This window comes from Streptomyces sp. NBC_01381, from assembly GCF_026340305.1.
Lineage (GTDB): Bacteria > Actinomycetota > Actinomycetes > Streptomycetales > Streptomycetaceae > Streptomyces.
Genome location: NZ_JAPEPI010000001.1, coordinates 4,609,785 through 4,662,735 on the forward strand (window position 1 = coordinate 4,609,785; position 52,951 = coordinate 4,662,735).

Here is a 52,951-nt window from a genome sequence, read left to right on the forward strand (position 1 = left end):
GAACGCCGTCAGGGTCGACGTGCCGTGCATCAGCGGGGGAGTGGGGAAGAAGGTGATCCCGTCGCCGCCCGCGGCGACCCGCTCGGCCACCTCTTTGGGGCGCTCGACCGGCTCACCGGTGGGGGCGCCGCCGCCGAGTCCCGAGAAGAACAGGTCCTCCTGGCGCCACATCACCCCCTTGGGCATGCCGGTCGTGCCGCCGGTGTAGATGATGAACAGGTCGTCGGGCGACCGGTCGCCTGTGAAGCCCCGCTCCGGTGAGCCGGCCGCCTCCGCATCGGCGTACGACACCGCGTCGAGCGAGGGAGCTCCGGCGGGCGGGGTCCCCACCCGCACCAGATGCCGCAGCTTCTCCGTCCTCGGCAGTGCGGCCGCCACGCGCGCGGTGAACTCCCCGTCGAAGACGAGTGCCGCGAGATCCGCGTCGCGGTAGAGGTAGACCAACTCCTCTTCCACATAGCGGTAGTTGACGTTGACCGGGACGACCCGCGCCTTGAGGCAGGCGAGCACCGTCTGCAGGTACTCGATCCCGTTGTAGAGGTGCAGCCCCAGATGTTCGCCCGACTTGATGCCGCTGTCGATCAGATGGTGGGCGATGCGGTTGGCGGCGGCGTCGAGCTCGGCGTACGTCAGCCTGCGTTCCGCCCCCGTGCCGGGGTGATCGATGTACACGAGCGCCTCGCGGTCGGGGACCACGTCGACGACCGACTCGAACAGGTCGGCAAGGTTGTACTCCACCGCTCCTCCTGACCCCGGCGCCATCTCTTCTGGCTTCTGGCGGTCATCAGAGCAGAGGCGCCCACAACTGGGAAGGGTCCCCGTACAAGAAATCTGACTGACTGTCAGAAAACTATTGAACTGGCTCCCCGGCTACTGCAACCTGTTCCAGGTCCGAAGCCGACAGGTCGGTTGTCACGAGAGGGAGCACGGCTATGGGTGGGACGGAACATCTCGCTGTGCAGCGCGAAGGCGCCACACTGGTACTCACGCTCAACCGGCCCGAGGCGAAGAACGCGCTCTCGCTGCCGATGCTGGTGGGCCTCTACGACGGGTGGGTGGCCGCCGACGAGGACGACACGATCCGCTCGATCGTGCTCACCGGCTCGGGCGGCACGTTCTGCGCGGGCATGGACCTCAAGGCCCTCGCGGGCAAGGGGATGGAGGGCGAGCAGTACCGGGACCGGCTGAAGGCCGACCCCGATCTGCACTGGAAGGCGATGCTGCGCCACCACCGCCCCCGCAAACCCGTCATCGCCGCCGTCGAGGGCTACTGCGTCGCCGGCGGCACGGAGATCCTCCAGGGTACGGATATTCGTCTCGCGGGCGAGTCCGCCACGTTCGGGCTCTTCGAGGTCAGGCGCGGGCTCTTCCCGATCGGTGGCTCGACGGTCCGCCTTCCGCGGCAGATTCCGCGTACGCATGCGCTGGAGATGCTGCTCACGGGGCGGGCGTACTCGGCGGCCGAGGCCGCGTCGATCGGACTCATCGGCCAGGTCGTCCCGGACGGGAGCGCGTTGGAGAAGGCCCTCGCCGTCGCCGAGCAGATCAATGCGTGCGGGCCGCTTGCTGTGGAGGCGGTCAAGGCTTCGGTGTACGAGACCGCGGAGATGTCTGAGGCGGATGGTCTTGCGGCGGAGTTGAAGCGGGGGTGGCCGATCTTTGACACCGCCGATGCGAAGGAGGGCTCCAGAGCCTTTGCGGAGAAGCGGGACCCGGTGTTTCGGCGCGCCTAGGTCGCCCTTTGGCTGCGGGTCCGTTGTGGCTGGGCGCGCAGTTCCCCGCGCCCCTTCGGGGCGCCCCCGCAGCTGGATCGCGCCCTTTCAGGGCGCTCCCCCTCGCTTTCATCGCCTAGAAACGGAGTTTGCTGATGGCTACCGTCCCCTCACCGGAGGTTCTGCGCGCCCCCCTCGTCGTCGAGTTTCCGTTCACGCGGTCCCTCGGGCCCGTGCAGAGTGCCTTCCTCACCGGGCTGCGTGAGCGGGTCGTGCTCGGTGTGCGGTGCGGTGACGGGCGGACGCTCGTGCCGCCCGTCGAGTACGACCCCGTCACCGCCGAGGAGATACGCGACCTGGTGGAGGTCGCCCCGACCGGCACCGTCACCACCTGGGCCTGGAACCACGAGCCCCGCCGCGGCCAGCCCCTCGAAACGCCCTTCGCCTGGGTCCTGGTGAAGCTCGACGGCGCCGACACCGCGCTCCTGCACGCCCTGGATGCGCCCGGCCCGGACGCGGTGACGACCGGCATGCGCGTGCGGATCCGGTGGGCCGCCGAACGGAGCGGTGCCATCACCGACATCGCCTGCTTCGAGACGTACGAAGGGGAAGCGGGCGGTGTCCAAAGTGCCCCGCACGACGGGGTGTTCGGGGATCCCGTCACCGGGATCGTCGCGCCCGCACGTCTCGACTACACGTACTCGCCCGGCCGCGCCCAGAGCGACTACCTGGGCGCCCTCGCCGACCGGAAGGTCGTCGGCGAACGCTGCCCCTCCTGCCACAAGGTCTACGTACCGCCCCGAGGAGCCTGCCCCACCTGTGGCGTCGCCACGACGGAGGCGGTCGAGGTCGGGCCGCGCGGCACCGTCACCACGTACTGCATCGTCAACATCAAGGCGAAGAACCTCGACATCGAAGTGCCCTATGTCTACGCGCACATCGCGCTCGACGGCGCCGATCTCGCCCTGCACGCGCGCATCGCGGGGATTCCGTACGACCAGGTGCGGATGGGCCTGCGCGTCGAACCCGTGTGGAGCGACGGCGGCCGCTTCCCCGATCACTACCGGCCCACCGGTGAGCCGGACGCCGACTACGACACGTACAAGGAGCTGGTGTAGATGCCGTCCGTCATGCGGCCCGGCCGCGACATCGCCATCGTCGCCTTCGGGCAGACCGACCACCGGCGCTCCTCCGACGAGCTCTCCGAGGTGGAGATGCTCATGCCGGTCCTGCACCAGGTCCTCGACGCCACCGGCCTGAAGACCAGCGACATCGGCTTCACCTGCTCGGGGTCGTCCGACTATCTCGCGGGCCGCGCCTTTTCGTTCACGATGGCGCTCGACGGGGTGGGTGCCTGGCCGCCCATCTCCGAATCGCATGTCGAGATGGACGGGGCCTGGGCGCTGTACGAGGCGTGGACGAAGCTGCTCACCGGCGAGGCCGACACCGCGCTCGTGTACGCGTACGGCAAGTCGTCCCCCGGCTCGGTCCGCGACGTACTGACCCGCCAGCTCGACCCCTACTACGTGGCCCCGCTGTGGCCCGACTCGGTCGCGCTCGCCGCCCTCCAGGCGCAGGCCCTGATCGACGCGGGGGACACCGACGAGCCCGCGCTCGCCGGGGTGGCGTCACGCAGCCGCCGGGATGCCTCCGCCAACTCCCATGCCCAGCTGAGGGGTTCGGTGCCACAGGGCGAGTACGTCGTGCGTCCGCTGCGCACCGGCGACTGCCCGCCCGTCAGTGATGGGGCCGCCGCCGTGATCCTCGCCGCGGGGGACCGAGCCCGCGAACTGTGCGAGCGGCCCGCCTGGATCCGCGGGATCGACCACCGGATCGAGGCGCACAGCCTCGGCGTGCGCGATCTCACCGACTCGCCGTCCAGCAGGCTCGCCGCCGAGCGGGCCGGAGCCTTTGAACGGCCCGTGGACACCGCAGAGTTGCACGCACCGTTCACCGCGCAGGAAGTCGTCCTGCGCAAGGCCCTGAAGCTCGGCGACGACGTCACGGTCAACCCGTCCGGCGGCGCGCTCGCCGCCAACCCGGTGATGGCCGCGGGCCTGATCCGGCTCGGCGAGGCGGCCGCCCGCATCCACCGGGGCGCCTCGGACCGCGCGCTCGCCCACGCCACGTCCGGCCCCTGCCTGCAGCAGAACCTGGTCGCCGTCCTCGAAGGAGACGCCCGATGAACAAGGAGCCCGTGGCCGTCGTCGGGATCGGCCAGACCAAGCATGTCGCGGCACGGAGGGACGTGTCGATCGCCGGACTCGTCCGGGAGGCTGCCCAACGTGCCCTCGCGGACGCCGAGTTGACCTGGGCGGACATCGACGCCGTCGTCATCGGCAAGGCGCCCGACTTCTTCGAGGGCGTGATGATGCCCGAGCTGTACCTGGCCGACGCCCTCGGCGCGGTCGGCAAGCCGATGCTGCGCGTCCACACCGCGGGCTCGGTCGGCGGCTCCACCGCGCTCGTCGCCACGAACCTGGTCGCGGGCCGCGTCCACGGCACCGTACTGACCCTCGCCTTCGAGAAGCAGTCCGAATCCAACGCGATGTGGGGGCTCTCGCTGCCCATCCCCTTCCAGCAGCCGCTCCTCGCGGGCGCGGGCGGCTTCTTCGCCCCGCACGTACGCGCGTACATGCGACGCACCGGCGCCCCCGACACGGTCGGCTCGCTGGTGGCCTACAAGGACCGCCGCAACGCGCTCAAGAACCCGTACGCCCACCTCCACGAGCAGGGCATCACCCTGGAGAAGGTCCAGGCATCGCCCATGCTGTGGGACCCGATCCGCTACTCCGAGACCTGCCCCTCGTCCGACGGCGCCTGCGCGATGATCCTCACCGACCGTGCGGGCGCGGCCCGTTCGCCCAAACCGCCCGCCTGGATGCACGGCGGCGCCATGCGCAGCGAGCCGACGCTCTTCGCCGGCAAGGACTTCGTCTCCCCGCAGGCGGGCAAGGACTGCGCGGCCGACGTCTACCGGCAGGCCGGCATCAGCGACCCGCGGCGCGAGATCGACGCCGTCGAGATGTACGTGCCGTTCTCCTGGTACGAGCCGATGTGGCTGGAGAACCTCGGCTTCGCCGATGAGGGCGAGGGCTGGAAGCTCACCGAGGCGGGCGTCACGGAGCTCGACGGGGACCTTCCCGTCAACATGTCGGGCGGTGTCCTGTCCACCAATCCCATCGGCGCGTCCGGCATGATCCGCTTCGCCGAAGCGGCACTTCAGGTGCGCGGCCAGGCCGGCGAGCACCAGATCGACGGGGCCCGCAGGGCGCTCGGGCACGCCTACGGCGGCGGCGCGCAGTTCTTCTCCATGTGGCTGGTCGGCGCGGAGCCGCCCACGACGTGACGGGTGTGTCGTGCCGGGCAGGCGTTCGTCCTCCTTCCGCGGCCTGTCCGGCGCAGGAACCGAAAGCTAGGCTGGCGTGCGGACGACGCATCGGGAGGAGCACGGACGTGGCCGAAGGCACCATTCAGCAGCATCCGCTCGCAGGCTGGGACAAGCCGGAGCTCGACCTCAGCACCGCGGACTGGCGATCGAGCAGCGAGGGGCGGGGAGACGTGGAGATCGCCTTTGTCGAAGGATTCATCGCGATGCGCAACGCGGGCCGCCCCGAGAGCCCGTCCCTGATCTTCACCCCGGCGGAGTGGGGTGCCTTCGTGCACGGCGCGCGCGAGGGCGAGTTCGATCTGACGTAGGCCGTCGATCTGGCGTAGGCCGTACGGGCGTTGTGCGCCCTCGTCTCCGGCTGTCGCGGCCGGCCGCGCCGCCGGCCGTGCTGACCTGGTGACTTTGGACTCTGCCCCCGGGCTCGCCCGCCGCACGAGGTCGGGCCCGGAAGCAGAGCCGGTCGACCTTGGCCTTGCGCCGGAGACGAGGAAGCCATGAGCGACGCCGTGAACGGCGATGCCACCGTCCAGCCCGTTGTCGTCGCCGTGGACGGATCAGCCGGCAGCGATCACGCCCTGGAGTGGGCGCTGACCGCCGCGCGGCTACGCCGTGCGCCGCTGCGGATCGCGCATGTGCGGCAGTACGCGCTGCCGCTTGCCGACGGGCCGCGCATGCCGACCATCGACCACCGCCACGACGCCGACCCGGTCATCGACCGTACGCGCGGGCTCCTGGAGGGGCGGGCGGACCTGCCCCCGCTGATGTTGGAGGTCGTTGACGGCGCTCCGGGCAAGGACATTCCACGGCTCGGCGACGGGGCGCAGATGCTTGTCCTCGGGTCGCGGGGGCGCGGCGGGTTCAGGAGCCTGCTGCTCGGCTCGAACGGTCTGGCGTGCGCGCGCGAGGCGGCGTGCCCCGTCGTGGTCGTGCGGCCCGGTGCGGAGCCGGCGGCGGACGAAGAGACGTACGTGGCTCTCGGCCTCGACGCGCTGACCCCGGACGACGGCGTCATCGGCTTCGCCTTCGCCGAAGCGCAGATGCGGGGCGTTCCGCTGCGCGTCCTCTGCGCCTACGCGTCGCCCACCCTCGTCTACACCGCCGCCGGCGACTTCGTGACCTCGGCGAGCGCGGACGCGGCGGCCGCGGCCGATCACACGGAACGCGCGGACATGCGGCTCGCGCCGTTCAAGGAGCGCCATCCGAAGGTGAGCGTCGAGCTGCTCGTCCTGCCGGGGGACGCGGCCGGGATCCTGGTGGAGGCGTCGTTGAACGCGGAACTCGTGGTGGTGGGACGGCATCACCGGCGGATGATGACCGGCCGCCTTGTCGGCTCGGTGACCAATGCGGTGCTGCTGCATGCGGAGGGTGCGGTGGCCGTGGTGCCGGTCAGCGAGGCGGAGTGAGCGGGGCGGGACTGTGTCGTGATGGGGGGCTCATCCCAGCACGACACAGCCCCGCCCCTCCAGCCTGCGCAGCAGTTCGTCCGGCACATGGACGTCGTTCCAGCGCAGGTCCAGCTTCTCCAGGGCGGGCAGCTCCGCGATCCAGTGCGGCAGCTCCCGCAGCCGGTTGGCGCGCAGGTCGACTCTGCGCAGCAGGGGCAGATCGCGCAGTGCGTCCGGTACGTGAGTGAACTCGTTCTCGCGCAGCTCCAGTTCGCGCAGTTGGCGCAGCCGGCGGAACGTGGCGGGGAGCGCGGAGAGGCGGTTGCCGCGCAGCCACAGTTCACGCAGGGCCGTGAGGCCGCCGAGGGACGCGGGCAGTGCGGTCAGGTGGTTGTGCTGTGCGCGCAGTTCCACCAGGGCCTTGAGTGAACCCAGCGCGTCCGGCAGCGCGGCGAGCCGGTTCTCGCCCACGTTCAGATACCTCAGCCGCGTCAGCCCGCCCAGTGACTCCGGCAGCGAGGCGAGGTCGTTGTCGTGGAGGTAGAGGAAGCGGCTCAGGCCCGTCAGGTCGCCCAGCTCGGGCGGGACCGAGGTCAGCCGGTTGTGGCCGAGGTCCAGGGTGTGCAGCGCGGTCAGGGTGCCGATCCGAGCGGGCAGCCGCGTGAGCGCGTTGTCGGGCAGGAGCAGGACCTCAAGGGCCGGGTGCCGCCACACCTCGTCGGGGATCTCGCTCAGCCCGCCGTGCCAGTAGTTGAGTACGCGCTCGGCGCCGGTCGGCATATGAGTTCCCTTCGTCTGCGGAGAGGCGGTGTCAGTCAACCGCATCACTGTCGGCGAAGCGGCTCCCGGTGGCCCGCACGGGCGTAATCTGAAGTGCCTGAAGGCCAAGGCGTGCGCTGCGGGAAGCACCCGGCGGACCACCGTGGCTGGGGGTGTCCCATGGTGCAGCACTTCAGTCACGGCAAGCGGATCCTCTTCGAGCGCGAGAGTGAACTGGCCGCCCTCGACGAGGCGTTGAGCGAGCTGAGCGGGCTGCCGCGCGACGGCGCGGAACCCCCGGACCGGCGCCGCGGCGCGCTGATCTCCTTCGCGGGGCGCGCGGGCCTCGGCAAGACCTCCCTCCTCGCGGAGGCACGGCGACGTGCGGCGGCCAAGGGCTGCACGGTGGCGTCCGCGCGCGGCAGCGACCAGGAGCAGCGCGTCGCCTTCCACGTGGCACGCCAGCTGGTGCAGCCGCTGCTCGCCCCGGTCCCGGACGCGGAACTGCGCGCGGCGCTGGGCAGTTGGTACGCCATCGTCGGCCCCGCGCTCGGGCTCTGCGCGCCGTCGGACGGCGCGCCGCCCGACCCGCAGGGCCTGCGCGACGGGCTCGACTGGGTGCTCACCCATCTCGCCGTGCAGCGCGCCCCGTTGGTGGTCGTCCTCGACGACGCGCACTGGGCCGACACCGAGTCGCTGAGCTGGCTCGCCGCCTTCGCGCCCCGCGCCGAGGCGCTGCCGCTGCTCCTGATCGTCGCCTACCGGCCCGAGGAACTGCCCGCGCACGCCGAGGAGTTCAGAGGGCTGCCCGGACGGGCGGGGCAGCGGCCCCTCGGTCTCGAACCGCTCAGCGCCGGCGCCGTCGCCCGCCTTGTCCGCGACGGGCTCGGCGCCCGCGCCGACGACGCGTTCTGCCGCGAGTGCTGGGCGGTCACCGCGGGCAACCCGTTCGAGGCGGTGGAGCTGACCGCCAAGGTGCGCGACCGCGGACTCATCCCCGACGAGGCCGCGGCGCATCTGCTGCGCGACCTCGCGGCCGCCGTCAAGGGCAGCGGTCTCGTCGCCCGCCTGGAACGCCTGGGCACCTCCACCGTCCGGTTCGCCTGGGCCTGCGCCGTACTCGGCACCGAGATCTCCCCGGCGCTCGCCGCCGCCGTCGCGGGCATCGGCGAGCGGGAGGGCGCCGACTGCGCCGACCGGCTGCGCCGCGCCCGCGTCCTGACCGGCGCCGACCGGCTCGAGTTCGTGCACCCGCTGATCGCCACCGCCGTCTACCGCGCCATTCCCTGCGGGGTGCGCGTCGCCCTGCACGGCCAGGCCGCCTGGTCCGTGGTCAACGCCGGGTTCGGCGCGTCCGCCGCCGCGCGCCATCTCCTGGAGGTCCACCCCGACGGCGACACCTGGGTCGTACAGCAACTGCGCGCCGCCGCCGGCGAGACCGTCCGGGCGGGGGCGCCCGACGCGGCCCGTCGCTATCTCGCCAGGGCGCTGCGCGAACCACCGCGCTGGGAGGACCGTGCCGCGGTCCTCTACGAACTGGGCTGCGCCTCGCTGCTCACCGAGCCGGCGACGACCGTCAACCATCTGCGGGCCGCCCTCGAAGAACCCATCACGGACCCCGCCCTGCGCCACGGCATCGTCTACCGCCTCTCCCAGGTCCTCGCCCACTCCGACCGCCTCGGCGAGGCCTCCGACACCCTCGCCCGGGAGATCCGCCTGACCACCGACCCACGGGTACGGATCCGGATGCAGGCCGAGCAGTTCATGTGGGACGCCTTCCGCGCCGATGAACCCGACTCGCCCGCCCGCTCCCGGCGCCTGGCCCGGCTCGCCGACCGGCTGCCGGGCCGCGACCTCACCGAGCGGTACATCATCGGGCTCCGCGCCTGGGACGCCACGCTGCGCGCCGAACCCGCGGGGACCGCCGTGCGGCACGCCGAGCGTGCCCTGGTCGGCGGGCTCGGCTGGGCGGAGGAGGACCGCGGCTTCGAGGTTCCCGTCCTGGTCGCCCTCACCTTCCTGTACGCCGACCGCCCCGGCCGCGCCGAGGAGCTGTTCGCCGCGGGGATCGCCGACTTCGAGCGGCAGGGCTGGCGCGGCGCCCATCTGTCCTTCGCGTACACCCTGCTCGCGTACATCCGGTTCCGGCGCGGTCGTCTCGCCGAGGCCGAGGACTTCGTGCGTGCCGGGCTTCGGATCGCCGAGCGGGTGGGGCCCGGCACCCCCGCCCACTGGTACGCGGTCGGCATCCTCATCGAGACCCTGCTGGCCCGCGGCCGGGTCGCCGAGGCGACGCGGACCGCCGAGCAGTACTCCTTCGGCGCGCCGTTCCCCGCGGCCGTCGTCTTCCCCGACGCGCAGGCCGTGCACGGCGAACTGCTCCTCGCGCGCGGGCTCACCAAGGACGCGGCCGCCGAACTCGCCGCGGCAGGCCGCCGCCTCGACCCGCGCGGCATGCGCAACCCCGCCTGGTGCCCCTGGCAGCTGCACCTCGCGCTCGCCGAGGCCGAGGACGCCCCCGAGCGCGCGCTCGCCACCGCACACGAGGCGACCCGGCGGGCCCGCGGATTCGCCACCGCTTCGGCGGTGGGGCAGGCGCTGCGGATCAGCGCCGAGGTCTCGTCGGGCTCGGCGCGCCTCAAGCTCCTGGAGGAGGCGGTCGGTCATCTGGAGCGCTCGCCCGCGGCGTACGAACTGGCCTGCGCGCTGGTGGGCCTCGGCGGTGAACTGCGCCGCGCCGGACGCCCCAAGGAGGCCGCCGAACCGCTCTACCGAGGGCTCGACGCGGCCGTCCAGTGCGGTGCCGACGGCCTGGTCGAGCGGGCCCGCGACGAGCTGGCGGCCGCGGGCCTGCGTCCCCGGCTCCTGCACAGCACCGAGACGGACACACTCACCGCGCGCGAGCGCACCGCCGCCAACCTCGCCGTCCGCGGCGAGCCGGTCGCCAGGATCGCTGCGGAGCTGCACACCGATGAGCCGGCCGTGGTGCGGCTGCTGTCCGCGGTGTACCGGAAAGTGGGAACGGATCACTCGGGTCTCGCCGCGGCGCTTGGCGCTCCGCTGGAAGGGCGGTGATGGACCTGCGGGTCGGTGGGGGCTTGTCGCGCCCACGCGGCGGAGCCGCACATGTCACAGCCCCGCGCCCCTTACGGGGCGCTTGGCCGGTGCCGACCGGCGCCGCCCCCGCGCCGACAATCGCCGCGGGCCACGTACCATTGGCGCATGTCCTTCCTCCGCCGCCGCAGCTCCGCCACTCCCGCGGGCCCGGACTTCGATGTCCTGGCCATGGACCCCGGTGACTGGCCCGGCAATCTCGGCGCGGGTCTGCTGCCCGCGCCCGACGGCAGCTGCCAGGGTGTCTTCCTGCGCTACGACCTCTTCGGCGGCCGCGGCCCCGCGATGATCATCGGCAATCTGCCCGAGGGCTCCCCGGCCCGCGAGACGGGCGACGACGAGGTGCCCTTCGAGGTGGCCCAGCTGCTGCTCGCGCTGGAGAACAACGAGGAGATCACCGTCGTCACCACCGAGGACATGCCGGTGATGCAGGGCGACAACCTCCTGATCGTGCGCCGCCTCAAGCTCTCCGAAAGCCGCATCTCCTGCGTGCAGTTCGACCGCAGCGACGGCGTCCTCGTCACCATCGCCGCCTGGGACCGGCCGATCACCGACGATCTGTACGCACTGCTCAAGCCGCTGCCCGCGGAGCTTTTCCAGCAGGGCTGAGGGGCCCCACTCCCGCGCCCCGACCGAATCCGTCCGCATCCGTCCAAGTACCCACCCCTTACGTCCAAGGGGTGGGTTTGTTGTGCGTCTTGCCACTGAGTCATCGGACTTTTAACGTGACCGGTCATGACTCCTGGGATCTCCCGAAGAACCACCATGAAGTCCGCCGTCGGCGGTGCGGCCATACTGGCGACGGGTGGAGGCGTACTGGCCGATACCGCGGGTGCGGCCGAACGCCGGCGTGATACGTCCGATGAATCGCTGCTCTGGTATGCGGCGCCCGCCGCCGACTGGGAGCGCGAGGCCCTCCCCATCGGCAACGGCGCGCTCGGCGCCATGGTCTTCGGCACCCTCGCATCCGAGCGGCTCCAGTTCAACGAGAAGACCCTGTGGACCGGCGGCCCCGGCTCCCGCGACGGCTACGACTTCGGCAACTGGCGCGAGGCCAGACCGGGAGCCCTCGACGCCGTACGCGAAGAGCTCGACGCGCGGGGCAGCCTCGGCCCCGACGCCGTCGCGGCGAAGCTCGGCCAGGCGCGCCGCGGCTACGGCGCCCACCAGACCTTCGGCGACCTGCACATCGACATGTCGGGCGCGCCGGACACCCCCGACGCCACTTACCGCCGCGCCCTCGACCTCCGCCGGGGCCTGGCGACCGTCACGTACACCCACCAACAGGTGCGCCACGAGCGGGAGTTCTTCGCCTGCCACCCTGACGGCGTGCTCGTCGGGCGCCTGACCGCGGACCGCCCCGCGAGCGTGACCTGCACCCTCCGCCACACCTCGCCACGCGCCGATTTCACCGTCACGGCCGACGGCGACCGCATGACCGTACGCGGTGAACTCGCCGACAACGGGCTGAAGTTCGAGGCGCAGCTCCGGGTCGTGCACCAGGGCGGCAAGCGCACCGCGAACGCCGACGGCAGCATCACCGTCAGCGGCGCCGACCACGTCTGGTTCGCGCTCGCCGCGGACACCGACTACGCCGACACCTACCCCGACTACCGCGGCGACGACCCGCACGCCACCGTCACCCGCACCGTCGACGAGGCCGTCGCCCGAGGGCACGGCGCGCTGCGCGCCCGCCATCTCCGCGACCACGGCGAGCTGTTCGGCCGGGTCGCCCTCGACATCCGCCAGGCCGCGCCCGCAGACATCCCGACCGACCGGCTGCTCAAGGAGTACGGGGGAGGCGCGAGCGCGTCCGACCGTGCCCTGGAAGCCCTCTTCTTCCAGTACGGGCGCTATCTCCTCATCGCCTCGTCGCGCGCGGGATCGCTGCCCGCCAACCTCCAGGGCGTATGGAACAACAGCACCACCCCGCCCTGGTCGGCCGACTACCACACGAACATCAACCTGCAGATGAACTACTGGCTCGCCGAGGCCGCGGGCCTCCCCGAGACCACCGCGCCGTACGACCGCTTCGTCGAGGCACTGCGCGCGCCGGGCCGGCGTACGGCCAAGGAGATGTTCGGCTCACGGGGCTGGGTCGTGCACAACGAGACCAACCCCTACGGCTTCACCGGAGTCCATGACTGGTCCACGGCCTTCTGGTTCCCCGAGGCGGCCGCCTGGCTCACCGCGCAGCTCTACGAGCACTACCGCTTCGGCGGCTCCACGGACTATCTGCGCTCCACCGCCTACCCGGCGATGAAGGAGGCCGCCGAGTTCTGGCTCGACAACCTGCGCACCGACCCGCGCGACGGCACCCTCGTCGCCACCCCCAGCTACTCGCCCGAGCACGGCGACTTCACCGCGGGCGACTCCATGGCCCAGCAGATCGTCCACGACCTGCTCACCAACACCCTGGAGGCCGCCCGCGTCCTGGGCGACTCGGCCGCGTTCCGTGCCGAACTCGAAAAGACCCTCGGCAAGCTCGACCCCGGCCTGCGGATCGGCTCCTGGGGCCAACTCCAGGAGTGGAAGGCCGACTTGGACGACAGGACCGACGACCACCGGCACGTCTCCCACCTCTACGCCCTGCACCCCGGGCGGCAGATCAAGCCCGGCAGCAAGTGGGCGGACGCCGCGAAGGTGTCGCTGACCGCCCGCGGCGACGGCGGCACCGGCTGGTCCAAGGCGTGGAAGGTCAACTTCTGGGCACGCCTGCGCGACGGCGACCACGCGCACAAGATGCTGAGCGAGCAGCTCAAGTCGTCGACGCTGCCCAACCTCTGGGACACCCACCCGCCGTTCCAGATCGACGGCAACTTCGGTGCGACATCGGGTGTCGTGGAGATGCTCCTGCAGAGCCAGCACGACGTCATCGAGGTGCTGCCCGCGCTGCCCGCGAGCTGGCCCGAGGGGTCGGTGCGCGGGCTGCGGGCGCGCGGCGGGGCGCGGCTCGACATCGAGTGGTCGGGCGGGCGCGCCACCCGCATCGTGCTCACCGCGTCGCGGACGCGTGAACTGACCGTGCGCAGCGGCCTGTTGAGCGGCGGCGAGAAGACGTTCAAGGCGCGGGCGGGGGAGCGTTACGTCTTCGACTGAGCCACCGTCAGTTCGGCCCGCGCATACGCCGGGGCCGGGCCTGCCCCCACGCAGACCCGGCCCCGACTGACCTTGGCGGCTCCAGCAGCTCTAGGAGGCCGACGACACCACCCGTACGTCGGCCGCCCGCACATACGCCACGCGGTGCCCGAACTGGATCTCGTAGTACGTGTCCTTGCCGCGCACCACCTTGTGCGGCGCCGTGTCGAACGTCGGGGCGTAGAAGTACTCGCCCGGCATCTTGTCGCCGACCGCGTACTTCTGGCCTGCCAGAAGCTTGTACGGCAGCGGGGTGACCGGCTGCGCAGGGACGCCCGCCGGGTACGCCTCCTTCTCCGGGTAGGCGCGGCCGTAGACCGGCACGCTCTCCGCCCCCGCCTTCGGCGTGATCACGGGCCCGGCCGCGTCGAGGGCGGTCGGCTGCTTCTTCGGGTTCTTGAACCAGGCCTTCTGGCCCAGGTACCAGACGGCCGTCCAGTCGCCCTTGCGGTCGGCGACCGCGTACTGCTGGCCGGTGGAGAGCCGGGCGCCGACGTCGTTCACACCGATCGTCGAGTCGCCGCCGCCGGGCCGCAGGCCGATGTCCTTGATCAGCGATGCGTCGTCGCGCGGCTCGGTGTGCACCCGCACCGCCGCGGAGCCGTGCGTCTGGCACTTCTCGCCCGGCTTGACGCAACCCGTGTACTCCGGCCGGTTCTTGGCGTACTCGGGCGCCACCGTCACCAGGCCGCCGTCCGGGCCCGCCGTGCGCACGAACGGCTTGCCCATCAGCGTGAAGTAGTGCTGCCAGTCCCAGTACGGGCCGGGGTCGGTGTGCATGCCCGGGATCGTCGACGGCACCGTGCCCTGGACGTTGTCGTGACCGATGATGTGCCGGCGGTCCAGCGGGATGTCGTACTTCTTGGCGAGGTACTTCACCAGACGGGCCGACGAGCGGTACATCGCCTCCGTGTACCAGCTGTCGGGCTGCGCGAGGAATCCCTCGTGCTCCAGGCCGATGGACTTGGCGTTGACGTACCAGTTGCCCGCGTGCCAGGCGACGTCCTTCGCCTTCACGTGCTGGGCGATGTGCCCGTCGGTGGAGCGCAGGGTGTACTGCCAGGACACATAGGTGGGGTCCTGCACCATGTTGAGGACGCCTTCCCAGCGTCCCTCGGTGTCATGGATGACGATCGTGTCGATGCTCTGGCTCTTGGGGCGGTTCGACAGATCGTGGTTGCCGTAGTCGTCGTTGCCGTTCGGGTCCTTGAACTCCTCGTACGGCGCCGGGATCCACTCGCACGACACCGTCTGCGGGCACTCGGTCTCGCCCGCGGCCGCCTTCCGCAGCCCCATGCCGAGCACCTGCGCCGCGTCCGGCCGCAGGCCGCTGTCCGGCGCGAGCGCCACGCGCTGACCGGCGTCCGTGGTGCGCGCCTGGCCGTCGCGGATGACCGCGAACACGTCATTGGCGTACGTCGCCGCCGTGGCCTGGTCGTCCGCTCCTGAGAAGCGGGCGATCGCGCCGTACCAGTCGGCCGGGTCGTCGCTGAGCGGCTTGCCGAGCTTCTTCTGAGCGGCGGCGAGCAGGGCGGCTCCGCCGCGCACGTTGGCCGCGGGGTCGGTGCGCAGGCGCTCGGCGGAGAGGCCGCTGAGTTCGGCGGCGCGGGGCAACGTCTTGAGCCGGGCGGGGAGTTGGGAGTTCTCCGGCACTGCGGCCGTCGAATTCTTCGACTCCTTCGACTCCTTTGGCTTCAGTACGCCCCGTGAGGCGTCGCCGCGGGGGTCCTCCGTGTCCTCGCTGTGGTGCGGTGCGCCGGCGACGGCGATGGCGGTGCGCGCGTCGGTGAGGTGCATCGGGCCGTAGCCGCCGGTGACGCTCGGCGCGCCGCCGTGCGCGTCCCAGCGGGACTGCAGATAGGAGACGCCGAGCAGTACGCTCCGCGGCACCTGGTACTCGGCGGCGGCGGAGGCGAAGGCGTCCTGCAGCCGGGCCGACGCGGCGGGGGCGGCGGCGCCGGACGACGGTGCGGCACCGAGCAGCGGGAACAGCAGACCGGCGGAGACAAGGGCGCCCGCGGCCCTGACGGAACGTCTGCGGGTGGCAGGGGTGCGGGCGGTGGCGGATCCTCGCAATGCAGCCTCCTGGGACGGTGAAGCGTGATGGGGCGTGCGGGGCCGGGCGTGCGTCAGTGGTACCGGCTCCCCGACGATCCGTCAATCATGCCCAGGGAGAAGGATTTCCCATGTCAGCGCCGGTCCGGGCGGGTTTCGCCCGAAGAGGCCGCACGGCCTGCGACGCGTCAGTGGAATGGACCAATGAGCAGCGGGAACACGGCGATGACCACAGGGCGGACACCCGTCCCTGCCAGAGGTCCGGTCCACCTGTTCGGGGGAGAGCCCGGCGGCCAAGCCTGGTGTCACACCCAGGATGAGCCGACACTGTCAGCCGCCGGACGGTTCGTGCACGATGGTGATCACGACGAACAGCACGCACAGCATGCAGGCCATGACCATTCCCGAGTTCGGCACCGCGGACGTTCTGCGCCTCGCCGAGGTCAAGACGCCCGAGCCCGGTCCGGGACAGGTGTCGATCGAGGTGGCGTACGCGGGCGCCAACTTCGCCGAGGTCCCTTTCCGGCAGGGCGTGGTGGACGTACCGCTGCCGTACGTACCCGGGATCGAGGTGTCCGGTCACGTACGGGTTCTGGGCGAAGGGGGCGAGGGGCTGACGGTGGGCCAGCCGGTCGCCGCCCTGACCATTGTCGACGGCGGCGGCTACGGCGAGGTCGTGACCACGGCGGCGGAACTCGTCGCCCCGCTGGACGGTTCGGGCCTCGGCCTCGATGTCGCGGCGGTGCTTCCGTCGAACAGCACCACCGCGTTCCTGGTGCTCGAGCGGGTGGCCGGGCTGCAGCGCGGTGAGCGCGTCCTGGTGCACGCGGCGGCCGGCGGCGTGGGCAGTCAGCTCGGCCAGGTCGCCCGGCTGCTCGGCGCGGGCCGGGTCGTCGGCACGGTGGGCAGCGCGGCGAAGATCGATGTCGCCAAGGCGCGGCCGTCGGCGGACATCGGCTCGCCGATCCGGCCGCCGCCCATGCCCTTCCGGTGCGCCGCCGGGACCGTCGCCGAGCTGCCGGACCCGCGTCAGGCCCCCGGCCTCTGGACGATCAGCGCGGGCTCACTCGGGCTCCGCCCGCCCCGCGTGGCGATCGACCTGCCGCTCCACCTCGCGGGCCTCGTCGGTCAGCATCTGAAGCCTGGCCTCGGCCTGGTCCGCGCGGGCCTGGATGCGTGCCGTGTCGTCGGCGATGACCTGGCAGGCCAGATCCATGGCGGCGTCGACGTCTTCGGGGGAAGCGCGCTCCGCCAGCTCCTCCAGGGCGCTCTTGACCGCGGGGATGCCGCCGCGTGCGTGGATGTCGTTCCAGAACTCATAGTCCATCCGGGCATTTTGGCGCATCCCCGTGGGTGCTCGCGGACGCAGCCCGCGACAAGCCCGTACGCGATCGCGATACTACGCCCGCAAGCCCTGCAGCACCTCCCGGCAGGCGGCCCCCGCACGGCTCGTCGCCCCCGCGCAGAGGCGGCAGTGCTCATGGTGCGGCGCGTGCCGGGCGCACAGTTCATGGCTGCGCTCGCAGGCGATCACGCACGCCTCCAACTGCGCGGTCAGCAGCGCGTGGCCGCCGTCCGAGCCGCGCGTCAGCACCCGCCGCGTGGTGGCCGCCACGTCGGCGCAGTCCAGGTCGCGGCTGATGGCGTCGCGGAGTTCATCGGCCTCTTTCGCGGCGAGCATGCCGGCCGCGCACGCCGCCACGGCCTGTTCGCACGCCGAGAGGGAGTCGGCGGCGCCGGCGAGCATCTGGTTGTCGAGGTGGTCGGCCCGAGAGGCAAGGCTGTCGAACAACTCGCGTGTCTGGAGCATCGCGTCTCCAACGGAGTCGGGGCGGGAGCAAGGAGAGGGTGAACTCCCGGTCTCCCGACGCTAGTCCTGGCCGCTGCGCGGGTGAAGGGCATGGGCCGGACCGATCGACGCTGCTCCCGTCCGCGCTCCACATGTGGCGTACGTCACAAAGTATTCGCGGATCGGAGGGAACTCTTCCGTCGCTTCGGCCGACTCATGGACCGGCCCGATGACGGCCGACCGCGTCCGCACGCCCCGTGACCCAGGAGAGCCCCGCATGTCCGCCGAACCCACACTTCTCGCCCCGGACGACGGGCAGGAGACCCCGGGGGATGCTCCCTCCGCAGGCCGGTCCGGATGGGCGTCGCTGCGTCCGCTGGTGCTGCGGCTGCACTTCTACGCCGGGGTGCTCATCGCGCCCTTCCTTCTCGTCGCCGCCACGACGGGACTTCTCTACGCCTGTTCCTTCCAGGCCGAGAAGATCGTGTACGACCATGAAATGCGCGTCCCTGTGAGCGCGAACGGCACCGAACTTCCCGTCTCTCGGCAGGTGGCCGCCGCCCGCAAGGCGTATCCCGAAGGCGAGATCGGCGCGGTGCGCCCCTCGCCGGAGGAGGGCGCCACGACGCGTGTCCTGCTGACCGGAGTGCCCGGCGTGGACGAAGACCGCAAGCTCGCCGTCTTCGTGAACCCGTACAACGGAGAAGTCCGCGGCGCCCTTGAGCAGTACGGCTCCACCGGCGCCCTGCCGTTGCGCACCTGGATCTCCGAACTCCACCGCAATCTGCACCTCGGCGAGCCCGGCCGCCTCTACAGCGAACTCGCCGCCAGCTGGCTGTGGGTGATCGCCGGCGGCGGTCTCGTCCTGTGGTTCGGACGGCGAAGGGCCCGCCGCAAGCTGCGCGGCACCACCGGCCGCCGGCGCACGCTGTCACTGCACGGCTCGGTCGGCGTATGGGCCGCCGTCGGACTGATCTTGCTGTCGGCGACGGGCCTCACCTGGTCGACGTACGCCGGAGAGAGCATCAGCGACCTGCGCGAGGCCATCGGGCAGACGACACCGACGGTGACGGCGGGCGTCGCGGGCGGCGGCGGGGAGCACGCCGAGCACGACGCGTCCGGCTCGGCGGGCGCCGCGAAGGGCGACGACGTCGGCCTGGACGCCGTGCTGAAGGCGGCCCGCGCCGAGGGGCTCGGCAACCCGGTGGAGATCGTCGCGCCCGCCGACGCGTCGTCCGCGTACGTCGTCAGCCAGGTCGGGCGCAGCTGGCCCACCAAGCAGGACTCCGTCGCCATCGACCCGGCCACCGGTGAGGTCACCGACGTACAGCGGTTCGCCGACTATCCCGTGCTCGCCAAGCTCACCCGCTGGGGCATCGACGCGCACACCGGTGTCCTGTTCGGCCTCGTCAACCAGATCGCCCTCGCCGCGCTCGCCCTCTGTCTGATCCTGCTGATCGTGTGGGGCTACCGCATGTGGTGGCAGCGCGGCCGCGGCACCGCCTTCGGCCGCCCACTGCCGCGCGGGGCATGGCAGAACGTCCCCGCATACATCCTGGTCCCGATCATGGCGGCGATCGCCGCACTCGGCTACTTCGTCCCGCTGCTCGGCATCACCCTGGCCGCCTTCCTCGCCGTGGACATCGCCCTGGGGGAGATCGCCTACCGGCGCGGGCGGCGAACCTACGCCTGAGCGAAGCCCGACGGGTGAAACAGACGACGTCGAGCCGACCCGGCGCGAGGAGGCCGCCCGGCCGGAGGCGTGCCGCGTCGAGTCGTACGGTAGGCGGATGGTCCCCCTGGCCGTACGCGTCGTGAAGCGACTGGTGGCCCTCGACGCCGAGTTCGGTGCGAGGGCGGCCTTGCCCGTCGTGCGCGAGGCGATGCGGCGCATGCCGGACCTGTCCGTCGATCCCCGAGCCCTGCGCCACCAGGACAGCGACCGGCTCGCGGCGCTCGCCGAGCTGTGCGAGGTCGTCGGCTGGATCCTCTTCGACGCGGGCCGCTACCGTGCGGCCCACCGGATGAACGTCCGCGCGGCGGCCCTGGCCGAACTCTGCGGAGACCGCTGGATGGCCCGCTTCGTGTTCCTGAACCACAGCATGCTCAAGGCCCACACCGGAGAACCACGGGCCGCCCTGGACGCCGTCGCCCGTACGGCCGGGGTGCGGGCCATGCCCGCACGGGTCGGCAGTCTCGTCCTGGTGCGGCAGGCCCACGCGGTCGCCATGCTGGGCGGCCGCAGCGAGGCCGTGGAGCTGATCTCCCGCGCGCACAGCCGGTTCCTGGACGGCGTCTCGCGCCACGATCCACCCTGGGCCTGGTGGTTCGACGAGACCGAACTCCTCGGCCACCAGGGCTGGGTCCACGCCAGACTGGGCCGCTGGGACCGCGCCGTCCCTCTGTTGCACCGCGCCGCCACCGCGCCCGGACCGTCCTACCGCAAGTTGTTCACGGCGCAGCTCCTCGCGGCCCTCGTGGGGGCGGGGGCCTGGAGCGAGGCGGAAGATCTCATCGCGGAGATCGCTCCTGACGCCGCCCGCATCGGTTCCGTACGCACGACCGAGACACTCGGCGGAACGGCGACCCGGCTGCGCGGGCGTACGGACGTGCCGACCTCGCTGCGGGACGCGGCGGTCTTCCTCCTGGAGTCGCTACCGGGTGGTGCCGGCGGCGCGAGGCGGCAGCCCGGTGCCGACCCGCCTCAGCCCGGAGCCGCGAGCCCGCTCAACCGGCGCTGAGTCTCACGGAGTCGGGCCTGCTGGGCGGCGAGGCGTCCGGCCAGGGCGTCAAGGTCGGCCCGCAGGTCCGGGCACATCTCCAGGGAAGTGCCGTGCTCGCCGGTGCGGGCGCAGTCGAGGTAGCGCCGGATGGTCGCGGTCCCGAGGCCGGCGGAGATCATCGTCCGGATCTGGGCGACGCGGGTGACATCGGACGCGGAGTAGTCCCGGTACCCGCTGCTGTTGCGATCCGGAACCAGCAGTCCCCGCTCCTCGTAGTGGCGCAGCGCCCGCGCGCTCACGCCGGTCAGATCGGCGAGTTCGCTGATCAGCACCGTCTATTCCCCTCATCGGCTTGGCTCGGATCGATACGGCTTGACCTTCACGCAGGCGTGAAGCCATACCGTCCTGCGACATGACCCTTCGAACAACGCAGCGGCGCGCCTCGATCATCCACGGGTACGGAGCCTCCCCCGAAGACCACTGGTTCGGCTGGCTCGCCGGGCAGCTCGACGCGGGCGGCATCCCGGCCGGCGTCCCGGCCCTTCCGAACCCGCTGGACCCGGACCCCGCACAGTGGACGGAGGCCGTACGCGCCGAAGTGGGAGTCCCCGACCAGGACTCGATCGTCGTCGCGCACAGCCTCGGCTGCCTGACCGTGCTGCGCCATCTGCGTTCGCTCGCAGAACCCTGGCAGTTGGGCACCCTCGTACTCGTCGCCGGGTTCGTCGACCGACTGCCCGCGCTCCCGGACCTGGACGCCTACATCGGGGACGGCTGTGACGTGGCAGGGCTGAGCGGCCGCATCGGTCGGCTCACCGTCATCCGGTCGGACGCGGACCCGTACGTACCCGTCGGCCACACCGACCGCCTTGCCGGTCTCCTGGGGGTCTCCGCGGACGTCGTCCCCGGAGCCGGTCATTTCCTGGCCTCCGACGGCGTCACTTCGCTCCGCGAGGCGCGTGAGGCCATCGCGTGTGGGCCGATTCCAGATGCTGCTTGAGCGCCGCGAGCGTGGCACGCATCCCGCGTTCGTTGTGGTCGGCGCGGGGACCCGTGCGCAGTCCCGCCTCGCCGAGCCGGGCTGCCAGGGCGCCGAAGGGACCGACGCGCAGATCGCGCCAGGTCTGTTCCGCGAGCGTGCCGCTCTCGGTGGGCGTCAGCGTGAAGCTCCAACGGGACAGCGGCACACCCACCTTGACCTCCCAGGCCAGGGAGCGACCGGGCTCGGCCAGGGTGATGGTGCAGCGGGTGGTCCAGCGGACGCGGTCCTTGTGGTTGGCGCCCTCGAACCGGGCGCCTGCCTCGGCCCGCGTGGCGCCGCCGATCCAGCGTCCGCCGGTGCACTCGGGGCTCCACTCGCCCATCCTGGTCACATCGGCCAGGGCCGCCCAGGCCACGTCCGGGGGGACCGCGATCTCTTCTCGTACGGTGACGGTCCTGCGCTTGCCCACGACGCTTCCCTCGCTCTTCTCGCCCCGCGCCACGACCAGGGTGCCGCGCGCCGGCACCAGGGTGACATGCCGCATCCGCGGCTTCTCCGGCGCTGGGTCCGGCACGGTCAGATCGGACCGCTCCAAGACCTCACGGATGATCACTTTCATTTCCAGCAGGGCGAGTTGGGCACCCACGCAGTAGCGCCGACCGCCGCCGAAAGGCATCCACGACTGCTGTGCGCGGGCGGCCTCCTCACCCAGGAAGCGCTCGGGCCGGAACTCGTCCGGCCGCGGGAAGGCGTCCGGGTCCCGGTGGATCAGGGAGATCAGCGGTCCGGCGTACCAGCCCGCCGGAACCTCGTACGCGCCCAGCTTCAGCGGGACGTCGAGGAGGCGCGGAGCGTCGTACACCACAGGCCGGGAGCGCAGCGCTTCCTTGACCACCGCGTCCAAGTACCGCTCGTCCGCGTCGAGTTCGAGCTCGGCGCGCAGCTTCTCGAGGACGTCAGGGGTGCGCAGGAGGCGTTCGAAGGCCCAGGCGAGCCCCGTGGCCGTGGTCTCGTGGCCGGCCTCGAGCAAGGTGATCAGCTCGTCACGCAACTCCTGGTCGCCGAGGGGAGTGCCGTCCTCGTCTCGGGCTTCCAGGAGGCGGGAGAGTACGTCGGTCGCGCCGGGCACCGGCTCGCGGCGCCGCCGCGCGATCTCCTCGTACAGGATCGCGTCCACCGCGTCGCGCACCCGCAGGAACCGCGTGGTCGGCAGGAACGTCATCCGGCGCAGCACCGGGGAGGTCTGGGTCCAGGCGCTCACCCGGGGCGGGGTCATGAGGAGCGCCGCCGACCCGCCGACCTCGATCAACTCCGGTATCAGGGCGCGCAGTCGGTCGAGGCGGGTGGCGTCGCGGATGCCGAAGACCAGACGCAGGATGACTTCGAGGGTGATGTTCTGCAGGGAATCGCGCAGGACGAACGGCCGGTCGTGCGGCCAGCGCGCGATCTCCGCGGCGGCGATCTCGGCTATCTCCTCCCGATAGCGGGCGATGGACTTTCCGTGCAGCGGCGGGCTGAGCAGACGCCGGTGCCGCCACCACGGGTCGCCGTCCAGGCTGAGCAGCGAGTGCTTGCCGACCATCGGCTCCAGGAACTGCCGCCGCACCTCGCCGGCGCGCCCGCCGCCCGCGTCGACGGCGTAGATCTCCGCCGCCAACTCGGCGTTCGTGACGAGCACTTCGGGAGGGAAGCCGAGGAAGCGGACCTGGAACGCGGGTCCGTAGTGCCGCTGGGCAGCGCGCGTGAAGCGGCCCGGCGCGGCGAGGAACAGCGCCGTCTGGAGCGGCGCGGGCAGGCGCGGGCCCGGAGGCGGAGAGGCAGGGGTCATCGGCACGCTCCTCGTCGGTGAGGTCGATGCGAAGGTCCGAACAGCCAACAGAGACTGAACAGTTGTACTGTACGTATGTACCGCACGACTGTATAGATTGAGCTCATGTCTAAGCAGCCCGCACCCCCGCCCGTACCGAAGTCGAGAAGCCACCGCGACAAGATCCTGGACGGGGCGCTCCTCTGCCTTCAGGAGAAGGGGTACGCGCGCACGACGGCGCGCGATGTCGCCGAGGCGTCCGGCGCCGGACTCGGCTCGATCGGCTATCACTTCGGCGGCATGGAGGGCCTGCTCGACGAGGCGCTCGGCCGGTGCTTCGAGGTGTGGACGGCCCGCGTGCGCGACGCGGTCTCCGCGAGCGCAGGTCAGGGCCCTCGGGCGCAGTTGGAGTCGGCGCTCGTCGCGCTGATCGACTCGTTCGACGAGCTGCGGCCCATGGTGGTCAGCTACATCGAGGCGTTCCCGCCGGCCGTGCGGTCCGCCGCCCTGCGCGAGCGGCTCGCCGCCGGTTACGCGGAGGCGCGCCGGGCGGGCTTCGCGATGACCGCCGATGCCTGCGCCGAGCTGGGGATCGCGCCGCCTCCCGGTGCCGAGGTCGTCTCCTCGGTGGTCATCGCGCTGTGCGACGGCCTGATGCTGCAGTGGATCGCCGACCCGGAGGCCACGCCGGACGCGCACGAGGTCCTGGACGCGCTGACGCTGCTCGCCCCGTTCCTCACGCCTGCGGACTGAGCCCGGCGGCGGCCGACCGCGCGACCTCCGCGGGGTCCGTGGCGATGCCGCGCTCGTACGCCTCCGTGAAGGCCGCCCGGCCCAGGGCCGCGAGCGCGGCCTCGGTGACCCGGTCGACGTCGGCCCGCTCGGACTCCGGCAGCGGGGCGTCCACGCTCCGGCGCGCCGCGGTCGCCGCGCCGAGGAGCAGGGCGGCGTGCCGGGCGCCGCCCGCCTCGCCGCTCAGCGCCGCCGCACCGGCAAGGCCCTCCAGGGAGAGGGCCAGGGCGCGCGGCTCGCCGAGGGAGAGCGCGAGTCGCAGCCCTCGCAGCTGGTGCGCCGTCGCCCCCGGCCCGTCGCCGCGCAGCTCGGCGACGAGGCCGAGTTCCGTGCACAGCAGGTGGGCCCCGGCCTCCGATGACGGATATCCGTCACGCAGGCGCACCAGGTACTCCTGCGCCCCGTCGAGGTCGCCGGACCGGCGTGCGCCGAGGGCGAGCCCCATCAGCGCGTGCACCTCGCCGTACAGATAGCCCTGCTCGACGGCCAACCGGCGGGCCTGCTCGTGCAGTTCGCGCGCCCGCTCCCAGTCCCGGGACGGCAGCGCGAGCCTGCCGAGGCCGGAGAGCCGCGCGGAGATCTCGGTCGCGAGGCCAAGCTCCTCCGCGATGTCGAGACCCTCCCGCTGACGGCGCTCGGCGTCCGCGTAGTCGCCCCTGATCTCGGCGAGCGCGGCGAGCGGCGTCACGGTCTGCAACTCGCCCCAGCGGTCGCCGAGTTCACGGAAGAGCTCGGCGCCCCCCGCCCCGTCCCGCTCGATGACGGCGAGGTCGCCCCGGGCCAGCGCGTGCATCGCGGCCAGCGCGAGCGCGGCGGCGGTGCCCCAGCGGTCGCCTGTGGCGGTGAAGTGGTCGAGCACCTGCCGGTTGGCCTTCTCGCCGGCGAGGGTGTCGCCCGAGCTGAACAGCGCGTACGCATAAAGCCATTGAGGCCGGCCGCCGTCGTGCTGGATCGAGGCCTCGACCGGCGGCGTCGGCGGCGCGGGGCGCTCCCGCGATTCCCCGGTCAGCAATCCGAACGCCGCGTGCAGCAGGCGCGGTTCGGCCGCCGTCGCGTCCACGGCGCACACCGCGGCCAGGGCGGTGCCGGCCTCGTTGAGGCGGCCGCGCAGCAGCCACCACCAGGAGAGGGCGGTGACCAGGCGGACCGCTGTGTCCGTCGTCCCGTCGGCCGCCGCGCGCCGGACCGCGTGGTCGAGGGCCTCGCGCAGGTTGGCGGCCTCGGCGTCGAGGCGCGCGAGCCACTCCCGTTGCGCGGCGCCGCGCAGGTGCGGGTCGGCGCGCTCGGCCAGCTCCAGATAATGGCTCGCATGCCGGTCGCGTACGCCGCTGACGTCCACCGTCTCGTGCAGGCGCTCCGTCGCGTACGCCGCAACGGATTCGAGGAGCCGGTAACGCGGACCGGTGTCGGCGGTTCCCTCCACCGGGGACACCAGGAACACCAGGGACCGGTCGACGAGCCGGGCCAGGAGATCAAGGACCTCGACGTGCGCCACGTCGCCGCCCGCGCAGACCGTCTCGGCGGCGTCCAGGGTGCAGCCGTCGCGGTGGACGGCCAGGCGGCACAGCACGGTCCGCTCGGGCGGCGAGAGCAGCTCCCAGCTCCAGTCGATGACGGCCCGCAGGGTCTGCTGCCGGGCGGGCGCGCCGCGCTGCCCGGCGGTGAGCACCCGGAAGCGGTCACCAAGGCGTGCGGCCAACTCCCTTACGCCCAGGGCGCGGACGCGGGTGGCGGCCAGTTCGAGGGCGAGCGGGATGCCGTCGAGGCGGTGACAGATCTCCGCCACGGCATCCCGCGTCGCGGGGTCGGCGTCGTCGAGGGTGAATCCGGGCGCCGATGCCGTGGCGCGGGCCACGAACAGCCTTATGGACTCGGGCAGTTGCAGCGGTTCCACGGCGTATACCGACTCGCCCGTCAGTCCAAGCGGCTCCTGGCTCGTGGCCAGGACGCGCAGGCCGGGGGCGGCGCCGAGCAGCAGGCCCGTCAGCTCGGCGACCGGCTCGACGAGGTGCTCGCAGTTGTCGAGGACGAGGAGCAGCCGCCGGTCGCGCAGCGCGGCGGCGAGCCGTTCGGCGGGGGCGCGGCCCGGCAGTCCGGCGGGGGTGTCCTCCCGGATACCGAGCGCGGCGGAGATCACCGACACAAGGTCGTCGACGCCGCCCCCGCGCCGACCGGCGAGCTCGACAAACCACACCTCACCGGCGTCACGACCGCACCGCGCGGCGGCCTCCACGGCGAGCCGCGTCTTCCCGACGCCACCCGGCCCGGTAAGAGTCACCAGCCGCGCGGAGCCCAGGAGTTGACGAATCTCGTCCAGCGCAGGCGCGCGACCGACCAGCTCGGTGAGCGGACTGGGAAGACTGGACCGTGCGGACACGCCCTCGGAAGCACGGTCAACACTGCTCACGCCGACCAGGCCAAGCGCGCCGCCCGCGCCGTCGGCGGCCCCGCCGTCATACGCACCGCCCGAGTTGTCCGTATGACGCAAAAGCCCCGGATCCTGCCGCAGGATCGCCTCGTGGAGTGCCGTCACCTCCGGCCCCGGATCCAGGCCCAGTTCATCAGCGAGGTGCTCCCGCAGTTCCGCGTACGAGGCGAGTGCCTCGCTCTGGCGGCCCGTCAGGTACAGGGCCCGCATCTGGACGGCGCGCAGCCGTTCCCGCAGCGGATGCCGGGCCACCTGGTCGGTCAGTTCCCCGACCAGCAGGGTGTGGTCACCCGATGCCAGGCGCGCCTCGGCCTGTTCCTCGATCACTCCCAGGCGCTGTTCCGCGAGGCGGTGCGCAGCGGCGCGTACGAACTCCTCGTCCGCGAAGTCCGCGTACGCGGGCCCGCGCCACAACTCCAGCGCCTGGCTGAGCAGTCCGGAGCGCAGGCGCGGATCGTCCGTCGTCCGGGCCTCGGCCACCAGGTCCCGGAAACGGTGTGCGTCGACCTCGTCCCCGGCCGCGTCGACGCGCAGCCGGTAGCCGGGTGTCTGGCGTACGACACGGTCGCCGCCCAGCGCTCTGCGCAGCTGGGAGACCTTGGACTGCAGGGCGTTGGCGGGATGGCCCGGCGGCTGCTCTCCCCAGAGGTCGTCGATGAGCCGGTCGGCCGAGACCGGCCGCCCCTCGTGGACGAGAAGATCGGCGAGCAGCGCCCTGACCTTCGCCTCGGGAACCCTGACCGGTTCCCCCTCGTCGTCCCACACCGTCAGTGGACCGAGCACCCCGAACCGCATACGCGCCACCGTACACAGCGCACGTCAGACGATGATCAGCGGACCATCAGCGCAGGGGCGGACGACCATCAGCGGACGGTCGCACGACCATCAGCGGACCGTCAGCTCTTCCGAAGCGGGCACCGGCACAGTCGTCCCAGACGGCGACGGAGAACAGTCGGCCGCAGACACCGCAAAGGTTGGTACCGCCATGTCCCGCTTGTTCGAAACCACTCAGCTCGGCACTCTGGACCTCCCCAACCGGCTCGTGATGGCGCCGATGACGCGCAACCGCGCCGACGCCGACGGCACCCCGCAGGCGATCATGGCCACCTACTACGCACAGCGCGCCTCCGCCGGGCTGATCATCGCCGAGGCCGCCACGCCCAACGCGGTCGGCCAGACCTACCCGAACATCACGGCGATCCACAGCGATGCGCACGTCGCCGGTTGGCGGCAGGTCACCGATGCCGTGCACGCCGCGGGCGGCCGGATGTTCCTGCAGTTGCAGCACGGCGGCCGGGTCGGCCACCCCGACACCAGCGGCCTGACGCCGGTCGCACCGTCGCCGGTGCCGCTGCCGGACACGATCTTCACCCCGAGCGGGCACCAGCCGGCCGCCGTGCCACGCGAGATGACCCTCGACGAGATCGACTCCACCGTGGCGGACTTCGCCGCGGCCGCCCGCCGCGCCGTCGACGCCGGCTTCGCGGGCGTGGAGGTGCACGCCGCCAACGGCTACCTCCTCCACCAGTTCCTGGCGACGGGCACCAACCACCGCACCGACGCCTACGGCGGCCCGGTCGCCGGCCGTATCCGCTTCGTCGTGGAGGTCGTCGAGGCCGTCGCCGCCGAGATCGGCCCCGAGCGTGTCGGCGTACGCATCGCTCCCGGCCTGACCGTCAACGGCATCGACGAGGGCGACACCGAGGACATCTACCCGGCGCTCGTCGACGCCCTGACGGATATGGGCGGCCTCGCCTATCTGCACGTCGTCTTCGCCGACCCGGAGCAGGCCGTCTTCCAGGAGATCCGCAAGAACTGGCCGGGCACGCTCATCGCCAACCCGGTGCTCGGCTGGGGAGGTCCGCTGCCCGCCGACGGCGGACGGGCGGCGGGCGAGCGGCTCCTCGCCGCGGGCGCCGACCTGATCTCGCTCGGCCGCTCGTTCCTCGCCAACCCCGACCTGGTCGAGCGGATGCGCATCGGGGCGCCGCTCAATCCCGTACGCGAGAAGGGGCTGATGTACACGGGCGGTGCGGCCGGGTACACCGACTACCCGGTGCTCGCCGAGGCTCAGGTGCCTGTGCTGTCCGCACCTTGAGCGGGCAGCACGCGGGCGCGCTTCGCCTTGTTCGCCCGGCGTCCCGCGACCGGTACGTCGAGCGGGCGGGCCAGGCCCGCCACGCCTTCGTCGAGGCGCTGCAGATGGCGCAGGACGCGGTAGGTCACCGTGCCCGAGCGCAGCGCGCCGGGGCCGTCGGCCTCCAGCATGGAGGCGATGCTGGCGCCGGTTCTGACCTCGCCGTCCGCCTTGTCGTCGTCCACGTACGCGGTGATGACGTCGAGGTTGTGGGCGATGCGCCGGCCGGCCTTGGCCAGGCGTGGATCGGCCGCGACGGTCTTGCTGTACGGCACGAGTTCGGCGGTCGCCGCCAGCGAACGGGCGTGGTACGCGCAGGTCTCCAGGAGCGCCACCAGATAGCGGGCGGTCCTGCGGCGGCCGCGCAGCGGGGTGATCGGGTGGGTCAGCGGCTGGATGGAGGCGCGCAGATCGTCGAGCGCGGTGTCCAAGTCGCGCGCCCTGTCGAGGAGATCGGCCGCGGGCCCGCCGCTCAGCTGCTCCACCGAGGCGGACACCACGTCGGCGAGCCGGGCGAGGACCGTGCTGAGCAGCTCGTCGGTGCGGCGGTCGGTGTGCACCGGCAGGACGAGGACGGCCGCGATGATGCCGCAGGCCGCGCCGAGTGCCGTCTCCTCGATGCGCAGCCAGAGCACGGAGAGGCTGTAGGTGTTCAGGAGGGTGTAGAGCAGGCCCAGCATCGCCGTGACGAAGAAGGACATGAGCGCGTACGACAGGGGAGCGGTGAAGAACATCGCGAAGATGAAGAGCAGTACGAGGCCGAAGGCGAGCCAGGTGTGGTCGCCGACGAGCCCCGCGAGAGCCACACCGGCGACCACTCCGAGGACCGTACCGAGCAGCCGCCGATAGCCCTTGACGAGGATCTCGCCCGTCGACGCGGTGTTGAGGAACACCACCCAGCAGGTGAGCACCGCCCAGTACCAGCGCTCGGTGGAGAGGAACTCGCCGCCGATGATGGCGAGCGTCGATCCCACGGCCACCTGGAAGGCCGCCCTGGTGGTGGGGCGCCGGAGGCCGGCCTGCTCGTCCTCCGGCTCCGCGGCCTGCTCGACACCGGCGATCGCGATGTCCTCGGCGTCGAACTCCTCACGGGAACGGGTCGTCGCCGGAGAGTCGTCGGACTCGTCCTGCGGTCCGTCCAGGGCGAGCCGCAGTCCCAGCACGGCGCGGGCGGACTCACCGATGCCGCGGAAGACGTCCTGGACGGCGATCGAGGCCCGCGGCAGATTGTCCTCGTCGCGGTAGCCGAGCAGCCTGTTGCGTACGTGTGCCAGGGCCGTGCCCCGGTCGGCGGAGACCGGCCGGGACACCAGCAGGTACAGCGCCCGCAGGTCCCGGCGCAGGGTGAGCGTCGCGTCGTCCTCGGGGTGGATCCGCGTGCCGGTCTCCGGTACGGGCGCGTGCGGCAGATGCAGGGTGAGGGTGTCCGCGCGTTCGGCGCTGCGCGCGTTCAGGAGGAGGACGCCGAGACGTTCGGCGGCGATCTCCGCGTCCGCGACACGGCGTTGCACCAGGGCCGCGGTCGCCGCGTCCGGTGTGCCCTCCTCCAGGCGGCCCTGGATCATCAGGGCCGTCTCGTGCAGCCGGGCGGTGCCACGGCGCAGCTCGTCGAGGACCTTCTCCAGCTGATCGGGGGTGGCGTCCAGGAGCTCGATCTGGGTGGCCACCAACTGCGCGAGCCGCGCCCGGAAGGCGACCCGGAGCCGGCCGAGGTCCCGTTCGGGAGACTCCGGCACGACGGCGAAGCGGACGACGGCGCCGCACACGAAGGCGACGGTCAGGGCCAGATACAGCTCGGGCAGCGCCGCCGCGGTCGCGCCCACGAACAGCGAGACGAAGTAGACCTGGAAGCCGATCAGGCCCAGGGCCGTGCCCCGGTCGCCGAAACGGCGGCTGTAGACGGCGCCGAAGATCAGCGCCACGAAGAACACGTCACCCGCGATGACCTGGTCGTGCAGGAGAGCCGCGAGGGATATCGCCGCCAGCGAGACGGGCAGGCCCAGAGCGAGCGTGACCGCCTGGTCGCGTACCTCCTTCTCCTTGATGGCGAAGGTGGCGACCATGGCCGTCATGGCGCCCGCGACCATGTGCGTGACGTCCGTGCCGAACAGGGCGAGCACGACGAGCGTCAGGGCGATCGCCGCGACCGTCCGGAGCCCCGCCATCAGCCGCAGCAGCCCCGGGTCCGATGCCACGAAGCGGTCCCATGTGCCGGTCCTGGTCCGCCGTGTCACTGCGCTCACACCCTCATCGCCGCTGTTCAGGCCGAGATTCTGTCATGGGAAGACGTAACCGGGGCTTGAGGGTTGGGGGCGTCTCGACCCGTAAGACGAGGGGTGGAAGCGGCGAAAGTCTCCGGAGCGACTTCAACGAAAGACTTGAAGTCATGAATCCGGCAGACAAGGAAATCCCCAGGGCGCAGCTGTGCCCCGACAGCCCCGACAGCCCCGACACCCCTCAAGCCCGCGCGAGCGCCGCGGCAACCGCACCCGGACCACGCCGCTTGTGGACCCTCCTCGCCGTCAGCGCCGCCCAGCTCCTCGTCGTCCTCGACGGGACGATCGTGAACATCGCGCTGCCCTCCGCGCAGAGCGCCCTCGGCCTGTCCGACGCGAGCCGCCAGTGGGCCGTCACCGCGTACGCGCTCGCCTTCGGCGGGCTGCTCCTGATCGGCGGGCGGATCAGCGGGGCGCTCGGCCACCGGCGTACGTTCCTCATCGGACTGATCGGTTTCGCCGCCGCGTCCGCGCTCGGCGGGGCCGCCGTGAACCCCGAGATGCTGTTCGGGGCGAGGGCCCTGCAGGGGGCGTTCGCCGCGGTGCTCGCGCCCGCCGGGCTCTCGCTCCTGACGATCACCTTCTCCGAACCGGGGGAACGGGGCCGGGCGTTCGGCGTGTTCGCCGCGGTGGGTGCCGCCGGATCGGCCGTCGGCCTGGTCGCCGGGGGGCTGCTCACCGAGTACGCGAGCTGGCGCTGGTGCCTCTACGTCAATGTCCCCGTCGCCCTGTTCGCCGTACTCGGCGCGGCCTTCGTGCCGAGGGACCGGCCGGTGCGCGGGGCGGGCGGCCGGCTCGACGTGGCGGGCGCCCTGCTCAGCGCCGGGGGCTTCGCCGCGATCGTGTACGCCTTCAACGAGGCCGAGCCGCGCGGCTGGGACGCGCCGCTGGTCCTCACCCTCCTCCTGGCAGGTGCCCTGCTGCTCGTCGCGTTCGCGGCCGTGGAGGTCAGGGCTCCGCAGCCGCTGCTGCCGATGCGGGTGCTCCTGGACCGCGCGCGGGCCGGCGCGTTCGTCGCCATCACCCTGCTGTTCGTCGCGATGTTCGGCTTCTACCTCTTCATGAGCTACTACACGCAGACGGTCCTCGGCTATTCGCCGGTCCAGGCGGGCCTCACGCTGATCGTCAACGCCGTGGCCGCGCTGGTCGGCGCGACGCTCGTCGCCGGGCGGCTGCACGGACGCGTCGCACCCGCGGCGCTGATCCTGCCGGGGCTGCTCGCGGCGGCCGCCGGGATGTTCGTCCTGACCCGGCTCACCGCACAGAGCACGCACGTCCTGCCGGCGTATCTGCTGCCCGCGCTGATCCTGACGGGGCTCGGCCTCGGCTGCGTCATGCCGCCGACCGCGAGCCTGGCCACCGCGGGAATGCGCCCGCAGGACATCGGGGCCGCAGCGGCCGCGTACAACGCGTCGCAGCAACTGGGAGCCGCACTCGGCACCGCCCTGCTCAACACCGTCGCGGCGAGCGCGGCCGCAGCCCACCTGGCGTCCCGGGCCGACGCCACGCCGACGGCGGCGTCCGTGCACGGCTACGCGGTGGCCCTGACCGTCGCCTTCGGCATCCTCGTCGCCGCGGCGTGCGTCACCGCACCGCTCATCGTCCGGGGGCGCCGGCCCGCAGTCCGTCCATGACGAGGTCGAGGAGGCGTCCGGCCCGCAGCTGCCAGTCGCCGTGCGGGTCGATCTGCCAGAGGCCCGCGATGGCGAGCATGAAGTCGTCGGGGGTCACGCCGGGGCGGATCGTGCCCGCCTCCTCGTTCGCCCTCAGGAGGGCTTCGACGGCAGAGGACAGCGAACCCTTGCTCAGCCCGATCAGGGTGCCCTTCGCGAGGGTCGCCTTGCGCATCGCGTCCGCCAGACCGGCCTTGGCCATGGCGTACTGCGCGAGCCGGTCCATCCACTCCCGCAGAGCCTCGTCGGGGGCGCGGGTGTCGAGCAGCTGGCACGCCGTGTCGCAGACCTGCTGGACCTCGTAGCGGTAGACCTCGAGGACGAGTGCCTCGCGGTTGGGGAAGTTGCGGTAGAAGGTGCCCTGCCCGACGCCCGCCTTCTTCGCGATCGCGCTCAGCGGGGCGTCGGCCGATCGCGTCAGTTCCGCGAGGGCCACTTCCAGGATGCGCTCGCGATTCCGTTGCGCGTCCGAGCGCAGCCGTGCGTCCTTCTGCTCCCGCACTCGTCCTCCTCCCGGGAATCACGGCGTGGGTCGGCTCGTTGCAGCCCGTGCCGGCCTTGCTAAGCGGACAACTGTCCGGTAAATTCAATGCTTGCGGACAGCTGTCCACTTAGGCTCACCATACCGGCAGAATCAGCCGGCGGGGGATGGCCGGTCGCGATCGCGGCCGATCGCCTCTCGCCGCACTTCGACGGTGTCGCGTGCGGCACCCCTACGCACAGCGCCATCTCTTCCCGAACTCACCGTCGGGATCGCCTCGTTCCACGCTCCCGCTCTTGAGCGGCACTTGCTGAAGAAGCTGACAGAAGCGAAAGAAGGCCGATCGTGGCTCCATCGACGTCCAGCGCCATCACTTTGAACATCAACGGCGAAAAGCACACGCTGCCCGTCGACCACCGCACCACCCTGCTCGACGCGCTGCGCGAGCGCCTCGATCTGACCGGCACCAAGAAGGGCTGTGACCAGGGCCAGTGCGGCGCCTGCACGGTCCTGATCGACGGCCGCAGGGCCGTCTCCTGTCTGCAGCTCGCGGTCGCCGCCGAAGGCCGGGTGATCACCACCATCGAAGGCGTCGCCGACGGCGAGCGGCTGCACCCCGTGCAGCAGGCCTTCCTCGACCTCGACGGATTCCAGTGCGGTTACTGCACGCCGGGGCAGATCTGTTCGGCCATCGCGGTGATCGAGGAGCACGCCGCGGGCTGGCCGAGCGCGGCGACCGCCGACGTACGGCCCGAGGCGGTCGTGCCGCAGCTGACCGCGGACGAGATCAGAGAGCGGATGAGCGGCAATCTCTGCCGCTGCGGCGCGTATGTGTCGATCGTGCAGGCGGTCGCCAAGGCGGCCGCGAACGAGTCCGCGAACGAGACCGCGGGCAGTACGGAGGCTGTGGCATGAGGGAATTCGACTACCGGCGCGCGATCGACGTCCCCGGCGCGCTCGCGCTGCTCGGCGCCGACCCCGACGCGCGCGTCCTCGGCGGCGGCACCAACCTCGTCGACCTGATGAAGACGGGCGTTGAACGGCCCGCCCTGCTCGTCGACGTACGCGAGCTGCCCCTCGACCGGATCGAGGTCACCGACGACGGCGGGCTTCGGATCGGCGCGACCGTCACCAACAGCGATCTCGCCGCCCACCCCGAAGTGCGCCGCCGCTACCCTGCGTTGGCGCAGGCCGTGCTCGCCGGCGCGTCGGGACAGCTGCGCAACATGGCCACGGTCGGCGGGAACCTGCTCCAGCGCACCCGCTGCGGCTACTTCACCGATCTGTCGAAGCCGTGCAACAAGCGCGCCCCCGGCAGCGGTTGCCCCGCCATCGAGGGCGAGCACCACAACCACGCCATCCTCGGCGCCTCCGGGCACTGCGTGGCCATCCATCCCTCGGACATGGGGGTGGCGCTCGCCGCCTTCGACGCCGTCGTGTCGTACGAAACGGCCGAGGGGGCCGGCGAGTTGCCGCTCGCCGAGTTCTACCTCCCGGTGGGCGAGACACCCCACCTGGAGACCGCGCTGCCGTCTGGCGCGCTGATCACCGGCATCACCCTGCCGCCGGCTCCGGTCGCCACGCTCTCCCGCTACCGCAAGGTGCGCGAGCGCGCGTCGTACGCCTTCGCGATCGGCTCGATCGCCGCCGCGCTCGACGTCCAGGACGGTGTCGTACGCGAAGTGCGCATCGCCTTCGGGGCGGTGGCGTCCCGGCCGTGGCGGGCGCTGGAGGCCGAGCGTGTGCTGACCGGTGGCCCGGCGACCGCCGAGGCGTTCGCCGCCGCCGCGGACGCCGAACTGGCGGCCGCGCAGACGCTGCCCCACAACGGCTACAAGGTGACGCTGCTGCGCAACCTCGTCGTCGCGATGCTGACCGAGCTGACCGAGGAGGCCACCCGATGAGGACGCCGACGACGCCGACCACGACCACCACGTCCACCGGAGCGACGGGCGCCGTCGGCGCTTCGTACACCCGCGTGGAGGGCCGGGCCAAGGTCACCGGCGCCGCCCGGTACGCGGGAGAGATCCCCTTCGCCGAACTCGCCCACGGCTGGCTGGTGTTGTCCACGATCGCCCGTGGCCGGATCAGCTCGGTCGAGTCGGACGCCGTGCGCGAGATGCCCGGCGTCCTGTCCGTCCTGCACCACGGCAACGCGCCGCGCGTCGACGGTGACTACATCAGCATGCTCGGCCCGCCCGACCCGATCGTCGAGGTCTTCCAGCACGACCGGGTGCCGTTCGTCGGCTGGCCCGTGGCGCTGGTCGTCGCCGAGACCTCCGAGCAGGCGCGAGAGGCCGCGGAGGCGCTGGTGGTGAAGTACGAGGCGGAGCCGCACGACGTCGCGTTCTCCGCCGCGCACCCCGACACGTACACCCCGGACGGTGACAACCACCAGATGGCGAAGGGCGACCTGGACGCCGAACTCGCCGCGTCCGCCCATGTCGTGGACGAGGAGTACAGCACGCCCGAAGAGCACCACAGCTCGATGGAGCCGCACGCCGCGATGGCGCGATGGGATGCCGGACGCCTCGAAGTCGTCGACTCCAACCAGGGCAGCACCTGGGTCGCCGGCGAGCTGGCGAAGCTGTTCTCGCTCGACCCGGCTTCGGTACGGGTACGGTCCGAGCACGTCGGCGGAGCCTTCGGGTCCAAGGGCGTACGCGTCCACCAGATCCTCGCCGTGATGGCGGCGACCGTGCTCGACCGCCCCGTCAGGGTCGTCCTCACCCGTCGCCAGCTGTTCTCGCTGACCGGCTACCGCAGCCCCACCGCCCAGCGCGTCCGGCTCGGCGCCGACGCCGACGGGCGGCTGCGCGCCGTCGGGCACCAGGCGCACAGCCTCACGTCGAAGGTGCATGAATTCGTCGAGGGGAGCGCCGGGTTCGGGCGTCCGATGTACGCCGCCGACGCCCACCACAGCGTCAACCGCGTCGTGCGGCTCGACGTGCCGACGCCGACCTTCATGCGCGCGCCCGGCGAGGCTCCCGGATCGTTCGCCCTGGAGTCCGCGCTCGATGAACTCGCGGAGCGGACCGGCCTGGACCCGATCGCGCTGCGGGCCCGCAACGAACCGGACGTCGGCCCCGTCTCCGGGCTGCCGTTCGGCTCCCGCAATCTCGTGTCCTGCTTCGAGGAGGGGGCCCGCAGGTTCGGCTGGGCGGACCGGGACCCGCGCCCCGGCCTGCGGCGCGAAGGCCGCTGGCTGATCGGCACCGGCACGGCCGCGGCCACCTTCCCGGTGATCGCGATGCCGTCCACGGCGGCCGTGACGGCGGAGGCCGACGGCACCTTCACCGTGCGGATCACCGCGTCGGACGTCGGTACGGGGGCGCGGACCGCGCTGACCCTGATCGCCGCCGAGGCCCTCGAAGTGGCCCAGGACCGCGTCCATGTGCGCATCGGCGACAGCGACTTCGGCCCGGCGGCCATCTCGGGCGGCTCGATGGGTACCCGCTCCTGGGGCTGGGCGGTCACGGCCGCGGTGCGTGAGCTGCGGGAGCAACTGGCCCTGGGCGGCGACATCCCGCCGCAGGGGATCACCGTGCGGTCCGACACCAGTGAGTACGTCTTCGCGCTCTCGCAGAAGGAACGGCACTCCTACGGTGCGCAGTTCGCCGAGGTCGCCGTGGATGTGACCACCGGCGAGGTGCGCGTACGACGGATGCTCGGCATCTTCGCGGCGGGCCGCATCATCAACCCGCTGACCGCACGCAGCCAGCTCGTCGGCGGCATGATCTGGGGCCTGTCCATGGCGCTGCACGAGGAGGCGGTCAGGGACCAGGCGACGGGCGGCCATGTCGGCGCCGACTTCGCGGGCTACCACTTCGCCGCCAACGCGGATGTGCCGGACATCGAGGCGGACTGGGTGGACGACCCGGACGCGGACGACCCCGTCGGCATCAAGGGCATCGGCGAGATCGGCATCGTGGGCGCCGCCGCGGCGATCGCCAACGCGGTCTGGCACGCGACCGGCGTACGCCATCGTGCGCTGCCGATCCGGCCCGACCGCGTCCTGGACGCGGCAGGAGTCCGGGATGCTTGACATCGCCGCCGAGCTCGACCGATGGGTGCGAGAGGGCCGGGCGTTCGCCGTCGCCACCGTCGTGGCGGTGGGCGGCAGCGCGCCGCGCCCGCCCGGCGCGGCCCTCGCCGTCGACAGCGAGGGCACCGCCATCGGTTCGGTCTCCGGGGGCTGTGTGGAAGGAGCCGTGTACGACCTGTGCGTGCAGGCCCTGGCGGACGGCACGGCGGTGCGCGAGCGCTTCGGCTACAGCGACGAGGACGCCTTCGCCGTGGGGCTGACCTGCGGCGGGGTCATCGAGGTCCTGGTCACGCCGGTGACCGCGGAGGCGCCTGTCAGGGCCGTGTTCGCGGCGGCCCTCTCGGCCGCCGCGAACGGCGAGGCGGCGGCGATCGCCCGCGTGGCGGAGGGCCCCGCCGAACTCCTGGGCAGGCCCCTGCTGGTGCGCGCCGACGGATCGTACGAAAGCGGCCTGGAAGGGCACCCGGACCTCGACCGCACGGTGGCGGGGGAGACCCGCGCGATGCTGGATGCGGGCCGCACCGGCGAGTTCGGCGTCTCGGAGGACGGCTCGCGCTGCGGCGCGCCCCTGACGCTGTTCGTCGAGTCGAGCGTGCCGCCGCCCCGCATGATCGTCTTCGGCGCGGTCGACTTCGCCGCCGCCCTGGTGCGCACGGGCAAGTTCCTCGGCTACGAGGTGACGGTGTGCGACGCCCGTCCGGTCTTCGCCACCCGGGCCCGCTTCCCCGAGGCCGACGAGGTCGTCGTGGACTGGCCGCACCGCTATCTGCGGGGCACCAGGACGGACGCCCGCACGGTCCTGTGCGTACTGACGCACGACGCCAAGTTCGACATCCCGCTCCTGGAGGCGGCGTTGCGCATGCCGGTCGCGTTCGTCGGCGCCATGGGCTCGCGCCGCACCCACGAGGACCGCAACCGCCGACTGCGCGAAGTCGGCGTCACGGAAGGGGAGTTGGCACGGCTGAGGTCCCCGATCGGCCTGGACATCGGCGCCCGTACGCCGGAGGAGACGGCCCTGTCCATCGCGGCCGAGATCGTCGCGACACGCCGCGGCGGCACGGGCATGCCCCTGACCGGATCGGGCACGCCGATCCACCACGACGGGGAGGACGGTTCGGGCGGGGCGCACGCGGCGGCGTGACGCGGCCGGGAGCCGAGGCTCCCGGCCGCAGCCGCCGCTAGCCCTTGAGGCCGATCGCCGCGCAGGCCGCCTTGTACGCGGGCGTGCAGATCTCCGACGTCTTGTAGATGCCGTCCGCGATGACCGTGGACTTGATGGTGTCCTGGGTCAGGGGGCGGACCGACACCAGCAGGGACGGGATGTCCTTCGTCGTGGCGTTCTCGGACTGGTCGCCGGCCAGGGCGTCGAACTCGACCATGCGGCCCTGGGCGATCCTGACCGCCATCTGCGCGGCGCCCACCGCCTCCTCGGGGTACGACTTGTAGACGCTCATGTACTGCTCGCCCGCGACGACGCGCTGCACGGCCGGCAGCTCCGCGTCCTGGCCGGTGACCGGGGGGAGCTCGGTGAGGCCCGATGCCTTCAGGGCCTTGATGATGCCGCCCGCCATGCCGTCGTTGGCGGAGTAGACGCCCGCGATGTTGTCCTTGCCGAGCGCGGTGATCGCGTCGGTCATATGGGCGCGCGCCGTCTCCGGCTTCCAGCCCTCGGTGTCGTACGACTTGGCGACGTCCAGCTGGTTGAGCTGGGAGAGCGCGCCCTGCTTGAAGACGGCGGCGTTCGGGTCGGTCGGCGAACCGTTGATCATGACGATCTTGCTGTTCTTACTGGCGCCGCTCCCGAGCGCCTTGATGAGCCCCTGGCCCTGGACCTGACCCACCAGTTCGTTGTCGAAGGCCACGTAACCGGAGACGGGCCCCTCGGCGAGCCGGTCGTAGGCGATCACGGGGATGTCCGCGTCCTTCGCCTTCTTGACGGACGGGGCGATCTTCTTCGCGTCCACCGCGCTGACGAGGACCACGTCGACCTGGTCGGCGACCATCTTCTCGAGCTGGCGGCTCTGCTTGGCGGCGTCCTGGTCGGCGTTGGCGTAGACGACCTTGCCCTTGCCGTTGGTGAGCTTCTTGACCTGCTTCTCGATGATGGGGTGGTCGAACTTCTCGTAGCGAGCCGTCTCTGATTCGGGCAGCAGCAGGCCGACGGTGACGTCGTCGCCCTTCCTGTCGTCCTTGGTTCCTTCGTCGCTGTCGAGCAGGCCGCCACATGCGGCGAGCGAGAGGGCGAGCACGCCCACGGTCACGACGACGGTGGCTTCACGTCTACGGGATTTCATTCGTCCACTTCCTAGACCTGACCGCTTCCATGCGGTCCGAGGTGGCTGAAAGCCAACCCGGCGACCCTCCTGACGTCAAGGACTCAAGTGATAACGAGATGACAATGGCACCATGTGTTTCAGAGTTGAACTGTTCTGGATATGCCGGACCTGTGGGTGGCGAGGGGCGGGCGGCGGCTCGGCGCGGCGGGTGGCGCCGACGGGCGAGCCGATCGGGCCGCAGGGCCCTCCATGGCGTGTGTGACAGCTCCGACAGGGCGGTTCTCCCCGCATTTCTCGTTCTCGCGGGAGAAATATTTAGCGCCTGACCGTGCCTTGAAGCTCATACCGTGCTACTGTTGATCGAAGTTGCAGTTGTGGTTCCCATAAGACTTCAAGTGCCTTAGGTGGATCTGATCCGCCGGGCACTTTTGTATTTCCGGTGCAGTTTTCCGGACGGGGCAATCAACGTGGCGACGCCGGGGTTCGCACAGTGTGGACTCCGGGCTTTGCCCCGAAGGAGATTTTAGTATGGCTAACGGCACCGTGAAGTGGTTCAACTCGGAAAAGGGCTTCGGCTTCATCGAGCAGGAGGGTGGCGGCCCGGACGTCTTCGCCCACTACTCGAACATCGCCACCCAGGGCTTCCGTGAGCTCCAGGAAGGTCAGAAGGTGACCTTCGACGTCACGCAGGGCCAGAAGGGCCCGCAGGCGGAGAACATCCTCCCCGCCTGACGCTGACGCGTTGACACGAGGCTGGTGCCCGCACCTCACGGTGCGGGCACCAGCTCGTTGCTGTTTACAGAGTTTTTCTTTTTTCGGCTCGTGCTTGCAATTCGTTCGGCTGGTTTTCGCCGAGAATTCCTCGATGCGTGCCATATCGAGGAAGGTTCTCCTTGAACCGTTCAGGTCGTACGAACGATCGCTATTCCGGCAAGTCCAATCCCCGCGGTTTCGCAGCCCAGCGTTCTCGCGGCGCGGGCGGCCGTCCCGGCGGGCAGAGCCGCCGCCCCGCCGCACCGCAGGGTGAGTTCGCGCTCCCTGTCACCGTCACCCCGGGTCTGCCCGCCGTCGAGGCCTTCGGCGAGCTCGACATGCCGGAAGTTCTCCTGAAGACGCTGAACGGCCTCGGCGTGACGGAGCCGTTCCCGATCCAGGCCGCCACGCTGCCGAACGCGCTCGCGGGCCGCGACGTACTGGGCCGTGGACGCACCGGATCCGGCAAGACCCTCGCCTTCGGCCTTCCGCTCCTGGCCCGCACCGCCGGACAGCGCGCCGACTCGAAGCAGCCGCTGGCCCTGGTCCTCGTGCCGACGCGCGAGCTCGCCCAGCAGGTCACCGAGGCGCTCACCCCGTACGCGAGGGCGCTGAAGCTGCGCATCGCCACCGTGGTCGGCGGCATGTCGATCGGCAGGCAGGCCGGCGCGCTGCGGAGCGGTGCCGAGGTGCTCGTCGCGACGCCGGGCCGCCTGAAGGACCTCATCGAGCGCCGGGACTGCCGCCTCGACCGGGTGTCCATCACTGTCCTCGACGAGGCCGACCAGATGGCCGACATGGGCTTCATGCCCCAGGTCACCGAACTGCTCGACCAGGTGCGGCCCAACGGCCAGCGGATGCTGTTCTCGGCCACCCTGGACCGCAACGTCGACCTCCTGGTCCGCCGCTACCTCCAGGACCCGGTCGTCCACTCCGTCGACCCCTCGGCGGGCGCGGTCACCACGATGCGCCACCACGAGCTGCATGTGCACGGCGCCGACAAGACCGCCGCCGCCACCGAGATCGCGGCCCGCGACGGCCGCGTGATCATGTTCCTGGACACCAAGCACGCCGTCGACCAGTTCACCCGGCATCTGCTGGGCAGCGGCGTGCGCGCGGCCGCGCTGCACGGTGGCAAGTCGCAGCCGCAGCGCACCCGCACCCTCGCCCAGTTCAAGACCGGCGACGTCACTGTCCTGGTGGCGACGAACGTCGCGGCCCGCGGCATCCACGTCGACAACCTCGACCTGGTGGTCAACGTCGACCCGCCCAGCGACCACAAGGACTATCTGCACCGCGGCGGCCGTACCGCCCGCGCCGGCGAGTCCGGCAGCGTGGTGACCCTCGTCCTGCCCAACCAGAAGCGCGACATGAGCCGCCTGATGGCCGCTGCCGGGATCCGGCCGCAGATCACCCAAGTCCGTTCCGGCGAGGCGGAGTTGAGCCGTATCACCGGTGCGAAGGCGCCCTCCGGCATCCCCATCAGCGGCGCCGCGCCCACCGCTGAGCGCCCCAAGCGGGGCGGCGCCCCCTTCCGCGGGATGGGCACCCGTCCGGGGCGGGCCACCGGCGGCTCCCGGCGGACCACCGAGTCCCGTGAGCTGGCCGAGGCCCGCAAGGCGGCGCGGGTGCGGCGCAGCGCCTGACGCCTGATGCTTGACCTGTGCCGTTCTTGACCTTCGGGTCAAGAACGGTCTACAGTCATGATCATGGGAAGGCCGAAGCAGTTCGATCCGGACGCCGCCGTCGAGCAGGCCATGGGCGTGTTCTGGCGCAAGGGGTATGCCGCCACCACGCCGCAGGACCTCGTCGATGCGCTCGGTATCGGCAAGGGCAGTCTCTACAACACCTTCGGCAGCAAGCACGCCCTGTTCGAGCGGGCGCTGCGCCGCTACCGCGACAGTCAGGCCCTGGCCCTCATCGAGATGCTCGAGGAATCCGGGCCCGTCAAGGAGCGGTTGCGCGCGGCGCTCTGGCTCCTCGTCGACATGGACCTCGCCGACCCGGACCGCCGTGGCTGCATGGCGGTGAACACCGCGGCCGAGCTGGCCGGGGTGGACGAGGTGGCGACCGAACTGGTGCGGCGGATGTTCGACCGCACCGAAGAGGCGTTCCAGGCGCTGATCGAGAAGGGGCAGCGGGCGGGGGAGATCGATCCCGCGCGCGATGCCCGGGGCGCCGGGAGTCTGCTCCTGACGACGGTCGTCGGCCTGCGGCTCATGGCCCGCGTTGCCGAGGGGCCGGACCGCCTTTCCCGGGTGATCGACGCGACGGTCGATGCGCTCTGACGTACGCGAGCATGAGTAACTGAGCGGAATCCAGGCCGAATTGCGCGACCTTCCGTCTGCCCAGATTTTGTACCTGCAGTTCAAGAACTATCTCAACTCCACCCAAGGACCGGGGAGACCATGCAGCTCGACCTGAACTCCAAGACCGCCGTCGTCACCGGCGCGAGCCGCGGCATCGGCCTGGCCACCGTCAAGTCGCTGATCGACGAAGGCGTACGCGTCGTGGGCGCCGCCCGCACCATCACCCCCGAACTCAAGGAGACCGGCGCCTTCACGGTCTCCGCCGACCTCAGCACCGCCGAGGGGGTGGCCACCCTCATGGACGCCGCCTTCGCCGAACTCGGCGGCATCGACCTGCTGGTGAACAATGTCGGCGCAGGTGACGCGGTGGAGCCGGTCGGCTTCCTCGACACCGGTGACGTGCAGTGGCAGGGCATCTTCGACCTGAACCTGCTCAGCGCGGTACGCGTCACGCGTACCGCGCTGCCCAGCCTGATCGAGCGGCGTGGCGCGATCGTCAACGTCTCGTCCATCAACTCCCGGCTCCCCGCGGCCGGTCCCGTCGCCTACAGCGCGGCCAAGGCGGCGCTCACCGCCCTCGGCAAGTCACTGGCCGAGGAGTTCGGACCGAAGGGTGTACGCGTCAACACGGTCTCGCCCGGCGTGGTGCGGACCGCCATCTGGGAGGACCCCGAGGGCTTCGGCGGCAAGGTGGCCGCCGGTGCCGGGGCCGAGCACGGCGCTTTCCTCGCACAGATCCCCGACGCGTTCGGCATCACGACCGGGCGGATCACCGAAGCGCGGGAAGTGGCGTCCCTGATCACGTTCTTGCTCTCCGACGTGGCCGGGAACATCACGGGCGCCGACCACGTCATCGACGGCGGCACGGTCAAGACGATCTGAGGGATCAACGGCCGGAGGCATGCCCCCTGGGGTGACGATCCGGAGCGGGACCTGACTGGAGGCCGCGTCACTCTGGCTCTACGTTCCCCAACTCGGCCCGGGTGCTGGCGCCTTGGGCGAGCAGCCACCGTACGACGTCGTCGGCGTCCTGGGCGCGGGCGATGTCCAGGGGTGTCATGTCGTCGTAGCCGATCCAGTCGAGGTCCGCCCCTTGCTGGAACAGGCGTTGCGCGGTGGGGAGTTGGCCGCCGTGGCAGGCGCCCCAGAAGGCGCTGGTGATCGCCGGGCCGGTGGGCGGTTCGGCTGCGGTGATGAAGGCCTCGACCTGGTCGAGCAGGCCCAGCGTCGCCGCGTCCTGGAGGTCCGCGCGGGCGCCGTGCTCCAGCAGGCGGCGGGCCGCGCGCCACTGGCCGAAGCCGCGGGCGTCGGCGAGCGGGGTGCCGCCGCCGATCACGGCGCCGGTCGCCTCGATGTCGGCGCCCGCGGCGATCAGCGCGTCCAGGGCGATGACGTCGTCGTTGCTCGCGGCCCAGTGGAGCGGCGTCTCGGAGTGGGAGCCGACGAACCGGGCGCTGGGGTCGGCGCCCGCCGCGGCGAGGGCGGCGATGACCTCCGGGGCCTGCGGGTAGTGCCCCGGCCAGTCGGCCGCGATGTGCAGCAGGCTCCGCCCGCCCGCGGCGGGGCCTTCCGTGGTGATGGTGCCGGAGGCCAGACCGGGGTGATCGGCGAGGAGCCGGCGAAGCGCCTGGACGTCGCCCTTGCGGATCGCCTCGGTCGCCGAGATGGCAAGTGGGTCAAGGGAGTTGAGATTCTTCACGAGGGGGTCGGCCTCCTGCTCGGGCGCTCTCGGGTGCTCTCGGGCGGTCTGGTCCAGACCTATTGACGGTAGGTCTGGACCACTTTACGGTGTGGCGCACCGCACGACGTACGTCTCCAGGCGTCTCCAGGCACCACAGTCCAGGAGGTCAGCGTGTCACCCAGAACCTCTCGCCGCCCCCAGGTTTCCCGGACCGCGCTCCGCGCGCCGTCCCGGCTGTTCGCGGTCGGCCTGGCGATGGTCGTCGCCGTGTCGACGCTCGTCGGCGCCGCGCCGGGCCCGTCGCAGGACAGCCGTACCGCCCAGGACAGCCGCACCGTCCAGGGCGAGACCTGCGCGGTCAAGTCGAAGCCCGCCGGAAAGGTGCTTCAGGGCTACTGGGAGAACTGGGACGGCGCCGCCAACGGCGTGCATCCGCCGTTCGGCTGGACCCCGATCATCGACACCCGCATCCGCGACCACGGCTACAACGTCATCAACGCCGCGTTCCCCGTGATCCGTTCGGACGGCACCGTCCTCTGGGAGGACGGCATGGACTCGACGGTGAAGGTCGCCACGCCCGCCGAGATGTGTCAGGCCAAGGCGGACGGCGCCACGATCCTGATGTCGATCGGCGGCGCGACGGCCGGTATCGACCTCAGTTCGAGCACGGTCGCCGACCGGTTCGTCGAGACCGTGGTGCCCATCCTGAAGAAGTACAACTTCGACGGCATCGACATCGACATCGAGACCGGCCTGGTCGGCAGCGGAAACATCGCCAACCTGTCCGCCTCGCAGGCCAACCTCATCCGCATCATCGACGGCGTACTCGCGCAGATGCCCGCCAACTTCGGCCTGACGATGGCGCCCGAAACGGCGTACGTCACCGGAGGCAGCGTGACGTACGGCTCCATCTGGGGCGCCTACCTCCCCATCGTGAAGAAGTACGCCGACAACGGCCGCCTCTGGTGGCTGAACATGCAGTACTACAACGGCAGCATGTACGGCTGCTCCGGCGACTCCTACTCCGCCGGAACCGTCGAAGGCTTCACCGCCCAGACGGACTGCCTGAACAAGGGCCTGGTCGTTCAGGGCACCACGATCAAGGTCCCCTACGACAAACAGGTCCCGGGCCTGCCCGCCCAACCGGGCGCGGGCGGCGGCTACATGGCCCCGAACCTGGTGGCCCAGGCGTGGAACCACTACAACGGCGCGCTGAAGGGCCTGATGACGTGGTCCATCAACTGGGACGGGTCCAAGGGGTGGACTTTCGGGGACAATGTGAAGGGGCTTCCGTAGCGTGGCGTGCCGAGTCAGGCGACATTCCGCTCACCTGCTGAGCGTGCAGCCACACGGATCTGCCGGGACTGCTGGTGAGCCACCTACGTCGGGTGCTCCTGGCCCTGGGCGTTCTGGCACCTCACTGCGAGGGCCGCGATGTCGTCGTCGAGCCTTCCGCCGCTGTAGTGGAGCAGGTCCCGGTGAAGCCGGTCGAGCAGCTCGCGGGGCTGCTCCGGGCCCTGCTGCCGCATCCAGTCCGGCAGCGGGAAGAACTCGCCGGTGCGGTCCCGGGTCTCCGATACGCCGTCGGTGTAGAGCAGCAGCTGGTCGCCTTGGGCAAAGGCCACGGTGTCGATGCAGTAGTTGTCACCAATGAGCGCTGCGAGGTTGAGAGGCGCCGAGGGGGTGGTGGGCTCCAGGACGCGGATGTTCCCGCGATGCGCAAGCAGTGGTGGGGGGTGCCCGCAGTTGAGAAGTCTGACGTGGCCGCCGCCGTGCGGGATCTCGGCGATGAGAGCGGTGGCAAAGTGCTCTGGCAGATCCGGGGCGAGAAACGCAGCGCTATGGCGGCCGATGCTGGTCTCCAGACGATGGACGACGCCCCTCAGGTCGGGCTCGTCGTACGCGGCCTCCCTGAAGCAACTGATCACCGCCGAGGCCGCCCCCACCGCGGACAGGCCCTTGCCCCGAACGTCACCGATGAGCAGCCGGACCCCGTAGCGTGTGTCGGCCGCCTCATAGAAGTCGCCGCCGATCCGGGCCTGCTCTTGGGCCGCCAGATACAGCGACTCGATCTCGATGTCCTCGAAGCGGCGAGGCAAGGGGCGCAGCAGTACCTTCTGGGCCGCGTCGGCGACGAGCCGGACCTGGAAGAGGATCTCCTCCCGCTGGAGTCGGACATGGCTTGCGTATGCAGCCGCCAAGGTGACTGCGACGATCGCGGCCGCCGTGTATTGCGTACCAAGGTCGGCGTAGAAGAAGCTCAGGCTGATCATGACCAGCAGGCAGAACGCCCCCAACAGGATCGTGGGAAGCACGGGCCACATCGCGGCGGCGAGGGCGGGGGCGGCGGGCAGAAGGCGGCTGAAGGCGATCTGCCTCGGTGTGGAGAACGCCAGGCCGGCGATGAGGACGGTAAGGATTATCGGTGACAGATGGGCAGCGGCCCACCTGTCGCCGTAGGGCGGACGCCGGCGTCGCAGCCGTCCGATCGCGATCACAAAATGCATCATATCGGTCGAAGCGGGCATTTATCCCTGCTGGAGTATGCACTCGTGTGCGGTGGATCCCGCCGACCAGGGTGCCGCAGTGGCCGGAATGGCAGAGGTCGTGGGATGCAGGCTTGAGCAGTCGCCCAAGGTCTGGCCGGGTGGGGATCACTTCTCGGGCGGGCCCTGGCCCCTTCGGATCGCCAGTGCTAGAAAGGTTGCATGGCGAGTCTTTTCGCCCGTTTTCGTCGCCTATTGCTCAGGCCACTTGTCAGCAAGAGTCCGCGAAGCGTAGCCGGGCAGGTGTTCGTGCTCCAGGTGGCCGTGGTAGTGCTGCTCGTGGCCTGCGCCGTCATCGCCCTCGTCCTGCAGTCCGAGCGGGACACCAAAGACGAGGCCAAGCGCCGTTCTGTAGCCGTGGCGCAGACCTTCGCGCACTCTCCCGGTGTCCTGGCGGCACTGCAGAGCCCCGACCCGACCAAGATTCTCCAGCCGCTCACCGAGGTGGGGCGCAAGGCCGCCGGCGTCGACTTCATCGTGGTCATGGACACCAAGGGCATCCGCTACACCCACCCCCTGCCGGACCTGATCGGCAAGCGGTTCGTGGGCACCATCGGACCGTCGCTGGCAGGGGAGGTCTACACGGAAAGCGTCCACGGCCCGCTCGGCCAAGAGGTGCAGGCCACCGTCCCCGTCGAGAACGCCGACAGCAAGGTGGTGGCCCTCGTCTCCGCCGGGCTGAAGGTCAAGAACGTGACCAATCAGGTGGACCGGCAACTACCGATCATCCTGGGCGCCGGGGCCGGGGCGCTCGCGGTGGCCACCGGCGGGACGGCGCTGGTGGGCAGGCGGCTGCGACGGCAGACCCACAGCCTGGCCCCGGACGAGATGACCCGCATGTACGAGCACCATGACGCGGTACTGCATTCCGTGCGCGAAGGGGTGCTCATCGTCGCCGGCAACGGACGGCTGCTGCTGGCGAACGACGAGGCCAAACGGCTGCTGGAGCTGCCCCCGGACGTCGAGGGGCGGCTCGTGTCGGAACTGTCGAGCCTCGATCCCGAGACGGTGGCTCTGCTCGTCTCCGGACGCGAGGTCACCGACGAGGTGCACTTCGCCGGAGAGCGGCTCCTCGCGGTCAACCAGCGGCCGACGGATCGCGGCGGAGGCCCCGAGGGAACGGTGGTGACGCTGCGTGACTCCACCGAGCTGCAGGCCGTGACCGGCAAGGCCGAGATCGCACGGGAACGGCTCAAGCTGCTGTACGACGCCGGACTCGGCATCGGCACCACCCTGGACGTGCGTGGCACCGCCGAGGAGCTGGCACAGGTCGCCGTCCCTCGCTTCGCCGACTTCGTCACCGTGGACCTGGTCGACGCCGTGCTGCAGGGCGAGGAGCCGGCCTCCGCCACACCGGTCATGCGACGCACGGCCGTGTGCGGCATCCGGGACGACCATCCGCTCTATGAAAAGGGCCGGCTGATCGACTTTCTGCCCTCCACGCCCCAGGCGCGCGGCTACGGCAGCGGCCACTCCGAGCTGGTGGCCGACCTGTCGACCGCCACGGGCTGGCACGCACAGGACCCGGAGCGCACCAGGGAGATCATCGACTACGGCATCCGTTCCCTCATCGCCGCCCCGATCCAGGCCCGCGGCGTCGTATTGGGCATGGCCAACTTCTGGCGCTCCGAGCAGCGCGAGCCCTTCGACGAGGAGGAGCTGTCGCTGGCGGAGGAACTGGTGGCCCGTGCCGCGGTCGGCATCGACAACGCCCGCCGCTACACCCGCGAACACGCCGTGGCGGTGACCCTCCAGCGCAGCCTGCTGCCGCGGGCCCTGCCCGAGCAGAGCGCCCTCGACATCGGCTACCGCTACCTCCCCGCCCAGTCGGGCGTGAGCGGAGACTGGTTCGATGTGATTCCCCTGCCGGGGAGCCGGGTGGCGCTGGTCGTCGGCGATGTGGTCGGCCACGGCCTCCACGCGGCCGCCACGATGGGGCGGCTGCGGACCGCGGTGCACAATTTCTCCACACTCGATCTGCCGCCCGACGAGCTGCTGAGCCACTTGGACGACCTGGTCGGCCGGATCGACCAGGACGAGGTGGGTACGGACGGTGCCGCGGGCGTCGTGGGGGCCACCTGCCTGTACGCGATCTACGACCCCGTGACGCGTCGCTGCGTCATGGCGCGTGCGGGGCACCTGGCGCCCGCACTCGTCCACCCCGACGGCACCGTCACCTTTGCGGACCTGCCGACCGGGCCTCCTCTCGGCCTCGGCGGCATGCCGTTCCGGACCGCCGAGCTGGAGCTCGAGGAGGGCGCCCAGCTCGTCCTCTACACCGACGGCCTCATCGAGGACCGCAGGCGCGACCTGGACGTGGGAATGGAACTGCTGCGTGATGCGCTGGCGGGCCACCCTGACCGTTCGCCCGAGGAGAGCTGCCAGGCCGTGCTGGACGAGCTGCTGCCCGGGCGTCCCCAGGACGACGTCGCCCTGCTCATCGCCCGCACCCGGGGACTGCCGTCCGACCGGATCGCCGACTGGGATGTGCCGCTCGACCCGGCCGCCGTCGCGGGGATGCGCGACGCCGTGTCCCGAAGGCTCGACGAGTGGGGCCTGTCCGAGCTCGGCTTCAGCATGGAACTCGTCCTGAGCGAGCTCATCACCAACGCCATCCGCTACGGCTCCGAGCCGATCCACGTACGGCTGATCCACGACCGCACGCTGATCTGCGAGGTGGCCGACGGCAGCAGCACCTCGCCGCATCTGCGGTACGCCGCGACGACGGACGAGGGAGGCCGGGGCCTGTTTCTGGTGTCGCAGATAGCCGAGCGCTGGGGGACCCGGTACACCCCCCAGGGCAAGGTGATCTGGGCCGAACAGACACTGCCGGGGGCCATGGCACATTGACGGTGAACGCGATCCAGTACCAGAACCGAACCGGCTGCCGTCACGGCGGGCCATGGTCCGGGCGTTCCCCGATCGGGGCCCGATCGGCCCCTGCCCCGGGCAGCCCGGCGGTGGGAGCGTGACACAAAAGCGCACTCGGAGGGCCCACGCCCACAGTCCGGACCGTGCCAACACGCCGGTCACGAGAAGGAGTTGCTCATGACCATCCGTGTGGGGATCAACGGCTGCGGCCGTATCGGCCGCATCCGTCTGCGCGTAGCCCTGGGCAGGCGCGAGAGCGACGCCATCGAGGGGGTCGCGGTCAACGACATCGCCCCGCCCGCGACCCCGGCGCACCTGCTCGAGTACGACTCCACGTACGGCAGGGTGCGGGCGGACATCTCGCACGACGACACGTACGAGCCGGACCGGCATCATGTGGTCTCCGCGGCCTCCTGCACCACCAACTGCGTAGTGCCGATGGTCAGTGTGCTTCACGATGGCCGTTCGGCCGCGCTGAGCATCATCCCGACCAGTACAGGCGCCGCGCGCGCCGTCGGTCAGGTCGTGCCGGAACTCGACGGCGTGCTCGACGGCCTCGCGGTCCGCGTGCCGGTCGAGGACGGATCGCTCACCGATCTGACGGTGGTGCTGCGGCGCGAGGCCACCGCCGAGCAGGTCAACGCCGCGTTCGAGGAGGCGGGTCTGGTCAAGGCGTTCGGCTGGTACGACAACGAATGGGCGTACTGCCAAAGGTTGTCGGACCTGACCACCTACGTAGCCGCGCGCCTGTGATCCCGGCCGCACTGCGGGGCGTACGGGGAGTCGTCCTGGACACCGACGGGGTGATCACCGACTCGGCGCGGGTGCACGCCGATGCATGGAAACGGGCTTTTGACGCGTTCCTGGTGGAGCATCTGCCCGAACTGCCCGAACAGCGACGGCCGTTCGACGTACGCGAGGACTATCTCCGGTATGTCGACGGCAAGTCGCGTCTCGACGGGGCCGCGTCCTTCCTTGCCTCGCGCGGGCTGCGGTTGCCCGCCGAGACGGTGGAGGCGGTGGCCGCGGACAAGGAGTGCCGCTATGTCGAGCAGCTGCGCAAGGGCCATATCGACGCCTACCCGGGCACCGTCCGCCTGCTGCGTGACCTGCGTGCCGAAGGCATTCCGCTCGCGGCGGCCTCCGCCTCCCGGCACGCCCGCGAACTCCTCCTGCACGCAGAGGTGTTGTCGCTGTTCGATGCGCTCGTCGACGGCGCCGAGGCGGCCCGGCTCGGACTGCCCGGGAAGCCGGATCCCGCGCTGTTCCAGGAGGCGGCTCGCCGCCTCGGTGTGCCGGCGGCGGATGCCGCCGTCGTAGAGGACGCGTTGGCCGGTGTCGAGGCCGGGCGGCGTGGCGGGTTCCGTGTGGTGATCGGCGTGGACAGGAACGCGGCGGCCGGCACCAGGGCGGCTCTGCTGCGGCACAGTGCGGACATCGTTGTGGACGACCTCGGGGAACTTCTGGACGGAGGGGAAGGGCCATGACGGAGCCCATCGAGGACTGGGTCTGGGAGTACGGGGGGTACGACCCGGCACAGGAGCGGCTCAGGGAGTCGCTGTGCACGCTGGGCAACGGCTACTTCGCCACTCGGGGGGCGGCCCCCGAATGCCCGGCGGACGACACGCACTATCCGGGGACGTATGTGGCGGGCTGCTACAACCGGCTCACCTCGCACGTCGCGAACCGGCAGGTCGAGAACGAGGACATGGTCAACCTGCCCGACTGGCTGCCTCTGCGCTACCGGCTGAAGGACCGTGACGAGATGGGGGAGTGGCTCACCCCGGACTCGACCGCGCTGATCGCGCTGCGTCAGTCCCTCGATGTGCAGTCCGGTGTCCTGGAACGCAACCTGCGCTACGAGGACGGGCAGGGGCGGGCCCTGGCGGTGCGCCAGCTGCGCGTCGTTCACATGGCTGATCCGCATCTCGCCCTGCTGCGAACCGAGTTCAGCCTAGAGGGTCCGCCCGCCGTCCTGCAGGTCGAGGCGGCGTTGGACGGGAGCGTCAGCAACGCGGGTGTGGCGCGCTACCGGCAGCTGAACTCCAAGCACCTGACGCACGTCCACACCGGAGACGGCGACGGTCGCGACATCGTGTGGCTCCGCTGCCGCACGACAACCTCCGACGTACGGGTGGGACTGGCCGCCCGCACGACGGCGGGCTCCGCCAGGGCCGCGACGCTGCATGAAGCGGGCCGAGCCGCTCAACGCTTCGATCTCGACCTGGAACCCGGGCGTACCGTCACCGTCGACAAGACCATCGCCCTGCACACCTCCCGTGACCCGGCGATCAGCGACCCCCTGCAGGCGGCCGTCGACCGGGTCGGCCGGGCGCCCGGCTTCGAGGAGCTGCTCGACTCGCACCTCACCGCATGGGACCAGCTGTGGCGCAGGGCCGAACTGGACGTGCCCGGCGAGGCGGGCCGTATCCTGCGCCTGCACCACTTCCACGTCCTGCAGACGCTCTCCCCGCACACCGCCGACCTCGACGTCGGAGTGCCGGCGCGCGGGCTGCACGGCGAGGCGTACCGCGGCCATGTCTTCTGGGACGAGCTGTTCGTCCTGCCTTACCTGAGCCTGCATTTCCCCGAGGTCTCCCGGGCTCTGCTGACCTACCGGCACCGACGCCTGGAGCAGGCGTGCACGGCGGCACGTGATGCCGGCCGCGCGGGGGCGATGTTCCCGTGGCAGAGCGGCAGCGACGGCCGTGAGGAGACCCAGGAGCTGCACCTCAACCCGCGCTCGGGGCGCTGGCTGCCGGACAATTCCCGGCTCCAGCATCATGTGGGTTCGGCGGTGGCGTACAACGTGTGGCGCTACTGCGAGGCGAGCGGTGACACCGAGTTCCTGCACACCAAGGGCGCCGAGATGCTGCTGCAGATCGCCCGTTTCTGGGCGGACTCGGCGACGTACGACGAGAACCTCGCTAGGCACCGAATCCGCGGGGTGGTAGGTCCCGACGAGTACCACGACGCCTACCCTGACGCCACGGAGCCGGGGCTCGACGACAACGCGTACACGAATGTCACGGCGGCCTGGGTCCTCGCCCGGGCCCTGGAGGTGCTGCGTGGTCTGCCCGAGCCGCGAAGGCGGGAACTCGTGGAGAGGATCGGGCTCGACGGCGGGGAGATCGAACTGTGGGAGGACGTGTCGCGCACCCTGCATGTGCCGTTCCACGCGGGGGTGATCAGCCAGTTCGAGGGATACGGTGATCTGGCGGAGCTGGACTGGGACGGATACCGCGCCCGTTACGGCGACATCCGGCGCCTCGACCGGATCCTGGAGGCCGAGGACGACACGGTCAACCGCTACCAGGCCTCCAAGCAGGCCGATGTGCTGATGCTCGGCTATCTGTTCGCCCCGGCCGAACTGCGCTCCCTCTTCGACCGGTTGGGGTACGCACTGGACGCGGACACCTGGCAGCGCACGGTCGACCACTATCTGCGGCGGACCAGCCACGGTTCCACCCTCAGCGGCCTCGTGCACGGCTGGGTCCTTGCCAGGGTGCGGCGCGCGGGAGCCTGGAAGTTCGTTCAGGAGGCGTTGGCGGGCGACATCGCCGACCTGCAGGGCGGCACCACCGGCGAGGGCATCCACCTCGGTGCCATGGCGGGCACGCTCGACCTCGTGCAACGGGGCCTCACCGGCCTGGAGGCGCGGGGAGGCGCCCTCTGGCTGGACCCGGTGCCGCTCCCGGAACTCTCCGAGTACGGCTTCGCACTGCGCTACCAGGGGCACTGGGGCATTCGGCTGCGCATGCGACCGGGCAGGCTGCACATCGCCGTGCCCGCCTCCGACCGCTCGCCCGTCGACATCGAACTGCCGGG

At 71.4% G+C, this 52,951-nt stretch carries 40 protein-coding genes (1 of these 40 running past the window's edge); 29 read left to right on the top strand and 11 right to left on the bottom strand.

The window, feature by feature from the left end:
- Window positions 1–738, bottom strand: partial view of an acyl-CoA synthetase gene (locus OG453_RS21470; protein ID WP_266869612.1) — the 5' portion only. It extends 879 nt beyond the left edge of the window; 738 of the gene's 1,617 nt are visible here — the first part of the coding sequence; the start codon lies at window positions 736–738; the stop codon falls past the left edge of the window.
- Between the two features lie 194 nt (window positions 739–932).
- Here OG453_RS21470 and OG453_RS21475 point away from each other — a divergent pair, with 194 nt between their 5' ends.
- From OG453_RS21475 to OG453_RS21500, 6 genes are all read left to right on the top strand, one after another.
- The gene (locus OG453_RS21475) at window positions 933–1,733 is read left to right on the top strand and encodes a crotonase/enoyl-CoA hydratase family protein (RefSeq protein ID WP_266869613.1); all 801 of its coding nucleotides are present in this window, start codon (window positions 933–935) and stop codon (window positions 1,731–1,733) included.
- Between the two features lie 134 nt (window positions 1,734–1,867).
- The gene (locus OG453_RS21480; protein ID WP_266869614.1) at window positions 1,868–2,830 is read left to right on the top strand and encodes a Zn-ribbon domain-containing OB-fold protein; all 963 of its coding nucleotides are present in this window, start codon (window positions 1,868–1,870) and stop codon (window positions 2,828–2,830) included.
- Window positions 2,831–3,898 (top strand): thiolase domain-containing protein, encoded by a 1,068-nt coding sequence (locus tag OG453_RS21485; protein ID WP_266869615.1) that lies wholly within the window; start codon window positions 2,831–2,833, stop codon window positions 3,896–3,898. It begins immediately after the preceding gene.
- On the top strand, window positions 3,895–5,061 hold the full coding sequence (locus OG453_RS21490; protein ID WP_266869616.1) for a thiolase domain-containing protein: 1,167 nt from the start codon (window positions 3,895–3,897) through the stop codon (window positions 5,059–5,061). Before OG453_RS21485 ends, OG453_RS21490 begins: the two co-directional genes overlap by 4 nt.
- Before the next feature lie 107 nt (window positions 5,062–5,168).
- Complete coding sequence (locus OG453_RS21495) at window positions 5,169–5,411, top strand: DUF397 domain-containing protein (RefSeq protein WP_135330564.1); 243 nt, start codon at window positions 5,169–5,171, stop codon at window positions 5,409–5,411.
- A 186-nt stretch (window positions 5,412–5,597) separates the two neighbouring features.
- Window positions 5,598–6,506, top strand: a complete 909-nt coding sequence (locus tag OG453_RS21500; RefSeq protein WP_266869617.1) for a universal stress protein — start codon at window positions 5,598–5,600, stop codon at window positions 6,504–6,506.
- Window positions 6,507–6,536: 30 nt separating this feature from the next.
- On the opposite strand, the gene OG453_RS21505 is transcribed toward OG453_RS21500, so the two are convergent.
- Entirely contained in the window at window positions 6,537–7,268 is a 732-nt protein-coding gene (locus OG453_RS21505) for a leucine-rich repeat domain-containing protein (protein ID WP_266869958.1), read from the bottom strand.
- A 159-nt stretch (window positions 7,269–7,427) separates the two neighbouring features.
- On the opposite strand from OG453_RS21505, the gene OG453_RS21510 reads away from it, so the two are divergent.
- From OG453_RS21510 to OG453_RS21520, 3 genes are all read left to right on the top strand, one after another.
- Window positions 7,428–10,322, top strand: coding sequence for an AAA family ATPase (locus tag OG453_RS21510; protein ID WP_266869618.1), 2,895 nt, complete (start codon window positions 7,428–7,430; stop codon window positions 10,320–10,322).
- A gap of 147 nt (window positions 10,323–10,469) precedes the next feature.
- Window positions 10,470–10,970, top strand: a complete 501-nt coding sequence (locus tag OG453_RS21515) for a hypothetical protein (RefSeq protein ID WP_266869619.1) — start codon at window positions 10,470–10,472, stop codon at window positions 10,968–10,970.
- A gap of 156 nt (window positions 10,971–11,126) precedes the next feature.
- Window positions 11,127–13,460, top strand: coding sequence for a glycoside hydrolase family 95 protein (locus tag OG453_RS21520; RefSeq protein ID WP_266869959.1), 2,334 nt, complete (start codon window positions 11,127–11,129; stop codon window positions 13,458–13,460).
- A 90-nt stretch (window positions 13,461–13,550) separates the two neighbouring features.
- Here OG453_RS21520 and OG453_RS21525 read toward each other — a convergent pair whose 3' ends face one another.
- Entirely contained in the window at window positions 13,551–15,575 is a 2,025-nt protein-coding gene (locus OG453_RS21525; protein WP_266869621.1) for an N-acetylmuramoyl-L-alanine amidase, read from the bottom strand.
- A 373-nt stretch (window positions 15,576–15,948) separates the two neighbouring features.
- Between OG453_RS21525 and OG453_RS21530 the strand changes: the two genes are divergently transcribed.
- From OG453_RS21530 to OG453_RS21540, 3 genes are all read left to right on the top strand, one after another.
- Window positions 15,949–17,406, top strand: a complete 1,458-nt coding sequence (locus tag OG453_RS21530) for an alcohol dehydrogenase catalytic domain-containing protein (RefSeq protein ID WP_266869622.1) — start codon at window positions 15,949–15,951, stop codon at window positions 17,404–17,406.
- A gap of 214 nt (window positions 17,407–17,620) precedes the next feature.
- Window positions 17,621–19,036: a PepSY domain-containing protein gene (locus tag OG453_RS21535; protein WP_266869623.1), complete on the top strand. Its 1,416-nt coding sequence runs from the start codon at window positions 17,621–17,623 to the stop codon at window positions 19,034–19,036.
- A gap of 97 nt (window positions 19,037–19,133) precedes the next feature.
- Window positions 19,134–20,084, top strand: coding sequence for a DNA-binding protein (locus OG453_RS21540; protein WP_266869624.1), 951 nt, complete (start codon window positions 19,134–19,136; stop codon window positions 20,082–20,084).
- Here the strand turns inward: OG453_RS21540 and OG453_RS21545 are convergent.
- Window positions 20,048–20,398 carry a MerR family transcriptional regulator gene (locus OG453_RS21545; protein ID WP_266869625.1) on the bottom strand — a complete coding sequence of 117 codons (351 nt, stop codon included), beginning with the start codon at window positions 20,396–20,398 and terminating at the stop codon, window positions 20,048–20,050. The genes OG453_RS21540 and OG453_RS21545 overlap by 37 nt on opposite strands.
- An 80-nt stretch (window positions 20,399–20,478) precedes the next feature.
- Between OG453_RS21545 and OG453_RS21550 the strand changes: the two genes are divergently transcribed.
- Window positions 20,479–21,066 (top strand): alpha/beta hydrolase, encoded by a 588-nt coding sequence (locus tag OG453_RS21550; protein ID WP_266869626.1) that lies wholly within the window; start codon window positions 20,479–20,481, stop codon window positions 21,064–21,066.
- Here the strand turns inward: OG453_RS21550 and OG453_RS21555 are convergent.
- Entirely contained in the window at window positions 21,005–22,876 is a 1,872-nt protein-coding gene (locus OG453_RS21555) for a cytochrome P450 (RefSeq protein ID WP_266869627.1), read from the bottom strand. The genes OG453_RS21550 and OG453_RS21555 overlap by 62 nt on opposite strands.
- 105 nt (window positions 22,877–22,981) lie before the next feature.
- Here OG453_RS21555 and OG453_RS21560 point away from each other — a divergent pair, with 105 nt between their 5' ends.
- Window positions 22,982–23,608, top strand: coding sequence for a TetR/AcrR family transcriptional regulator (locus tag OG453_RS21560; protein ID WP_266869628.1), 627 nt, complete (start codon window positions 22,982–22,984; stop codon window positions 23,606–23,608).
- On the opposite strand, the gene OG453_RS21565 is transcribed toward OG453_RS21560, so the two are convergent.
- Window positions 23,592–26,870 carry a BTAD domain-containing putative transcriptional regulator gene (locus OG453_RS21565; protein WP_266869629.1) on the bottom strand — a complete coding sequence of 1,093 codons (3,279 nt, stop codon included), beginning with the start codon at window positions 26,868–26,870 and terminating at the stop codon, window positions 23,592–23,594. The genes OG453_RS21560 and OG453_RS21565 overlap by 17 nt on opposite strands.
- A gap of 190 nt (window positions 26,871–27,060) precedes the next feature.
- Between OG453_RS21565 and OG453_RS21570 the strand changes: the two genes are divergently transcribed.
- Window positions 27,061–28,173: an alkene reductase gene (locus OG453_RS21570; protein ID WP_266869630.1), complete on the top strand. Its 1,113-nt coding sequence runs from the start codon at window positions 27,061–27,063 to the stop codon at window positions 28,171–28,173.
- Here the strand turns inward: OG453_RS21570 and OG453_RS21575 are convergent.
- Complete coding sequence (locus tag OG453_RS21575; RefSeq protein ID WP_266869960.1) at window positions 28,146–30,377, bottom strand: FUSC family protein; 2,232 nt, start codon at window positions 30,375–30,377, stop codon at window positions 28,146–28,148. The genes OG453_RS21570 and OG453_RS21575 overlap by 28 nt on opposite strands.
- 221 nt (window positions 30,378–30,598) lie before the next feature.
- Between OG453_RS21575 and OG453_RS21580 the strand changes: the two genes are divergently transcribed.
- The gene (locus tag OG453_RS21580) at window positions 30,599–32,122 is read left to right on the top strand and encodes an MFS transporter (RefSeq protein ID WP_266869631.1); all 1,524 of its coding nucleotides are present in this window, start codon (window positions 30,599–30,601) and stop codon (window positions 32,120–32,122) included.
- Here OG453_RS21580 and OG453_RS21585 read toward each other — a convergent pair.
- On the bottom strand, window positions 32,085–32,663 hold the full coding sequence (locus OG453_RS21585) for a TetR/AcrR family transcriptional regulator (protein ID WP_266869632.1): 579 nt from the start codon (window positions 32,661–32,663) through the stop codon (window positions 32,085–32,087). The two genes, OG453_RS21580 and OG453_RS21585, sit on opposite strands and share 38 nt — an antisense overlap.
- A 324-nt stretch (window positions 32,664–32,987) precedes the next feature.
- On the opposite strand from OG453_RS21585, the gene OG453_RS21590 reads away from it, so the two are divergent.
- Genes OG453_RS21590 through OG453_RS21605 form a run of 4 tightly spaced genes read left to right on the top strand, consistent with a single transcriptional unit; the run spans window position 32,988 to window position 37,828 of the window.
- Window positions 32,988–33,557 carry a (2Fe-2S)-binding protein gene (locus tag OG453_RS21590; RefSeq protein WP_266869633.1) on the top strand — a complete coding sequence of 190 codons (570 nt, stop codon included), beginning with the start codon at window positions 32,988–32,990 and terminating at the stop codon, window positions 33,555–33,557.
- Window positions 33,554–34,546, top strand: coding sequence for a xanthine dehydrogenase family protein subunit M (locus tag OG453_RS21595; protein ID WP_266869634.1), 993 nt, complete (start codon window positions 33,554–33,556; stop codon window positions 34,544–34,546). Before OG453_RS21590 ends, OG453_RS21595 begins: the two co-directional genes overlap by 4 nt.
- Window positions 34,543–36,687 carry a xanthine dehydrogenase family protein molybdopterin-binding subunit gene (locus OG453_RS21600; protein ID WP_266869635.1) on the top strand — a complete coding sequence of 715 codons (2,145 nt, stop codon included), beginning with the start codon at window positions 34,543–34,545 and terminating at the stop codon, window positions 36,685–36,687. Before OG453_RS21595 ends, OG453_RS21600 begins: the two co-directional genes overlap by 4 nt.
- Window positions 36,680–37,828 carry an XdhC family protein gene (locus OG453_RS21605; RefSeq protein ID WP_266869636.1) on the top strand — a complete coding sequence of 383 codons (1,149 nt, stop codon included), beginning with the start codon at window positions 36,680–36,682 and terminating at the stop codon, window positions 37,826–37,828. Before OG453_RS21600 ends, OG453_RS21605 begins: the two co-directional genes overlap by 8 nt.
- Before the next feature lie 37 nt (window positions 37,829–37,865).
- Here the strand turns inward: OG453_RS21605 and OG453_RS21610 are convergent, their stop codons facing one another.
- Window positions 37,866–38,981 carry a sugar ABC transporter substrate-binding protein gene (locus OG453_RS21610; protein WP_266869637.1) on the bottom strand — a complete coding sequence of 372 codons (1,116 nt, stop codon included), beginning with the start codon at window positions 38,979–38,981 and terminating at the stop codon, window positions 37,866–37,868.
- Window positions 38,982–39,491: 510 nt separating this feature from the next.
- Here OG453_RS21610 and OG453_RS21615 point away from each other — a divergent pair.
- The 4 genes from OG453_RS21615 (at window position 39,492) to OG453_RS21630 (ending at window position 42,907) form a co-directional block, all read left to right on the top strand.
- Window positions 39,492–39,695, top strand: a complete 204-nt coding sequence (locus OG453_RS21615) for a cold-shock protein (protein WP_150210372.1) — start codon at window positions 39,492–39,494, stop codon at window positions 39,693–39,695.
- Window positions 39,696–39,856: 161 nt separating this feature from the next.
- A complete protein-coding gene (locus OG453_RS21620) occupies window positions 39,857–41,362 on the top strand; it encodes a DEAD/DEAH box helicase (RefSeq protein WP_266869639.1) in 1,506 nt (501 codons plus the stop codon).
- A gap of 63 nt (window positions 41,363–41,425) precedes the next feature.
- Complete coding sequence (locus OG453_RS21625) at window positions 41,426–42,004, top strand: TetR/AcrR family transcriptional regulator (RefSeq protein WP_266869640.1); 579 nt, start codon at window positions 41,426–41,428, stop codon at window positions 42,002–42,004.
- Window positions 42,005–42,124: 120 nt separating this feature from the next.
- Window positions 42,125–42,907 carry an oxidoreductase gene (locus OG453_RS21630; RefSeq protein WP_266869641.1) on the top strand — a complete coding sequence of 261 codons (783 nt, stop codon included), beginning with the start codon at window positions 42,125–42,127 and terminating at the stop codon, window positions 42,905–42,907.
- Window positions 42,908–42,974: 67 nt separating this feature from the next.
- Here the strand turns inward: OG453_RS21630 and OG453_RS21635 are convergent, their stop codons facing one another.
- Window positions 42,975–43,724 (bottom strand): ankyrin repeat domain-containing protein, encoded by a 750-nt coding sequence (locus OG453_RS21635; RefSeq protein ID WP_266869642.1) that lies wholly within the window; start codon window positions 43,722–43,724, stop codon window positions 42,975–42,977.
- A gap of 237 nt (window positions 43,725–43,961) precedes the next feature.
- On the opposite strand from OG453_RS21635, the gene OG453_RS21640 reads away from it, so the two are divergent.
- Window positions 43,962–45,002 carry a chitinase gene (locus OG453_RS21640; RefSeq protein WP_266869961.1) on the top strand — a complete coding sequence of 347 codons (1,041 nt, stop codon included), beginning with the start codon at window positions 43,962–43,964 and terminating at the stop codon, window positions 45,000–45,002.
- An 83-nt stretch (window positions 45,003–45,085) separates the two neighbouring features.
- Here the strand turns inward: OG453_RS21640 and OG453_RS21645 are convergent, their stop codons facing one another.
- Window positions 45,086–46,204, bottom strand: coding sequence for a PP2C family protein-serine/threonine phosphatase (locus OG453_RS21645; RefSeq protein ID WP_266869643.1), 1,119 nt, complete (start codon window positions 46,202–46,204; stop codon window positions 45,086–45,088).
- A 210-nt stretch (window positions 46,205–46,414) separates the two neighbouring features.
- On the opposite strand from OG453_RS21645, the gene OG453_RS21650 reads away from it, so the two are divergent.
- From OG453_RS21650 to OG453_RS21665, 4 genes are all read left to right on the top strand, one after another.
- Window positions 46,415–49,102, top strand: coding sequence for a SpoIIE family protein phosphatase (locus tag OG453_RS21650; protein ID WP_266869644.1), 2,688 nt, complete (start codon window positions 46,415–46,417; stop codon window positions 49,100–49,102).
- Window positions 49,103–49,300: 198 nt separating this feature from the next.
- A complete protein-coding gene (locus OG453_RS21655; protein WP_266869646.1) occupies window positions 49,301–49,876 on the top strand; it encodes a glyceraldehyde 3-phosphate dehydrogenase NAD-binding domain-containing protein in 576 nt (191 codons plus the stop codon).
- Window positions 49,819–50,610 (top strand): HAD-IA family hydrolase, encoded by a 792-nt coding sequence (locus tag OG453_RS21660; protein ID WP_266869647.1) that lies wholly within the window; start codon window positions 49,819–49,821, stop codon window positions 50,608–50,610. The genes OG453_RS21655 and OG453_RS21660 overlap by 58 nt, the downstream gene beginning before the upstream one ends.
- A partial coding sequence (locus OG453_RS21665; RefSeq protein ID WP_266869648.1) for a glycoside hydrolase family 65 protein occupies window positions 50,607–52,951 on the top strand: 2,345 nt, incomplete at its 3' end. The genes OG453_RS21660 and OG453_RS21665, both read left to right, overlap by 4 nt.

What these genes read in the sequence shown, in the direction of transcription:
- OG453_RS21600 (WP_266869635.1), top strand. Translation starts at nt 34,543, where the DNA reads ATGAGGACGCCGACGACGCCGACCACGACCACCACGTCCACCGGAGCG.
- OG453_RS21655 (WP_266869646.1), top strand. Translation starts at nt 49,301, where the DNA reads ATGACCATCCGTGTGGGGATCAACGGCTGCGGCCGTATCGGCCGCATC.
- OG453_RS21485 (WP_266869615.1), top strand. Translation starts at nt 2,831, where the DNA reads ATGCCGTCCGTCATGCGGCCCGGCCGCGACATCGCCATCGTCGCCTTC.
- OG453_RS21605 (WP_266869636.1), top strand. Translation starts at nt 36,680, where the DNA reads ATGCTTGACATCGCCGCCGAGCTCGACCGATGGGTGCGAGAGGGCCGG.
- OG453_RS21550 (WP_266869626.1), top strand. Translation starts at nt 20,479, where the DNA reads ATGACCCTTCGAACAACGCAGCGGCGCGCCTCGATCATCCACGGGTAC.
- OG453_RS21625 (WP_266869640.1), top strand. Translation starts at nt 41,426, where the DNA reads ATGGGAAGGCCGAAGCAGTTCGATCCGGACGCCGCCGTCGAGCAGGCC.
- OG453_RS21510 (WP_266869618.1), top strand. Translation starts at nt 7,428, where the DNA reads ATGGTGCAGCACTTCAGTCACGGCAAGCGGATCCTCTTCGAGCGCGAG.
- OG453_RS21575 (WP_266869960.1), bottom strand. Translation starts at nt 30,377, where the DNA reads ATGGCGGGGCTCCGGACGGTCGCGGCGATCGCCCTGACGCTCGTCGTG.
- OG453_RS21500 (WP_266869617.1), top strand. Translation starts at nt 5,598, where the DNA reads ATGAGCGACGCCGTGAACGGCGATGCCACCGTCCAGCCCGTTGTCGTC.
- OG453_RS21520 (WP_266869959.1), top strand. Translation starts at nt 11,127, where the DNA reads ATGAAGTCCGCCGTCGGCGGTGCGGCCATACTGGCGACGGGTGGAGGC.
- OG453_RS21650 (WP_266869644.1), top strand. Translation starts at nt 46,415, where the DNA reads ATGGCGAGTCTTTTCGCCCGTTTTCGTCGCCTATTGCTCAGGCCACTT.
- OG453_RS21565 (WP_266869629.1), bottom strand. Translation starts at nt 26,870, where the DNA reads ATGCGGTTCGGGGTGCTCGGTCCACTGACGGTGTGGGACGACGAGGGG.
- OG453_RS21490 (WP_266869616.1), top strand. Translation starts at nt 3,895, where the DNA reads ATGAACAAGGAGCCCGTGGCCGTCGTCGGGATCGGCCAGACCAAGCAT.
- OG453_RS21560 (WP_266869628.1), top strand. Translation starts at nt 22,982, where the DNA reads ATGTCTAAGCAGCCCGCACCCCCGCCCGTACCGAAGTCGAGAAGCCAC.
- OG453_RS21505 (WP_266869958.1), bottom strand. Translation starts at nt 7,268, where the DNA reads ATGCCGACCGGCGCCGAGCGCGTACTCAACTACTGGCACGGCGGGCTG.
- OG453_RS21610 (WP_266869637.1), bottom strand. Translation starts at nt 38,981, where the DNA reads ATGAAATCCCGTAGACGTGAAGCCACCGTCGTCGTGACCGTGGGCGTG.
- OG453_RS21540 (WP_266869624.1), top strand. Translation starts at nt 19,134, where the DNA reads ATGGTCCCCCTGGCCGTACGCGTCGTGAAGCGACTGGTGGCCCTCGAC.
- OG453_RS21475 (WP_266869613.1), top strand. Translation starts at nt 933, where the DNA reads ATGGGTGGGACGGAACATCTCGCTGTGCAGCGCGAAGGCGCCACACTG.
- OG453_RS21555 (WP_266869627.1), bottom strand. Translation starts at nt 22,876, where the DNA reads ATGACCCCTGCCTCTCCGCCTCCGGGCCCGCGCCTGCCCGCGCCGCTC.
- OG453_RS21660 (WP_266869647.1), top strand. Translation starts at nt 49,819, where the DNA reads ATGGGCGTACTGCCAAAGGTTGTCGGACCTGACCACCTACGTAGCCGC.
- OG453_RS21515 (WP_266869619.1), top strand. Translation starts at nt 10,470, where the DNA reads ATGTCCTTCCTCCGCCGCCGCAGCTCCGCCACTCCCGCGGGCCCGGAC.
- OG453_RS21570 (WP_266869630.1), top strand. Translation starts at nt 27,061, where the DNA reads ATGTCCCGCTTGTTCGAAACCACTCAGCTCGGCACTCTGGACCTCCCC.
- OG453_RS21530 (WP_266869622.1), top strand. Translation starts at nt 15,949, where the DNA reads ATGACCATTCCCGAGTTCGGCACCGCGGACGTTCTGCGCCTCGCCGAG.
- OG453_RS21580 (WP_266869631.1), top strand. Translation starts at nt 30,599, where the DNA reads ATGAATCCGGCAGACAAGGAAATCCCCAGGGCGCAGCTGTGCCCCGAC.
- OG453_RS21615 (WP_150210372.1), top strand. Translation starts at nt 39,492, where the DNA reads ATGGCTAACGGCACCGTGAAGTGGTTCAACTCGGAAAAGGGCTTCGGC.
- OG453_RS21640 (WP_266869961.1), top strand. Translation starts at nt 43,962, where the DNA reads ATGGTCGTCGCCGTGTCGACGCTCGTCGGCGCCGCGCCGGGCCCGTCG.
- OG453_RS21630 (WP_266869641.1), top strand. Translation starts at nt 42,125, where the DNA reads ATGCAGCTCGACCTGAACTCCAAGACCGCCGTCGTCACCGGCGCGAGC.
- OG453_RS21535 (WP_266869623.1), top strand. Translation starts at nt 17,621, where the DNA reads ATGTCCGCCGAACCCACACTTCTCGCCCCGGACGACGGGCAGGAGACC.
- OG453_RS21480 (WP_266869614.1), top strand. Translation starts at nt 1,868, where the DNA reads ATGGCTACCGTCCCCTCACCGGAGGTTCTGCGCGCCCCCCTCGTCGTC.
- OG453_RS21595 (WP_266869634.1), top strand. Translation starts at nt 33,554, where the DNA reads ATGAGGGAATTCGACTACCGGCGCGCGATCGACGTCCCCGGCGCGCTC.